43 protein-coding genes, 1 tRNA gene and 2 pseudogenes (1 of these 46 running past the window's edge) are annotated in these 44589 nt (G+C 43.6%); 27 read left to right on the top strand and 19 right to left on the bottom strand.

Features of this window, described 5'->3' with window-relative positions; translation table 11 throughout:
• The 5 genes and pseudogenes from trkA to F3741_04325 all read left to right on the top strand — a co-directional run.
• A pseudogene (trkA, locus tag F3741_04345) lies at window positions 1–208 on the top strand (Trk system potassium transporter TrkA); it begins 1256 nt to the left of the window's first position.
• Entirely contained in the window at window positions 205–1677 is a 1473-nt protein-coding gene (locus F3741_04340; protein ID MZG30030.1) for a TrkH family potassium uptake protein, read from the top strand. The pseudogene trkA and the gene F3741_04340 overlap by 4 nt, the downstream one beginning before the upstream one ends.
• Window positions 1678–1880: 203 nt before the next feature.
• Complete coding sequence (oadA, locus tag F3741_04335; GenBank protein MZG30029.1) at window positions 1881–3659, top strand: oxaloacetate decarboxylase subunit alpha; 1779 nt, start codon at window positions 1881–1883, stop codon at window positions 3657–3659.
• Window positions 3659–4897, top strand: coding sequence for a sodium ion-translocating decarboxylase subunit beta (locus F3741_04330; protein MZG30028.1), 1239 nt, complete (start codon window positions 3659–3661; stop codon window positions 4895–4897). The genes oadA and F3741_04330 overlap by 1 nt, the downstream gene beginning before the upstream one ends.
• An 11-nt stretch (window positions 4898–4908) precedes the next feature.
• Window positions 4909–5187: a hypothetical protein gene (locus F3741_04325; GenBank protein MZG30027.1), complete on the top strand. Its 279-nt coding sequence runs from the start codon at window positions 4909–4911 to the stop codon at window positions 5185–5187.
• 51 nt (window positions 5188–5238) lie between these two features.
• Here F3741_04325 and F3741_04320 read toward each other — a convergent pair whose 3' ends face one another.
• Window positions 5239–9084 carry an AsmA family protein gene (locus F3741_04320; protein MZG30026.1) on the bottom strand — a complete coding sequence of 1282 codons (3846 nt, stop codon included), beginning with the start codon at window positions 9082–9084 and terminating at the stop codon, window positions 5239–5241.
• A 225-nt stretch (window positions 9085–9309) separates the two neighbouring features.
• Between F3741_04320 and rlmB the strand changes: the two genes are divergently transcribed.
• A complete protein-coding gene (gene rlmB / locus F3741_04315) occupies window positions 9310–10074 on the top strand; it encodes a 23S rRNA (guanosine(2251)-2'-O)-methyltransferase RlmB (GenBank protein MZG30025.1) in 765 nt (254 codons plus the stop codon).
• Window positions 10075–10108: 34 nt separating this feature from the next.
• Here rlmB and rpsU read toward each other — a convergent pair whose 3' ends face one another.
• Window positions 10109–10312, bottom strand: coding sequence for a 30S ribosomal protein S21 (rpsU, locus tag F3741_04310; protein ID MZG30024.1), 204 nt, complete (start codon window positions 10310–10312; stop codon window positions 10109–10111).
• Between the two features lie 180 nt (window positions 10313–10492).
• Between rpsU and F3741_04305 the strand changes: the two genes are divergently transcribed.
• Window positions 10493–11710, top strand: a complete 1218-nt coding sequence (locus F3741_04305; GenBank protein MZG30023.1) for a PDZ domain-containing protein — start codon at window positions 10493–10495, stop codon at window positions 11708–11710.
• A gap of 128 nt (window positions 11711–11838) precedes the next feature.
• On the opposite strand, the gene F3741_04300 is transcribed toward F3741_04305, so the two are convergent.
• The 6 genes and pseudogenes from F3741_04300 to F3741_04275 all read right to left on the bottom strand — a co-directional run bounded on the left by F3741_04300 (window position 11839) and on the right by F3741_04275 (window position 14745).
• Window positions 11839–12234: a CBS domain-containing protein gene (locus F3741_04300; protein ID MZG30022.1), complete on the bottom strand. Its 396-nt coding sequence runs from the start codon at window positions 12232–12234 to the stop codon at window positions 11839–11841.
• Between the two features lie 58 nt (window positions 12235–12292).
• Window positions 12293–13035: pseudogene (locus F3741_04295) on the bottom strand (ABC transporter ATP-binding protein).
• Between the two features lie 111 nt (window positions 13036–13146).
• Window positions 13147–13419, bottom strand: coding sequence for an acylphosphatase (locus tag F3741_04290; protein ID MZG30021.1), 273 nt, complete (start codon window positions 13417–13419; stop codon window positions 13147–13149).
• A gap of 6 nt (window positions 13420–13425) precedes the next feature.
• A complete protein-coding gene (locus F3741_04285) occupies window positions 13426–13665 on the bottom strand; it encodes a hypothetical protein (GenBank protein ID MZG30020.1) in 240 nt (79 codons plus the stop codon).
• Window positions 13666–13746: 81 nt separating this feature from the next.
• Window positions 13747–14079 carry a cyclic nucleotide-binding domain-containing protein gene (locus F3741_04280; GenBank protein ID MZG30019.1) on the bottom strand — a complete coding sequence of 111 codons (333 nt, stop codon included), beginning with the start codon at window positions 14077–14079 and terminating at the stop codon, window positions 13747–13749.
• A 171-nt stretch (window positions 14080–14250) separates the two neighbouring features.
• A complete protein-coding gene (locus F3741_04275; protein ID MZG30018.1) occupies window positions 14251–14745 on the bottom strand; it encodes a tetratricopeptide repeat protein in 495 nt (164 codons plus the stop codon).
• 33 nt (window positions 14746–14778) lie between these two features.
• Between F3741_04275 and F3741_04270 the strand changes: the two genes are divergently transcribed.
• Window positions 14779–15750 (top strand): aldo/keto reductase, encoded by a 972-nt coding sequence (locus tag F3741_04270; protein ID MZG30017.1) that lies wholly within the window; start codon window positions 14779–14781, stop codon window positions 15748–15750.
• A gap of 40 nt (window positions 15751–15790) precedes the next feature.
• On the opposite strand, the gene ric is transcribed toward F3741_04270, so the two are convergent.
• Complete coding sequence (gene ric, locus F3741_04265; protein MZG30016.1) at window positions 15791–16534, bottom strand: iron-sulfur cluster repair di-iron protein; 744 nt, start codon at window positions 16532–16534, stop codon at window positions 15791–15793.
• Window positions 16535–16709: 175 nt separating this feature from the next.
• Between ric and F3741_04260 the strand changes: the two genes are divergently transcribed.
• Window positions 16710–17303 (top strand): NifU family protein, encoded by a 594-nt coding sequence (locus F3741_04260; GenBank protein ID MZG30015.1) that lies wholly within the window; start codon window positions 16710–16712, stop codon window positions 17301–17303.
• 39 nt (window positions 17304–17342) lie between these two features.
• Here F3741_04260 and F3741_04255 read toward each other — a convergent pair whose 3' ends face one another.
• Window positions 17343–18407 carry an L-lysine dehydrogenase gene (locus F3741_04255; GenBank protein ID MZG30014.1) on the bottom strand — a complete coding sequence of 355 codons (1065 nt, stop codon included), beginning with the start codon at window positions 18405–18407 and terminating at the stop codon, window positions 17343–17345.
• 3 nt (window positions 18408–18410) lie between these two features.
• Between F3741_04255 and F3741_04250 the strand changes: the two genes are divergently transcribed.
• From F3741_04250 to F3741_04230, 5 genes are all read left to right on the top strand, one after another.
• A complete protein-coding gene (locus tag F3741_04250) occupies window positions 18411–18836 on the top strand; it encodes a hypothetical protein (GenBank protein ID MZG30013.1) in 426 nt (141 codons plus the stop codon).
• Between the two features lie 73 nt (window positions 18837–18909).
• Window positions 18910–19413, top strand: a complete 504-nt coding sequence (locus F3741_04245) for a TIGR03546 family protein (GenBank protein MZG30012.1) — start codon at window positions 18910–18912, stop codon at window positions 19411–19413.
• A complete protein-coding gene (locus F3741_04240; protein ID MZG30011.1) occupies window positions 19413–20048 on the top strand; it encodes a hypothetical protein in 636 nt (211 codons plus the stop codon). Before F3741_04245 ends, F3741_04240 begins: the two co-directional genes overlap by 1 nt.
• An 11-nt stretch (window positions 20049–20059) precedes the next feature.
• Window positions 20060–21202: a TIGR03545 family protein gene (locus F3741_04235; GenBank protein MZG30010.1), complete on the top strand. Its 1143-nt coding sequence runs from the start codon at window positions 20060–20062 to the stop codon at window positions 21200–21202.
• Window positions 21203–21324: 122 nt separating this feature from the next.
• Window positions 21325–23307, top strand: coding sequence for a glycosyltransferase family 39 protein (locus F3741_04230; protein MZG30009.1), 1983 nt, complete (start codon window positions 21325–21327; stop codon window positions 23305–23307).
• A 46-nt stretch (window positions 23308–23353) separates the two neighbouring features.
• On the opposite strand, the gene F3741_04225 is transcribed toward F3741_04230, so the two are convergent.
• From F3741_04225 to F3741_04215, 3 genes are all read right to left on the bottom strand, one after another.
• Window positions 23354–23932: a hypothetical protein gene (locus tag F3741_04225; protein ID MZG30008.1), complete on the bottom strand. Its 579-nt coding sequence runs from the start codon at window positions 23930–23932 to the stop codon at window positions 23354–23356.
• A 142-nt stretch (window positions 23933–24074) separates the two neighbouring features.
• Window positions 24075–24602, bottom strand: coding sequence for an inorganic diphosphatase (locus tag F3741_04220; GenBank protein ID MZG30007.1), 528 nt, complete (start codon window positions 24600–24602; stop codon window positions 24075–24077).
• A gap of 68 nt (window positions 24603–24670) precedes the next feature.
• Window positions 24671–24754 (bottom strand) — tRNA-Leu (locus F3741_04215).
• A 482-nt stretch (window positions 24755–25236) separates the two neighbouring features.
• On the opposite strand from F3741_04215, the gene F3741_04210 reads away from it, so the two are divergent.
• Window positions 25237–25476 (top strand): pentapeptide repeat-containing protein, encoded by a 240-nt coding sequence (locus F3741_04210; GenBank protein MZG30006.1) that lies wholly within the window; start codon window positions 25237–25239, stop codon window positions 25474–25476.
• Here the strand turns inward: F3741_04210 and F3741_04205 are convergent.
• Window positions 25473–26054 carry a pentapeptide repeat-containing protein gene (locus F3741_04205; protein ID MZG30005.1) on the bottom strand — a complete coding sequence of 194 codons (582 nt, stop codon included), beginning with the start codon at window positions 26052–26054 and terminating at the stop codon, window positions 25473–25475. The two genes, F3741_04210 and F3741_04205, sit on opposite strands and share 4 nt — an antisense overlap.
• A 429-nt stretch (window positions 26055–26483) precedes the next feature.
• On the opposite strand from F3741_04205, the gene F3741_04200 reads away from it, so the two are divergent.
• The 9 genes from F3741_04200 (at window position 26484) to phoU (ending at window position 37510) form a co-directional block, all read left to right on the top strand.
• A complete protein-coding gene (locus F3741_04200) occupies window positions 26484–27302 on the top strand; it encodes an acyltransferase (protein MZG30004.1) in 819 nt (272 codons plus the stop codon).
• 179 nt (window positions 27303–27481) lie between these two features.
• A complete protein-coding gene (locus tag F3741_04195; GenBank protein MZG30003.1) occupies window positions 27482–27913 on the top strand; it encodes a DUF1566 domain-containing protein in 432 nt (143 codons plus the stop codon).
• A gap of 169 nt (window positions 27914–28082) precedes the next feature.
• Window positions 28083–28772, top strand: a complete 690-nt coding sequence (locus F3741_04190) for a response regulator transcription factor (GenBank protein MZG30002.1) — start codon at window positions 28083–28085, stop codon at window positions 28770–28772.
• Window positions 28773–28848: 76 nt separating this feature from the next.
• Window positions 28849–30624, top strand: a complete 1776-nt coding sequence (locus tag F3741_04185; GenBank protein MZG30001.1) for a HAMP domain-containing protein — start codon at window positions 28849–28851, stop codon at window positions 30622–30624.
• A 443-nt stretch (window positions 30625–31067) separates the two neighbouring features.
• Entirely contained in the window at window positions 31068–32042 is a 975-nt protein-coding gene (gene pstS, locus F3741_04180) for a phosphate ABC transporter substrate-binding protein PstS family protein (protein MZG30000.1), read from the top strand.
• A gap of 4 nt (window positions 32043–32046) precedes the next feature.
• Complete coding sequence (locus tag F3741_04175; GenBank protein MZG29999.1) at window positions 32047–34296, top strand: ABC transporter permease subunit; 2250 nt, start codon at window positions 32047–32049, stop codon at window positions 34294–34296.
• A 6-nt stretch (window positions 34297–34302) separates the two neighbouring features.
• Window positions 34303–35937 carry a phosphate ABC transporter permease PstA gene (gene pstA, locus F3741_04170; protein MZG29998.1) on the top strand — a complete coding sequence of 545 codons (1635 nt, stop codon included), beginning with the start codon at window positions 34303–34305 and terminating at the stop codon, window positions 35935–35937.
• A 90-nt stretch (window positions 35938–36027) separates the two neighbouring features.
• A complete protein-coding gene (locus F3741_04165; GenBank protein ID MZG29997.1) occupies window positions 36028–36810 on the top strand; it encodes a phosphate ABC transporter ATP-binding protein in 783 nt (260 codons plus the stop codon).
• 10 nt (window positions 36811–36820) lie between these two features.
• Window positions 36821–37510 carry a phosphate signaling complex protein PhoU gene (gene phoU / locus F3741_04160; GenBank protein ID MZG29996.1) on the top strand — a complete coding sequence of 230 codons (690 nt, stop codon included), beginning with the start codon at window positions 36821–36823 and terminating at the stop codon, window positions 37508–37510.
• 304 nt (window positions 37511–37814) lie between these two features.
• Here phoU and F3741_04155 read toward each other — a convergent pair whose 3' ends face one another.
• From F3741_04155 to F3741_04145, 3 genes are all read right to left on the bottom strand, one after another.
• Window positions 37815–38372 carry a hypothetical protein gene (locus F3741_04155; protein MZG29995.1) on the bottom strand — a complete coding sequence of 186 codons (558 nt, stop codon included), beginning with the start codon at window positions 38370–38372 and terminating at the stop codon, window positions 37815–37817.
• 87 nt (window positions 38373–38459) lie between these two features.
• Window positions 38460–39035 (bottom strand): hypothetical protein, encoded by a 576-nt coding sequence (locus tag F3741_04150; GenBank protein MZG29994.1) that lies wholly within the window; start codon window positions 39033–39035, stop codon window positions 38460–38462.
• 117 nt (window positions 39036–39152) lie between these two features.
• Complete coding sequence (locus F3741_04145; GenBank protein ID MZG29993.1) at window positions 39153–39287, bottom strand: YHS domain-containing protein; 135 nt, start codon at window positions 39285–39287, stop codon at window positions 39153–39155.
• A gap of 178 nt (window positions 39288–39465) precedes the next feature.
• On the opposite strand from F3741_04145, the gene F3741_04140 reads away from it, so the two are divergent.
• The 3 genes from F3741_04140 to F3741_04130 all read left to right on the top strand — a co-directional run bounded on the left by F3741_04140 (window position 39466) and on the right by F3741_04130 (window position 42785).
• Window positions 39466–40383, top strand: coding sequence for a sigma-70 family RNA polymerase sigma factor (locus F3741_04140; protein MZG29992.1), 918 nt, complete (start codon window positions 39466–39468; stop codon window positions 40381–40383).
• 11 nt (window positions 40384–40394) lie between these two features.
• The gene (fumC, locus tag F3741_04135) at window positions 40395–41786 is read left to right on the top strand and encodes a class II fumarate hydratase (GenBank protein MZG29991.1); all 1392 of its coding nucleotides are present in this window, start codon (window positions 40395–40397) and stop codon (window positions 41784–41786) included.
• Between the two features lie 423 nt (window positions 41787–42209).
• On the top strand, window positions 42210–42785 hold the full coding sequence (locus tag F3741_04130; GenBank protein ID MZG29990.1) for a cyclic nucleotide-binding domain-containing protein: 576 nt from the start codon (window positions 42210–42212) through the stop codon (window positions 42783–42785).
• Between the two features lie 361 nt (window positions 42786–43146).
• Here F3741_04130 and F3741_04125 read toward each other — a convergent pair whose 3' ends face one another.
• Together F3741_04125 and F3741_04120 are read right to left on the bottom strand one after the other, a co-directional pair.
• The gene (locus F3741_04125; protein ID MZG29989.1) at window positions 43147–43671 is read right to left on the bottom strand and encodes a hypothetical protein; all 525 of its coding nucleotides are present in this window, start codon (window positions 43669–43671) and stop codon (window positions 43147–43149) included.
• Between the two features lie 128 nt (window positions 43672–43799).
• A partial coding sequence (locus F3741_04120) for a quinolinate synthase NadA (GenBank protein MZG29988.1) occupies window positions 43800–44589 on the bottom strand: 790 nt, incomplete at its 5' end.

The raw sequence follows: 44589 nt of genomic DNA, 5'->3' as shown, positions 1-44589 counted from the left end.
ATCGATTGTTAATAAGCAAATTGGTAAAATCAGTTTCCCTAAAGGTGCGATCATTGGAGCACTTCTCAGAAAAGGAGAAATGTTACTGCCTAATGATGATGTCACCATTGAAGCAGGCGATTCGGTCATCGTGGTTGCCTTGCCAGGAACCATCGAAAAAATAGAAAAACTATTTGGCCGTAAGCGATCTTTTCTTCCTTTCCGATGAATATCCAGTCCATTTTCAGTGTTGTTGGAATTTTACTGGTCCTTCTTTCCGGGTTGCTTCTCGCCCCGATGGGCGTTGCGCTTTATTATGGAGATGCTCCCATTGATGGGTTCATTTCCGAGTCCTCAGCATTTGGCTGGGCATTTGGTCTGAGCCTGGCAACCGGCCTGATATTATGGAAACTGCTCCCCTCGGGCATAGCAAAACTGAGGGATCGTGAAGGATTCGCCATTGTCACTTTTTCCTGGTTATCGATGTCAGCTTTCGGCGCGTTACCCCTTTATTTAAGTGGTGCCTGCCCTGAATTTATTGACGCGTTTTTTGAAAGTGCCAGTGGTTTCACCACTACCGGGGCTTCTATCCTTCAGGATATCGATGCGATGCCTCACGGAATTTTGTTCTGGCGGAACCTGATGCAGTGGATAGGAGGAATGGGAATCATTCTTCTTTCCCTTGCCATATTCCCCATGCTGGGCATTGGTAGCTTCCACCTGTTTAAGGCGGAAATTCCCGGTGGTTCTACAGTGGAACAAACACAGCCCCGTCTGGCCGAGACAGCAAAAATACTTTGGAAAACTTACTTAACCCTGACACTGATCGAAGTTTTTGCACTGCGGTTCGCCGGTTTGAGTTGGTTCGATTCGGTTTGTCACACTTTTTCAACGGTGGCAACGGGTGGGTTTTCACCTCATAACGGTAGTATCGGTGCCTTAGGCAATGTTTATATTGAAAGTATTATCATCCTTTTCATGTTCCTGGGCGGGATCAACTTTGCCCTTCATTTCCAATTAGTTCGAAGAAATTTTTCTGTTATTTTTAAAAATCCTGAATTCAGAGCCTATTGCGCATTGGTCTTTTTAGGTGTCCTGTTCGTAACCTGGGGTCTCACCCAGGAGTCTGTGACTGATGACGCGGGAAAAGCGTTTCGAAGTGCGGCCTTCACAGTGGTTTCTATAAACACCACTACCGGATTTGTTACGGATGACTTCAATATGTGGCCGGAATATTTAAAACTATTCCTCGTCGCAATTATGATGATTGGAGGGTGTTCCGGATCAACGAGCGGATCGTTCAAAGTCATTCGTATGATCATCTTGTTGAAAATCATTATGCGGGAACTGAAAAACCTGGTCCACCCTCGAGCAATATTTCACGTCAAAGTAGGGGATAAAACTATTGAACCGGACGACCTTTCCAATGTTGCCGCATTGACATTTCTATTTATGGGCTTTACCGCTTTAGGAGGTGTATTGCTCTCGGCAATGGGCGTGGATTTCACTACTGCATTGTCTGCAACTGTGGCTTCTCTGTTCAATATTGGCCCGGGTCTTGGAGATGTGGGTGCCATGGGTAATTATTCCTCAATACCGACGATGGGCAAAGGCATTCTTATCTTTTTCATGTTATTAGGAAGGCTTGAAATATACGGAGTTATTCTGCTTTTCCTGCCTATGACCTGGCGTAAATAATAGTTGATTTTGCCAAGCCAATAATCTAGAATTCCGGCTTCCCGTCCAAATTTCTCCCTGATAAGGCTAATAATCTGCGGGATTTAATTTAACTCGTTTTAGTAATAATCAGAGAGATGAACGGGTCAATACAGGATCAAGTCTGGTATTGAAATGATGTGATCAACAATCAGAATTAAGCCTGATTCAATAAGGATTTAAATATTATGGAAAAAAATCCACTTAAAATTACCGAACTTGTCTTACGGGACGCGCACCAATCTCTTCTTGCGACCCGAATGCGAACCGAAGATATGCTCCCTATAGCTGAAAAGCTTGATCAAGTAGGGTTTTTCTCGCTTGAAATGTGGGGAGGAGCAACTTTTGATACCTGCATCCGGTTTTTGAATGAAGACCCATGGGAACGTGCCCGCGTCCTGAAGAAAAAAATGCCAAACACCCCCTTTCAAATGCTACTGCGGGGACAAAATGCTGTTGGCTACCGTCACTATGCGGATGATGTGGTTGAGCGATTTGTCAAACAATCCGTAGAAGTGGGGATCAATATATTCAGAATTTTTGATGCTCTCAATGACTTTCGAAATATTGAAACCGCTGTTAAAACTGTAAAAAAATGCGGTGAAACCGTTGAAGGCTGTATCAGTTACACCGTCAGCCCGGTTCATAATATTGAATTGTATCTGGACATGGCCCGAAGGCTGGAGGATATGGGTTCAGACATACTCTGTATTAAAGATATGGCGGGTCTCCTGACTCCTGATGTGACCAAAACCCTGATTACTGAACTTAAAAAAAATATCAAGCTGCCAATCCATTTGCACACCCATGCAACCACCGGACTTGTCGGTATGAATTTGCAGTGCGCGATCGATGCCGGGGTGGATATGGTAGATACCGCCATTTCCTGTTTATCTATGGGAACCTCTCATTACGCAACGGAATGTATGGTGGCCGCGCTGAAAGGAACGCCCAGAGATACCGGTCTGGATCTCGGCCTGCTGGAAGAAATCAACGATTACTTCACTGAAGTTAAGAAACATTATGCGGAGTTTGAGAGCGATTTCAAAAGTGTTGATATCAATATCCTCAAGTCACAGATTCCCGGCGGTATGATTTCCAATATGGAAAACCAATTGCGGGAGCAAAACGCAATCGACAAACTTGAACAGGTTCTGGAAGAAGTTCCACGAGTGCGTAAAGATATGGGATATCCACCTCTCGTAACTCCCACGAGCCAGATAGTAGGGTCCCAGGCAACTTTGAACGTATTGACGGGAGAGCGTTACAAAGTAATCACTAAAGAAACCCGACAGTGCGTGTTGGGAAATTACGGGAAACTTCCCGCACCCATTGATGAAGATTTGTTGAAAAAGGTCTCAGAAGATGGAAAAGTAACAGATTGCCGGCCCGCCGATTTACTGGACCCGGAATGGGATACCGTATGCAGTGAACTGGGGGATAAATATACCAGCGAAGAAGACCGGCTGACATATGCCTTGTTTCCTAAAGTGGCTCTGAAATTTTTTGAGACTAGAGGGACACCCCAACCAAAAGCAGCACCCGCTGCGGCTGGCGCTCCAGCCCCGGCAAGCGCCCCAGCCCCGGCAGCAGCTTCTGCCCCTGCGGGTTCGGCAGTATATAGTGTTCGGGTGAATGGAAAAGACTATACCGTTGAAGTGTCTACGGGAGGCGCGGTTGCTTCTGCTCCAGTAGCTGCTCCAGCGGCCGCACCGGCACCCGCCGCAGCACCACCAGCCAGTAGTGGTGGCGGAACTCCTTTGTTGGCTCCTCTTCCGGGATCCATCTTCACCTTAAAATGCAATGAGGGAGATTCTGTAAATGAGGGTGATACTGTCCTTATTATGGAATCCATGAAAATGGAATCGGAAGTTAAAGCACATCAAGCAGGAACCATCCAATCTATTCTGGTTAAAGAAGGCGATAACGTACAAACCGGCGACGAACTTGTCATAATAGGATAATGGAATTCAGTTTCGGCGCGTCTGCGTCAAAAATACTTAACTCTACTGGCTTCTCCAGCTTGGGTGGAGGCGATTTAATCATGATTATAGTCGCCTGCGTGTTGATCTATCTTGCTGTCTGGAAGAAGTTTGAACCGCTCCTGCTCCTTCCTATGGGATTCAGTGCGTTGCTGGCTAACATTCCCATGAGCATGATGGCCAGTACTGATGAGGGTGGACTGCTCAACATTTTTTACCAGGGCATCAAGCATGAGATACTTCCTCCCCTGATCTTCATGGGAGTGGGTGCGTTGACAGACTTTGGTCCCCTGTTGGCCAATCCTGCTACGCTACTCCTCGGTGCCGCAGCCCAGATCGGCGTTTACGTTACCTTGATTGGTGCCGTACTTCTCGGTTTTAATATGCATGAAGCAAGTGCTATCGGTATCATTGGCGGAGCGGATGGTCCCACTTCCATTTTTATAGCATCCAAGTTGGCTCCGCACCTTCTGGCTCCAATTGCCGTGGCCGCTTATTCCTATATGTCTCTGGTTCCGCTCATTCAACCTCCTATCATGAAACTTCTGACTACAGAGGAAGAACGAAAAATTAAAATGGAGCAGTTGCAACCCATTTCCCAAACGGTAAAAATTGTTTTCCCGGTTATTGTGACCTTCGTCTGCTGTTTGATGTTACCCGGCGTCACCCCGCTTCTGGGAATGCTGATGCTTGGCAATTTGTTCCGCGAGTCAGGGGTCACCGCCCGCTTGCACGAAACAGCAGAAACCCATTTGATCAACATCGTTACTATTCTGTTGGCAACGGCCGTAGGTTCTTCCATGACCGCCGACTCTTTTTTGCGGGTTGAAACCATTAAAATCATCGTGCTGGGTTTATTGGCTTTCTGTATTGCAACAGTTGGAGGAGTTGTTTTTGGAAAAATCATGTGCAAGGCGACCGGGGGTCGTGTGAATCCACTTATTGGTTCAGCCGGGGTATCAGCCGTTCCTATGGCAGCACGTGTTTCCCAGAAAGTGGGCTCAGAAGCGGATTCCTCAAATTTCTTATTGATGCATGCAATGGGACCAAATGTAGCAGGCGTTATTGGTAGCGCAGTGGCCGCAGGTGTTTTTATCTCCCTGTTTGGAGACAATGTGCCAGCACCGCACGCTGAGATTGCCGATGTAATTGGGACAGCAGAGCCCAGTGCCAAAGCCGCAATATCCCAAGTGGTCGAGGCTATAAAGCTGAACCACTAAAAGGAATAACTATGGAAACTTCAGTTCACGCAGCCGTTAACGTTTCTATTCTGGCCATGGCGGTCATTTTTACCGTGCTGACTATTTTGATTTTTACCATTCAGGCCTTGGTAAAAATGATGCCCTATGAAGCTCCTCCACCATCGCCCTCAAGACGCAAGGCCGGCAAGTCTGCCGTAGCCAGCTCCAGCCATGAGGATGACCATGTAGCAGCTATTACCGCAAGCCTCGCAATGCATATGGGAAAGTCCCCCAGCGATTTTAGAATCGTCAATATTTCCAAGAGATAAATAGACGGATTTTAACTGAGTGGTAATGTTAAAAACTGTTGCGATAATCTGCTAGTCTTCAACAGGAGTTGGAGGCGGTGCGGTTTTCAGGTTATCTGTTATAGGACTCAGGATGTCCTGTGGAGTCTGAAAAATTCCCTGGAAGATACCCATCAACTTCTTGCCAAGGGATGTAAAAGGAATCGCGCTTACATCGGGATCATTAAAATCCCCTTTCACCGTATAATAGGATTTCACCAGGCTTTTTTCATCTCCGCCAGTTATGATTTTACCGACCAGCGGAATTTTGGTCAGGAACCTGTCCAGCTGTGCCATGGGCGCAACTCCCACTACTGTATCCATTTGATCGTTGACCAGATCGAAGTTTCCAACTACAGAGGTCCTACGGTTTTCGGTTTCTATCACAAAGTTTTCCGTTTCAAAAACACCCTCTTTACAAGAAAAATCTCCTGAAATTTGCCTATATGGCGAAGCCTCATCCTCTTCCAATGACTCAGGTTGAGGGATAGAACTGAACAACCTGTGAACTCCTTTTTTCAGCCTCGCAGTATTTATTTTTCCTGATTGGATATTCAGGGAAATATTACCCGACAAGGATTGAGAAATTTCCCGCCAATCCTTTCCGCTTCCACTCATCCTTGCATCAATCATTTTCACATTTCCACTTAAACTATCTCCAAAAAGATCACCAAAAAAACCGAACAGGTTTTTTGTTTCCATTTCCCGGGCTTGAACATTTCCCTCAAAATGCCCGACACCTTCAAGATCAATAAACATCTTCCCACCACTTTTCACAGATGTATTGGAAGCAAAAGTCATGTCTTTTATTTCTAATTCCCTTTCTCTCAGGAGTATGCTTCCTGCAACCCGGTCCAGGTTCAAATGTTTATAAACCAATCGATCGAGGTTAAACCTTACTTGTCCTTTGCCTCGTGAGAAAAAATCAGACTGGTTCAGTCGTTCGATAAGCGATATATCCTCACCCTGTGGTTCAGGAAAAATTTCATCAATATTCAGTCCCTTTCCAGAAAGGTTTAATTCCAGTCTGGGTGAGTCTCCTCTAAAATAAACTCCTGAAAAGTTAAGACCGCTTTGATCGGATACAATATTTCCCGAGCGAATGTCGAGGCGGTTTTCTTTAAACTTAAGGTTTGCATCCACCGTTACGGACGATAAAAAGTTTTCCGGTCGAATTTTCAGCTTATTCAATTTCATCTCACCTTCAAATTTTGCACTTTGAAGGTCATTCAGGTTACCGGAACCAACAATTTTAAAATCAGTGCTTCCATCGATCTCTGCGCTGATAAACCTGAAAAACTGACGGGAAGGATACGCCTGAAAGTCATTAGCTTGCATACTGATAGTAAATTCCGGGTTATCCAGATCAGGAATTCGAACCGTTCCCGAGACCTGGTTTCCTCCCAACTCATAAGTCCAGTTATCAATAGTAAGGCCTTTATTTTTCTCAACGCTTCCCTTAGCTTTAAATTTACTCAAGGCATTTGGACGCTTTTCCATGAATCCGGGAATCTCATAACCCACCCGAGCCAGATCAGCCTGATGCTCAAATACGAATGAGTCCAGGTTTCCATTCAGATTTAAAGAAACGTGGGCGGGACCAGAAAATTTCAAATCTTCAAAAAGAGGAATATCCTTTAAGTCAGATTGCGCAAGGCCGGGAAAGTTAAGACGAAGGGCATACTCCAAAGTCTTGATATTTTTACGGTCGATTTCCCCTTCAAGCTGAACTGGGGAATCTCCATAACGACCGTTCAAGTTTTCCAGTCTTATCTTCCCACCGCCATAAGAAATATTCCCATTAAGGTTGTTCATAGCATGTAACCTGTCAGGATATTTCATAGAAACATTTTTCAGCTCAATTTCTCCCCACTCCTTCTTGGTTTCCGGCAGAGTTGGGTCACGCTGGAACCGGTAATCCATAACCACTTGGCCTGCAGTAAAATCGAGGCCTTCCTTAAGGTTGACCAACGCATCTTCGGAATTGTCAGACAAGATAAAGGGTAAATCGCTGGAGGCAATTTTATAGGTCGTTGTCATTTTCTCAAGAGGTTGACCATTACTAAAACCCATTTCCCCATTCATTCCTGAAAATGAACTTTTGGAAAAATTTCCGGAAAGATTGTCATACCTTAGGACTGGGATCCAGGAAGCATCTTTGCGCTTATCTGCTTCCGGAGTATGGGTGTATATAATGTTCCCATTAAGGTTTTCCAGTCTCGGCTCAAATTCTTCATCATTTAGAGAAACATCCTGCAGACCTATCTTTCCAGAGATCGCAAGCTTGTCAAAATCATCCAGCGGACCTTTTACATCCAGTCGAACATTTGCAGTCCCTTCGAATTCATCGTAAACGGCAATTGAGTCGAACAAGGGATGTCCCTTGAAAACCTTTTTGAGAGTTCCATGAAATTGCCTGATATCTACTTCGTTTTCTAGATTGAGGTCAACGGATGGCCTCGTCATGATATCAGTAATCGTTCCATGCACATTGGTTATTGGCTGGTTTTCATATTTGGCTTTGGCAATATGTAAATTCGTTTTCCCTTTGCTTATACTGAAAGTCCCTGAAACATTTTGCAAGGCAGGCAATGGAGCCTGCCAGTCGACATGCTTCATTTCAAATTCCGAAGAAATCAGACCCCGGTTTTTCTCCTGAGCAAGCTCCTGAAGCTGCTCCAGAGTTCCATCAAACTTCAATGCATTAATCTTTATAGAACCGTTTTTAAACCGGGACTGCACCAAAGCATGATATTCCTCTGGGAAAAACTTTAACGGGAGATAATCCATACTTTTATTTACCTGAAATGAATCTGAAACCAAGTCCAGGGAAATGGAAGGATCTTTAGAAAGGAAGTTTGCAAGGGATGCCTTGGCCCTGAACTTGAAAGGGCCGGACTCAGATTTCAATTCTTCAATATGGAGTGAATCCTGATCCAGCGCGATCTTGTATTCTAAACCTCCACGATGAGGAACACGGGCATCCCTCAAAATAGCATGTCCCTTATTAGAGTCTGTCGAGTATTTCAAAGTCCCCTCTGTTTTCAATGCTCCACCAAGGTTGCCTGAAAAACTGGACTTCAAAGATAACATGCTGTCCAGAGGCGCCTTAGCCAGCACCTTTTTCAAATATGGCTGAAAACTTGAGACATTCAATTCATCAACACGGACCTTACCGTTTATTGATATGCCTGTAATGCCCTGGTCTTTGGAGAAATTGTCAAATGCTCCTGAAACCTGAAAGCCAGTGGGTGTGCCGTCGCCGGGAATTTCACCTTTAACATTAAATTGAAAAGGAGAATTTAGAAGACTTTTCCTTACTGAAAAATGGATGTGTCTCAGGTTTAATGGTAGCGGATCATCAGGCGGACGGTTTAAATAATCCTGAAAATGGATGGTCCCATCTTCCACCATTAGCTGGTTCATGAGGCTTACCCTCAAAACTTTGAACAATCCACTTTCAGAAGGTTGGGTTATCCATTTTTTCACGTTTCCCACACTAAGGCGTCCCTCAGCATCACGGACCACGTTGAGCGAAACACCCTGAACAATAATTTTCTTCACTTCAACACGTTTATTCAGTAACGGTAACAGCTTTACCACTACCCAAACGCTACTCGCCTCCAGTTCCGGTTCCTTTGCAATTCTCGACTTGAGTGATACATCTTTCAAAAGTATGCTGAGGCCGCGGACAATGTCCATCTCAGCATCACCTATTTTCACTTCTCTTCGTGTCAACTCTTCCAACTTCTTGATCGCATGAGTTTTGATCTCTCCCAGATTGCGCAACTGGTAATATGCCAATGAACAGACAGAAATCACCGCGAGCATCAAGCTGAACAGAGAATAAAAAATGATCCTTTTTCGTTGGAGCGACATATCTTGGTTTACGGATTGCAGAAAAAGGTTAAAATAGCTTTTGCGGTTTTATCAGCGGGAAAATTTCTGTGGAAAAACAGCAAAAAAGGCTTATAACCGCAAAGCAGCCACCAACGGATTCAAGCCGAATAAATCCATTGTTTTCATAATGTTATAGTTCATTCAAGGCTTTTCGTCCAGCAAAAACCTGATATTCTTTCATACCCTATTTTATGTTTAAAAATGATGCGATCTAAGGAAGAATCTTTAATTGTCGGAATCAACCCAGTACGGGAAGCCCTTATAGTCTCTAAGCGACAATGTTACAGAGTTATAGCAGAACAGGGTAAAACCCATTCCAGAATTGATGAGATAATCAAGTTAGCGAAGGAAAAACAAATTCCTGTCGAAATTTTGCCTAAATCAACCTTCCAGAATAAGTTTAAAAACCAGGTTCATCAAGGGATTGCCGGGTACTTTTCCGCCATTTTGACCCTGGAGCTTAATGACATGGTCAAAACAGTGTTTCAAAAAAGTTCCCTGCCGACTCTCGTAATTCTAGATGGCATTCAGGACCCGCAAAACCTGGGAGCAATCATCCGGTCCGCTGAAACGCTTGGGATTCATGGAATGATTCTGCCTAAACATGGCACTTCATCTTTAACTGAAACCGTCTCTAAATGTTCTTCCGGTGCCATCGAACATTTACCGATTACATGGGTTACAAATTTAACCCGATGTATCGAACAACTGAAAGAATCTGGATTCTGGATTGCAGGTGTTGTGGCTGATGGAGAAATACCCTGTTACCAATATCGGTTTGATACTCCTGTAGCCCTGGTCATTGGTGGAGAGGAAAAGGGAATTAGACCTTTGCTGAAAAAATCCTGCGATGTAACCCTCTCAATCCCCATGAAGGGTCAGTTGGAGTCCCTGAATGCCGCGTCAGCCAGTGCAGTTGTGTTCTACGAAAATTTGCGACAAAAAATGCTGGAAAGTTCCCGAAAATAGGAACGCTGTCTCCAAGGGTTGAAGGCAGAGAAAATTAAAGTCGGTTATAGGACCGCATTCGACGCATGGCGGCTTTTCTCTTCTTCTTGGCTTCCTTCTGCTTGCGCTTTTTCTTAACGGAAGGCTTCTCATAAAACCTGCGGCGTTTAAGTTCCTTCAACAGTCCTTCCTTGGTCATTTGTCTTTTTAAGACTTTTAAAGCTTTTTCAACTTGATTTTGGTAAACTGTGACTTCCAAAAATCTCTCCTTTCTTCCCTGGGTTATTTAGCAGGGGAGAACAACTTGTTTTTATGGCACAAATAAACAATTCGCTGCCTGAAATCCGGCACCAAAACTCCCGCCCCCTGGCGGAAAACCATCTTACGTGAAGCCTGTGATTATCAACAATAATTCATATAAAGTCAAGACTACAAAATTATGAGCCCGAATCCTGTTACGCAGACCATACGCATTATCCTGGCAACCTTGTTTTTATTTTGGTTTTTGCTACTTTCCCGCAAAGGCCATTCTGAGGAATTTGCTGTACCCAATTCAGGATCTCCATATAAGAGCCTGACAAAACTGGAAGCCGGTCAAATCATTCATATTCCAACAGGATTGCTGGTTAGCAAAGAGCAGATGATGGATTCCATTTCAGCTTCCCGGGTCATCTATGTTGGCGAAACCCACGATAATATCGAAGCTCACAAAGTGCAGTTGCAAATCATTCAACATCTGGCCGATAAATATCCTGTAGCAATTGGACTGGAAATGTTCCGCCGCTCAGCCCAGGAAAAACTGGACCTCTACCAACAGGGCCAACTTTCGCAACGGGAACTCAGGAGTCTTTTTCGTTCCAACTGGGGAAGTGGTTTTGGTCTCTATAAACCCATATTCGATTTTGCGAAATCCAGGGGAATGCCTTTGATCGGACTAAAATCCAGCCGGGATGTGGAAAACCAATTTAGATCGGGAGATGAAGCACCCGGCGACACACTGTATCCTGAAATTGACGATACCGACCCATATCACAGAGCCTTCTCCATGTCAGCTTTCGGAGGACATTCTGCGAAAGTGCTGGAAAAACCATACCGAATGCTGTTGCTCTGGGAAGAAACCATGGCTCAGACTGTTGCAGAATTTTTACGCAATCCGGCTAATAAGGAAAAAAAGCTGGTGGTGCTGGCAGGAGGGTTTCATGTGCAATATGGTTTTGGTATCCCAAAGCGCGCTTATAGAAGAATCCCTCATAACTATTCCATCGTCCTGCCCGACATTACCGTAGTGCCGGATAATTTGAAAGACAGGGAAATGACGGTGAAACAAGTTTCCATTCCTTTATATTCTTCAGATTATACCTGGAAGGTGGAATACAAAGTTCCCGGTCATAATAAAGTCAAATTGGGAGTGCGGCTTACCCAGGAAAAAGGTGGAGGAGTGCATATAAAGTTTGTAGAAAAAAACTCCAACGCTCAAAACGCGGGAATAAAATCGGGTGACCTGCTGCTCAGTATGGATGGGAAACCCCTGGCCAGGGTGGATGATTTACTTGAATTACTGGCAAACAAAAAGCTTGATGACCGCTCAACATTTCAACTCCAACGTGGCAATAAAACCCTTACGGTTGAAGTGATCTTTAAAAAGAAAAAAACTTGAAAAATAACTTTGCTATAGAAGTTTCCGGACGCATAGCGTTTTTTAAACCAGAAAGACCTGACTTACCCATTCAAACTGTGACTTCAAGCGGTCGCTGCAACACATGCGTTAAATCCTTACTGATACAATTAAAAATCCGTTTTCTTGTGTAAGTTTAAATAATATTTTTCCAAGTCCTTCACTGAAAACATACCCACGATTTCGCCGTTCCTTGTCACTGGAACATGGCGAACCTTGTTTGTTTCTATGACGCCGCACACCTCTGCGATGGTTTGATTCTCGTCAACGGTGTGCGATATTTTTGTCATCACCTCGGAAACCTTCAATGCTTTAGGGTCGCCCTCACCCTTTAAAACCAGAAACATCCAATCTGTTTTTGTGATTATTCCAACGTAGTTCTCTTCCTCCTTCACTAAAAGGGCGCTAACTTTATTTTTATACATTTCATCAACCGCTTCAAAAGCGTATTTACCGGGGTCGATGGAAAATATCTGGATGCTCATATATTCACTGACTTTACTCATATTCAAAATCCTCCCCGTATAATATTTCAGTTCCTGAAAGAATAATTAATTAGAAAACTTATTCGCCGTTGTCTTCTACATCACTTTGTGTAAGTTTTAGAAATACGGTTTCCAGGTCTCCATGCTGTTGGCTGGCCTGATCGCGCAACTGCTCCACCGTACCTACGGCTATCATTTTCCCCTCCTGGATGATTCCCACCCTGTGACACATGGTTTCGGCAACACCCAGGGAGTGGGTTGACATAAAAATCGTAGTGCCGTTTTCACATAAACCCTTAAACAATTGTTTGACCTGGCGAGCCCACTTGGGGTCAAGACCAACCAGGGGCTCATCGACTATGACTACTTTAGGGGAGTGAATCAACGCTCCATTAATGACCAGCTTCTGCCGCATGCCATGAGAGTATCCTTCTATCAACTCATCAGCAAATCCCTGCAAATCAAAAAGTGTAAAAAATTTATCAGCCTCATCGCGGGCTTTGTCCTGGTCCATTGAATAGAGGTCCGCGACAAACTCCAGATATTCCCGCCCAGTCAATTTATGATAAATAAAGGGTCTGTCAGGAATATAACCGATAATTTTTTTACTTGGATGGGGTCGTCCCTGATATCCAAACCATCAATAAGAACGGTTCCTGAAGAAGGTTTAAGCAGGCCGACTAAAATCTTAATGGTTGTGGTTTTACCAGCACCATTGGGACCTATAAAACCAAACAGTTCACCTTTGGGGATTTCCAGACTGAGTCCGTCAACAGCCAGTAGCGTATCGTATTTTTTTACCAGCCCATTGATGGATATCATAAAAGAGCAGCGTAACCGTAGATGCCATGTAGCATGGACTCAAGTCATTAAAGAGGGTTTTGCTCAACTATGAAAGTTTGAAAAAGCTTTATTGCCTCACGGGCCTCAGAACTAATGATGAATTTCAAAAGTGGTCAGACCCTGAGGCTCTACCCACTCAATATCAAGAGAAGAAACTTCAGCCGCCGACGGGCCTGTTCGGCACCACTCTATAAGCTTTTCCAGGGATTCCTTTTCTCCCTCCGCATGAATTTCAACCGTTCCGTCCGGGCAGTTTTTTGCCCAGCCACATAACCCCAGTTTCAAAGCCTGCTCACGTGTTCCAGCCCTGAACCAAACTCCCTGAACCAGGCCTCGCACAATAAGGTGAACACTCGTTAACATGAACAATCACTTGTTTTTGCGAAACGCATCATCGAATAGATGCTGGACTTCACGATATACCTTAAACTTGCTCCCGTCCCCGATTTTTTCTCCGAACTTTCCCAGGTCACGCATTATGCGCTGGAACTCCTGGGTCTGTCCCGTAAAGTTTTCAATAAGAGGACTGAAGTAGAGTTTTTCGTCTTCATCCAACCGGTCACAAATTAACCGAAGTCGGGCTTTTAGCGGTTCAAAGTCTCTTTCCATGCCCTATATTAACCTTCAATGTGCAAGATTGCAATTTGGTAAAGTCGAAGTCTTTTAATTTATTTTCAAGAAACCGGTGAGCTATTTGCCTTCGTTAAGACGTTCTTTCATGATGGTCTGTAGTCGAACTACGGCAGGACTGGTATCCGGGAGGGCAAGAAATTTTTCACGGGTCAATACAGCTACTTCACAATCTTCCAGAGCAATGACTGATGCCGAACGTGTCTCAGCCGATATCATAGCCATTTCTCTAAACAGATCGTTCTCTTTTAGTTGAGCAAGAACTTTTTTGTTACCATCAGCATCTTCCCGATACACTTCCACTTTTCCCTTTTTGATCAGGAACGCGCTGGTACCATGAGTGCCTTGTCGAACTATTTTTTTCCCCTTACGATATTCCTTGATAACAAACATAATTTTCTTTTGTCCCCGAACAAAAAAAAGTTTGTACTTTTACTATAAGAAATTCTTTTCCCATTTTCAATCCCCTCAGCTGGAGGGGAAATCATAAAACCCAATAATTCAATGAATTATCAATTGAATCGTTCTTAACATTTCCTGTTTACGCTTAACAAACGGTTAGCTCTACTCTTCCGATATTCTTGTTGTATCCGGGTACTTCAAGTAGAGGCGTTTCAGCTGACGTTGTACATTTCTGATGCGCGCATGGTTTCTTTTTTCCGTAGACAATTTCAGAGCAGAAAGCATGTGTTTGATCGCATTTGGTCCATCCTTTAATAAATCAAACGCAATACTAAGATTATAATGTGCAGAAATATACTTGGGATTGAGTGAGATCGCTTCCTGATAAGCTTTTACTTCTTCTTCATGTTTTCCAAGAGCAAGATAAGCCCTTCCCAACTCGAAGTATGCTATCGCGTCCAGAGGATCTTCAAGAATGCTCTCCTTGTGACGTGTTATTTCCTCCCGCACGCCCTTTAAATAGGTTTTAAAGTCTACGGCCAAAACCAGTTTTGGTTCAAGAAATATGCATAGGGTAAAAATAGTGAAAAGTACTTTTACTGCATGGTGAAAAATGCTATGACCAGTTGAACAACACTTTGTCTTTTTAGGTTTCATCTTTCCAATTTATCATTTTTTTATAGAACCGGCATGAAATACAGGACATTTTGCGATCACAAAATTTCTGAAATCGGACTGGGTACCTGGCAACTTGGTGCTGATTGGGGTGATGTAGATGATTCCACAGCTGAAAAAGTTCTCGCTACCGCAGTTGAAAATGGGGTGAACTTCTTTGACACTGCCGACTGCTATGGTGAGGGTTTATCTGAAATCAGGCTCGGTAGATTTATTAAATCTTTATCTGCAGATGTTGTGATCGCCTCCAAGGTCGGCAGATTTCCCCGACCCGGTTGGCCGGATAACTTTTCTCAAGAACAATTTCGAACACACACAGAAAATTCCCTGAAACGTCTTGGAGTGGACGCCCTGGACTTGACGCAAGTGCATTGCCCGCCCACCGAGCTTTTGAGACAGGGTGAAGTGTTTGACTGGTTGAGAACCTTGAAGATGGAAGGAAAGATCAAACAATTTGGGTTTAGCGTCGAGTCCATGGAAGAGGCCCAGTTATGCCTGAAACAAGAAGGGGTGGCTTCATTGCAAATCATATTTAATATTTTTAGGCAAAAAGCAATTTCTTCTATTTTCGAGGAGGCTTTGGCAAAAAAAGTGGCCCTCATCATTCGGCTTCCACTTGCCTCTGGTCTGCTTTCTGGAACATTGAATGAGGAATCAGTTTTTGCCAAAAACGATCACAGAAATTTCAACCGGGATGGCAGGGAGTTCAACGTTGGCGAAACTTTTTCCGGGATATCCTTTGAAAAAGGGCTTGAGCTAGTTAACAGCCTTAGACAAATTGCCCCGGAAAACCTGTCCCAGTTTGCTTTGAGATGGGTTTTGGATTTTGAAGCCGTCACGGTAGTGATTCCCGGCTCGAAAAATCCACTTCAGGTTGCTGATAATTGCGCAGCGAGTGACTTGCCCCCGTTATCCCCGGAAGTTCATGATGCCCTGGGCAACTTCTATTCTGATAAAGTTGCTCATCACATACGAGGAAAATATTAGTCTGCCTTGAAAGAGTTCCTCAAGCTTTCATAATGACCCGTCAGGAACCTACTGGTACTTCCTGCATCGCTTCAACTGCCGGAAATAACAAATTATTTTCCTTATGAACATGAAGGTAAGTGTCTTCCTCAAGTTTTCGCAGTTCTTTATATAATGCCTGAAAGGACTGGCATACACCTTCTGGAGCAACATAACCTTTAGTTAATACTCTCATTTGCTTCAACAACTGCCCCGCTTCGTCGAGCTCATGGCGCATGACCTGAATGGGTCGAGCAGCTGACATCACATATAAACCTTCCCGCTCAAGATTTGCTATCAAGGGAAACAACACTCGCTCTTCTTTAAGTAAATGCGGTTCGAGATCTGCACGTAATTTTTTAAGCAATGTTTTTAAAGCAAGGAGTTCCAGATGACGTGAAGAATGCGCCTGACAAACTTTATCCATCAAATCTGTCAAGCGCGGCAACACTTTTTTAAGATAAACATGATGCGTTGACTCCAGATGAGCGGTCAATTCTCCGGGTGCTAAAGCTGAAACATCATATTCATCATTTTGAGGATGTGCCAGCCCCATGAGACGTTGATAGACAGCATCCGTTTTCAGACCTTTTTCTTCACAGGCATCCTGAAGTGAAATATCGCCCCCACAGCAAAAATCTATGTTTAGCTCCATAAAAATGCCAATAGAGGCCAAATTGTTTTTCACAAAGCTTTTCACTGGATCGGTAACGTTCATTTTATGCCCCTTTCGTACTGATGCATTCATCTTAATCCAATCATTCATTACCCAAAACAAATAAAAGATAAAAATATCTATTTATCTTTATTATAAAACCTGTATAATCTCTTGTCAAGTCATGGTTGCCGTAATCTGTTTGATGCTGAAAACTTTTTGAACCTGACTTAACAAGAATCCATCCTATAATCGATAAGAAGATTAACCCTATTCAGGAGTCACCATGCAGGAAACCCAGGCTTACTCAGTTGCTAAAATCGAACTGACCCCCAACCCTCGCTCAATGAAATTCATTCTTGATCGGGAAGTGATAGCAGCTGGTTCGAAAACTATTCAAGAAGGTGGTTATCTGGAATCGGACACTTTTGCCACTAACATGTTTGCCCTTGAGATTGTGGAAATGGTTTATTTGAGGGAGAACTTTGTATCTGTAACTCTTATCGCTGCTGACCTTTGGGTGGTTTTTAAAGACAAAGTAAAAAACATTATTGAAGCTGATCTTGAAAAGTACACGGAAGGCGATGATGAAGTTTCCTCATCCGTCCTGGATGATTTTGACAAGGAAACTTATCCTCAACTATCTGATGATGAAAAAGTCATCATTGTCGAAGCCGTCCTTGATTCATCTATTCGCCCTGCACTCGCTAACGATGGGGGTGGTTTGGAAGTGATAGAAGTTGATGGACATATTGTACGCATTCGTTATCAAGGTGCTTGCGGAGGATGCCCAAGTGCAACAGGCGGAACGTTACGTGTTATAGAAAATCACCTTCGAGATCAATTGGATCCTGAAATTAAAGTCCACACCTATGTTTAGTTTTTATTCGCCGGTCTGGAACTAATGTCAATAGCACAACTATTTGAAGAGTTGACCTGTAGGTGTATTCAGGAACAGCTCCAGTGACAAATCTTCCTGCTTTAAAAATCCCCGGTCCGGCAAGCGACCTTGAGAAACCAGCTCAATGACCGCACAAACCGACGCGGCGGTGGTCCAAGAAATGGCTTTCCAAACTCTCGATTTTATCTCTTTCGGAAAATAACTGCGTACAAATTCATCTCTGGCCAGTTTTCCTTCCTTCCACCCCTCCACAGCGACATGAACATAAACCACATCATCCTTGACGGGCGGTTTGGCGTGCACAAGAATTTCCCCGGCCTCTGACCTTCGGTTCCTCATAAACAACTCATTAAAGAAGAAGCGCATCAACTTTCCATGCCCGGGATAACGAATGGTTTTATAATTCAACTTATCTACTTTTCCATCAAAAGTTTCGCATAAGGTCCCAAGTCCACCAGAAGTCGTAAATGCCTCAAGCTGAACACCATCTATGACAATGGTTTCCAGTCCTTCCATAGAGGGCACTGTTGCCCTTTGGCCATCCTGAATGACTTCACAATCATTGAGATACTCATTGACCACACCTTCGGCGGACCAGTTAAAGGCATACCCTAGAAGTCCTCTCGGGTGCTGGGGCAATGCTCCAACCCTGAGTTCCATACTGCGGAGTTTTTCGAAACCGCCCGCAAGATACGCTCCGCATATTCCAACAAACCCGGGAGCCAATCCACATTGTGGAGCCATCAGCCCTTCTGCTGATTCTGACATTTCACGAATAGCTGAAGTGGTGGGGACGTCTTCCGTCAGGTCAAAATAATGTTTTCCAGAGTGGTGTACTTTTTGGGCCACTGTCAGGTTCAAATGAAACGGCAGGCATGTGAGCGTTGCATCATGGTCTGCTATCGCCTGCTCCAACTGTTTCTCATCCTCAACCGATGCAGAAACAACCTTGAATGGGTAATCCTCATTCGCGCTGGCATCAAATCCTGTAACCCTATAACCGTTTGACTGCAACAGGATAGCCGCCAGGCTGCCAACGCGCCCCAGCCCAATCACCAAAACAGATTCAATATTTTTTCCCATTAGATGCCTTTCATTGTTCACAATATAAACCTCAACTCTATAATACAATATTATCCTGAACAGGAAGAACAGATCATGAATCATAATAATTTAATAACCAGGCAAGACACACGATTTGTCCTCGTCCACTTTACTGGCGACGAATCATCCAGTTACGAGCAAATCAAAAAGTCGCACCTGGATGAAGGAGAACCTGAAATCGGTTACCATTTCATCATAACCCCAAGCGGGACTACCTTGATGGGAAGACATGTTTCCAAAATAGGATTCCACCACCCGGAACTGGATGAGATAAGCATTGGGATCTGCGCAATAGGGAACCGGGATGAAATGAGCGATGAGCAATCCATCGCTCTCACCTTATTGCTGGAAAATCTGAAGACCGATTATCCATCATTAGAAACCGTCAAATACCTTTACAAAATCTAACAACCCGGCATTCAGTATTTATTTTTCTTTGTTCTTTTAGAGATTCATTTATACTGCTGTAAAGGAGGGTTTCATGATTCGTCAGGTTTTAAAAGTTTTTAAAGCTTTAAACTCTAACGAAAAACCCTGGCAGCTAAGTCTTGGCCTGGCCTTTGGAGGAATCATTGGGCTAATGCCTTTGTGGACTCCACACAACATTCTCCTGCTGTTTCTTGCCTTCATTATTAATTTGAACTTTGCTCTCCTCCTTGTCGGGTTTTTCTTTTTCTCCGGAATCGCCTACATCCTGGACCCCCTGTTCCACCAAATAGGCTTGTCGGTTCTGACATCAGAAGGAATGCAAAGTTTCTGGAACGGATTCTTCAGCAATCCTGTTTTCCTTTTTGACAGACTGAACAATACCCTTGTTATGGGGAGCCTGATATTCTCGGTAGTCTCAGCAATACCCTTATTTTTTCTAATCAATTTTCTCATTCGAAAATATCGTGAACATTTGATGGAGATGTTTGAAAAAATACCATTCCTCAATTCTCTCAAGCTGGCGAAAGCTTTTGACACTATTACGGGGGACGACTGATGAAACTTTTCCGTTGGCAAGGTGTTTTAGCGTTTGCCATGCTGGGTGCCCTCGTTGGAGGATTCCTGATCCTTTTCCTGGACGGCATGATCGAGAGAGGAATAGAAGAAAAAGGTTCTGAAGCAGCAAAGACACAGATCGACATTGGTTCGCTGAGCACTTCTTTACTGGCACAATCTGTGGATTTGTCTGGCATTGAAGTCGCAAACTCGGACAACAATATGGAAAACCTGGTTCAGTTTGAAAACCTTTCTGTTGACCTCGATGGAGCCCAGGTTGTTTCACGAAAAATAGTCATTGACGATCTTCAGGCACACGGCATCAGGTTAAACCAGAAAAGGACACACCCTGCTGAATTAGCTTCAGGCGGCAAATCCACTCAAGAAGGCAGCCCGGATTCAGATACTGCAAAAGGTCAAGCAGAACTGAGTCTTCCCGGACTGGGCGGATTTAACATAAAATCTCCCGAAGAGATCTTAAAGTCGGAGAAACTTGAAACCCTTGAAGCAGGGAACCGTGCAAAAAAACTCATTGATGATTTAAAAACTGAATGGGAAAAAAAATTCGAGACCGACCTCAACCCCGACGCCATGGGGGAAACCAAACAAAAACTTGCTGAACTGAAAAAAAAGTAAAAGGCGGGAACTTGACAGAAATCCCCAATGTTTTGAAAGAATTTGAAAGCCTGCAAAAAGACATTCAGGATCGGCTGAATCGAATCACTTCAATGAAGTCTGAACTTGAAAAAGATAATCAAATGGCGAAACAGCAAGTCGCCGACTTGAAAAATCTTCCGCAAAAAGACTTTGAGAGGTTGAAGAATAAATATTCTCTCAGCCCTGAAGGTGGAAAAAATATTCTTAGCTCATTGCTTGAAGGGCCTATAAAAGAAAAACTGGATAAGGCCTGGAAGGCCTACAAAATGATCAGCCCTTATCTGAACAAAGGCAAGACATCTGTTCAGGAACAACAGGAATACGTTCGCGGCAAAGGAATCGATATCTCTTTTGCCAAAGCTTCTCCCTATCCTGATTTTCTGCTCAGACATGGCAACCTATCCCTGATTCTTTTTGACACAGAAGTAAAGGGTGAAGTGAAAGATTTATCAGATAATCAGTCTGTCTACGGCAAACCAGCAAAATTGAATTTTCAATCGGGGAAAAACCAGAACTTTGATTCGTTTGCACTTGATGTCACGATGGATAAAACCGGTCCTCAATCGCTGGACTCAATAGCCATAGATATTCAGGGCCTTAACCTGAAAAACACGGGTCAGGCAGAACTCAAAGGTGGCTCCGCAAAAATCAATGGAAAATTAACCATTGTTGATGAGAATAGTTTAAACGGAAATTTAAAAGCAGAACTGGACAGTGTCGCCATTTCAATACCTGAACAGGAAGGTAACGAGCTGGCTAACACCATCGTGCAATCTCTATCCAACATTGACCGAATCAACATATCTGCAGGTATCAGTGGTAATCTAGAAAATTACCAGTTAGATATAAAATCGAACCTTTCCGAAATCGTCTCCAAAGCAGCCAGGAAGGCACTGGCCGGGAAAATGAAAGGATTCGAAAGTTCCCTGATGTCAGCCATTCAGTCACGTACTGGAGATGTCCTTTCCAGCACCAACGATTCACTTTCCGGCCTGCTCGGTCAAAACAAAATTTTAAACGATGGCGGGTCTGAATACAGTGGGTTGCTTGGGCAGGCAAAAGGAAGCGCTTCCGGACTTGCCAAACCCAAAGGACTCCCCTCCCTCCCGGGAGGATTAAAACTCCCCTTTTAATAAATTATCACCCACCGCAAATTAGCTAATTTTTTCTGCAATCTGTTTTATATTGCATAAAGTGTACAAGTCTCAATCTACAAACCATTGTAATAATTTAATATTTACCGTATTATCTTTTAATTTCAGTTTGGTTCCCTAGTTCCTCAATTCAATCAAATTTGCCTTCTATTTTGAATTCCGCATTGAACAATAAGAAGATCCAGATAGCATTCCTGATTTTTGCTTCACTTTTGATTTTTCTGGGTAGACAAACGGATAACGGCCTCCAAAATTTTGACGATGCCTACTACGCACAAAAAGGAAAAGAAGTTCTGAACTCAGAATCATTATGGCTCGTCACCCATACTGGCATTCCTGCATTTGACAATCCACCCATCCCCTTCTGGTTCATGGCTTTAGCCTACAGCCTGTTTGGGGTTTCCACTTATTCAGCAATTTTTTCTTCGGCTCTGTTTGGAACCGGAATCATTTTGCTGACATACCGGTTAAGCCTGTTGCTTTTTAAAGATTGCTGGATCGCTTTTGCTTCAGCTTTTGTTTTGCTGTTTCCTGGATTGTTTGTGGATGCTTCACGTCGAAGCATGGTTGATATCCCTCTCGCTTTTTTTGTAACACTTGCATTTTATGCTTCTTTTAAAGCCAGAGACCATAAGCCCTGGTATCTGATTTTCGGTCTTGCAACCGCTTGCGCAATTTTAACGAAAAGCGTTCTTGGGCTTTTTCCACTCACTATATTCGGAGCTTATTTAATTCTCAGTCGACAATGGAAGGAAATCATCAACCCCTGGTTTTTATCAGGATGTTTGATTGCCCTTACATTGGGATTCAGCTGGCATTTTATAAACTGGCAGAACTATGGACAGGATTTTATCGATATTCACTTTGGATACCTGATTGGCAACAGAAATTTTGGTAGTGCGAAACCTTTATATTTTCTGGGTTACGCAAAAGATTTCAGTAGAAATTACTGGCCCTGGCTACCAATTACCCTGATAGGTCTTGCAATATTTGGCAAACGGGGATTTAAAGATAATGACAGGACATCCTTATTACTTTTCCTTTGGCCTGTGCTTACCTTTTTAGTGATGAGCACTGGTAAAAACCAGGTTATCCGCTATTTATTCATGATGTTTCCAGCTCTCGCCATCATTAATGCGAAAACCATTTCCGAATGGCTGAGTCCTGATAAAAAAAATCTAACCCTGAGAATAATGACGGGTGTTATAGCCTTAAGCATCCTGTTTGTAAACATCACACATTTTCGAGTCAAAGTTTCCCTTGATCAACAATCTAAAGAAGTGAGGGAAATTGCATCAATAATAAAAATAAACACAGCTGAAAATCAAAAAATTGGTAATTACCATCTTAGCCCGTATAACCCGAGAATAACGATGCTGTTTTATGCAAGCCGTGTCATAGAGCTAAATGGAAATTACGATGCCATGGGCCTGGCAAAAGCCCTGTCTGACAATCCTCGCAAAGTATGGTTATCAACTATTGTGGAGTTTAGAAAGTTTGCAGACCAGTACCCAGACAAGGCTTATTTGATTAAAGCAGGCAGCAAGTACGCCTTTTTCACTTCAATGGAAAATCGGGAAAATATCCAATACGATTTTTCCACAATTTCGACTAAGCCCCCAACTAACATAAAAGATAAAGGAAGTGGCAAAGACATCCATTCATCGGAATGTCGGGGAGCGCTTGAACAATTAGGTTTGTTTATCAATTCCTGGGATGAAAAACCCGCTCTACCACAACCTACAAGTTGGCTGGTGCTCCCCCCTGTTCGATACCATTTACGCAAAACATTTCCTTTAGAACTTTATCGAGTTGTTACTACTGCCTGTGGAATTGATAAAGAGTCATCGTGGCAGGGAAAAAACCAGGATATGAAATGCTCAAAAGAGTTGAGATCCTTAAGGGCATCCGTAGACTCTTTAATTAATGCCACAAATGCCGTTGAGAAACCAAGTTCTTCCTCATCAGATAAATTGGAAAAAAATTGTATAACTAAGGGGGAATGCGAGTTCCAGCCTTCTGGCATACGGTATGCGGTAATAGAAAATTATTCTAAAGTCAAGGCAGCCTGCAAAACTGGTTAGAGCGTTGATAGTCTCGAAATTCTGAAACCGTTACGGCAAACCAGTATTAAGCAAGTTTTCGTCGTCTATAAACCACCATTACCGAAAAGATCAAACACACTGTCGCTATCGTTGCGGGGAACAACACGGTCGTCAACGAATAGTTCTCAAGGGCTGAAATAACCATCGAGTTACGGAACACCATCACCACAAAAAACATCAACTGTTCTTCGCGAGGTTGTATATAGGCTTTCCTGAAAGTGGGACCAAACCCTAACACATCAACCGTTGTAAGCATCACTACAGCCCATAGAGGATCCGATGTCAAATACCATAAAGGCAAAGACACCATTGCCAGGACAAAGAATATCCAGTCTGTTCGGGTTATGGTGATGTCTGACTTTTTAATATAGGCTAAACTAGCAACATAAATGGTAATGGACCCTGAAAATCCGATGACCCAGGCACCCACCCCTCCCCGATCAGACAATTGAGCCAAAAAAACGATGCAGGTAGAAACCCCCCATATGACCCAGGAGAATACATGCGGCTTGATTTTACCTTGTTGGATAGCGCGTATATAAGGCAGATAGGCAAAAATTGTGAGCCCGACTGCGATAACGCTGAGAAGCTGTTTAAAATTCACGGGATTACGGGTAGCTCACAAAAAGATCAACTCAGATAAGAAGGAATTGTAAACCAGAAAAACTCCGCTGGCAATTTGCCTGTTTTTCTCTGTCCTCAGGAAACTCTGTCGACCATATAAACGTACAGCATGCTGCGAGCTTTTATGAAGATGCTCTTGCAATGGCATTGTTGATGAGCTTTGCCGCATGTTCCGCACCTTCCCAACCTTTTACCTCAACCCATTTCCCGGATTCAAGGTCTTTATAATGCGCAAAGAAATGAGAAATCTGTTCAAGCAGGATTTTAGGCAGATCTGTATATTGATTCACTTTCGCATAATAGGGATTCAGTTCATCAACCGGAACAGCAAGAATCTTTTCATCCTCTCCCTTTTCATCTTCCATTTTTAACACCCCCACAGGTCGGCAACGAACGATCGAACCCGATAAAAACTCGACCGGGGAGGCAACAAGAATATCTATCGGGTCACCATCTTCAGAAAGAGTGTGAGGCACAAACCCGTAATTGCAGGGATAACGCATGGATGTATGCATAACACGGTCAACATACAACGCGCCGGATTTCTTATCCATTTCATATTTGACCGCTTCACGGCCAAAAGGAACCTCGATGATGACGTTAATGTCCCAGGGAGGTTCTTTGCCTATCGGTATCTCATCAATGATCATGGCAGGTATTTTATTCTATTGGGCGGAGACTACAGAAAATCCAACTACCTTTCGTCTCCCGTAGGGAGTGCCGAGGGCCGGAATCGAACCGGCACGAGGTTTCCCTCGAGGGATTTTAAGTCCCTTGCGTCTACCAATTCCGCCACCCCGGCATCCTTTGTTTACAAAGATTTAACCGCTTTTACTTGGTAGAAAAATACCCTGTTGTATAACTCCGTGTGTGTTTTTATATTCTTTCTGATGCCCTGTTGGATGAACTATGCAAATTTAGAGGGGTTGCAGGACAAACAAAGCACAAAAATACAGGGGCATTATGAAGTATCAACTAATGATTTTCCATTTAATTTTAGAGTATTTTTAACAATTTGCGCAGGTGGTATGAAAAAGGACTAAAGACTTACTAAGACTCTGAAAACACAAACCCATATAAAATTAACCAGGAAAGAATTTGAAGGTTTATCAGAATATTCCTATAAAATGTTTGTGAGTTTTTATTTATTCATGATATAAGTTATCCGAAATTATTGGCACTCCTAAGATATTTACCAGACACATTTTTTAACCGGTTTGGTTGTTTCAGATACTCTGAAATTTACCCTTTTACTTATCATGAACATTCCTGGCGAGGGCTAGTATGCAAAAATTAGTTCTAATAGCTATTATGATTGCTGCTACGTTTATTTGGTATGGGCTTGAAGGCAAAAGTGCCACCGCAAAACCTGAAAGTGAAACCAGTTCTGATATGCCTAGAACAAATTTCACTGGAGCAGATCTTACAGGGGCAAACTTAGGAGGAGTGAGTCTTGATGGTGTGATTCTCTGCAATACCACCATGCCTGATGGAACGATAAACAACTCTAGTTGTAAAAATTAACGTTTGCATCCAGAATCATCTCGTCGACCAGATGGCATGATCGTTTTACACAAAACTGTATCTTTAAGGGTTTTGTCAGAAACTTGTGTATCAGTAAGGTCAGCATTATAGAGATTGGCACCGGTCATATCTGAATTCTTTATCCTGGAATTCACTAAATTTGAACTATTTAAATGCGCATCTTTTAATATCGCACCAGATATATCCGCCCCACTTATATTCGAATAACTAAGTTTAACCCCAGATAGATTTGTATTTATTAATTTCGCATCCGTAAGATTTACACCCAACAAATTTACATCAGTCAGGTTTGTATCCGTCAGGTTTGCTCCTGTAAGATCTGATCTTCTAAGATTCGCATTCGTTAGATTGGCACCACTCAAATCCGCTCCTTTAAGATCAAAACTAATCAATTCAATCCCTGTCAAATCACAACCTGGACAAGACTTAGTATTTTTTAGTTTGGTTAAATTTGCCTGTACTTCATCGGAGTATTTAGAACAACCTGATAATGAAAGGAAGGAAATAAAGGCGAGAAAGATTATTTGTGTTAAAAAAGTCATGATATATTTTAACATTTGAGTAAATAATTCTTCTACTAATTTACAAGTAAATAAACTACTTTAACAGAAAATTCCCCCAACCAAATTACATCGCATTCAATAAAAATAAAACTAATACTTTCATAATCTTAACACAACCTTACATTAAATGCGACGCTGATCCCTTTAAAAGTTATTTTTCTCAAAATAAGACAGTAAATATAAATTTGGCATGGTTAAAATTTAGGGAGAGGGTATATGCTGATGAGGGTTTTAAGGATTTCTAATCATTTAAATCAAAAAAATCTCTGGTATATTTTGATGTATAAAAGATGTAAAAATAGTGATGTTTTTGAGGGTATATAACCGAGAAAAAAGAATGAAAATAAACCAATTAAAAACAGCAGCTTACGAGACAAACAGAGCCACACATTTGTCACAGTTGAAAATAGCGACTGTAAATATATGAAAAATAAGGACTTATTTAGAGTAGGGTTTGTTCAAAACAATCCTGTTTTTGCAGAAGTCCAGAAGAACCTGGGCCGGGTAGAAAGTCTTCTTGCGGGTCATGATGCAGACTTGTTTGTTCTGCCTGAACTGTTTGCAACCGGATATCAGTTCAAAGACATGGATGAAAGCCGCAGCCTCGCAGAACTTGTACCTGGCGGTGTCACGACCAGCATGCTTACCTCCATTTCAAAAAATACAAACACCTTTATTGTCGCAGGTCTCGCAGAAATTGATGGGGATAAAGTTTATAACTCAGCGGTTGTCACCGGCCCTGATGGTTATATTGGGAAATACCGCAAGCTACATCTTTTTGACACAGAAAAAGCCTGCTTCCTGCCAGGTGACCTGCCACTTCAGGTCTTTGATATTGGGGGAGCAAAAGCGGGAGTTATGATTTGTTTCGACTGGCGTTTTCCTGAAACCGCCAGAACTCTAGCCCTGATGGGAGCGGACCTGATAGCACACCCTTCTAACCTGGTCCTGACCCATTGTCCGCAAGCAATGATCACCCGTTGTCTGGAAAATCGCATTTTTGCTGTAACTGCCGACCGAGTCGGAATGGAAAATCGTTTGGGCAATAATGAACCGTTGAACTTCATGGGGCAAAGTCAGGTTATTGACCCAAATGGCAATATTCTTTACCGGGCCTCAATGAAAGATGAAGAGGTGCATGTGGTCCAGTTGGACCTTAGTATGGCCCGCGATAAATGTCTGAACCAACAGAACCATATTTTCAAAGACCGCCGCACAAACCACTATTATCAGGAAAGCTGATTCCAGTAACCGCCTGCCAATTTACCCTCATACGATTCATATTTTTTAAGTAAAATCAGAATATTACTTAAGGTAATTTGAAAATGCAGAAGCATAGGTTAAAATAATACTATAATTGCGAATTCAGGATATTAAAATAGCCAGTGCGGAATGCTACTCGGTTTTTACGAGAGGAAAAAATGGGTAACGAAAAATCAAGGTTTTTAAAAAGAGATGATGGCACTATTTACGATTCCCTAACCAGCGTGACCTGGATGTCAAACGATTCCCGGTTAGATCTCGACAAAGAGGTTTCTTATGCTGAGACAGAAGAATATATAAAAAAGATGAATGATAACAAATTGGGAGGATATGATGACTGGCGTCTTCCGACTGTCCACGAAGCTTCATCCATATTCGAAAAAGAAAAACTGAACAAGGATTTCAAAGGTGGCGACATTCATCTGGACTCTGTGTTCCCCCTGGGGGCGAACAACTGTACCTGGACTTCATCAACCCGTGGAAAGGAAGCGCAGATCGTGTTCTACGTCAATGGTTGTGCCTACTGGTACGATAAAGAAGACAAAACCATTTCCCACGGTGTGCGCCTCGTCCGTCGAGACAACAACTGATTGCCTGTCTAATTATCTTTAAACACTGACGGACTCTGCCACCAGGTTCACTCGCTCTTTACTTCATGCTGCGAGGTCCCCACATACTAACCAAAATCTAACCAACCAGGATCAAACTGAGGCTATACTTTCTCTATAAACACTAATATTGATCTAACAGGTATCATCCATGGCACAAAAACAGATCCTGGTTGTAGAAGATGAAGAAGACATTCAAGAATTGCTTAAGTACAACTTAAATAAAGAAGGTTACCGGGTTACTTGCAAGGGTACTGGTGAAGCAGGGCTGCAAGAAGCTAAAAAAAGTTTTCCGGATTTGATGCTTCTGGACCTGATGCTGCCCGAAATGAGCGGACTCGAAGTTTGCCGCCAAATAAAGAGTGATTCCAAGACAAGTCATATTCCAATAATAATGTTGACGGCAAAGGGAGAAGAATCAGATATCGTAGTTGGGCTTGAAATGGGTGCAGCCGATTATGTAACCAAACCATTCAGCCTTCAGGTCCTTATGAGCAGGGTGCGTGCCGTGCTTAGACGTCATCAGGAAACCTCATCTAACGAACCTGAAACCCTCGAGTTTGAAGGTCTGCAAATTCATTTGGGAAAACATGAGATAAGAGTTAATGAAGAACCTGTAAAATTGACTTATACTGAGTTTATGATTCTGGAATTTCTTTCACGTCGTCCAGGATGGGTGTTTACCCGAGGACAAATTGTTGATGCAGTACGAGGAGACGGTTACGCCATCACTGACAGGGCAATAGATTTCCAAATCGTTGGCCTGCGTAAAAAACTGGGCCCAGCTTCAAAGTTCATCGAAACAGTACGCGGAGTAGGTTACCGCTTTTCAGAAGGTTAATAAATGAAACTCATTTTATCTGGATTCACACCGCTGTTTTTGCTGTATGTTAAACAGAATCTGCTTAGTTAAATAAATGGCTAAAAAACGTATTCTCTGGCAACTTTTTCCTTCCTATCTTTTAATTATCTTTACAGCCCTCCTTGCTGTTGGCATTTACACTTCTAGTTCATTAAGGGAATTTTACTACGAACAAACAGCTGAAGACTTAAAGACCAGCGCCTGGCTGGTTGAACGCCAGGTTGTTAGAGAAGCCTCACCCTTTGACTCTGAATTTTTGAATACGCTGAGCAGTGAGTTGGGAACAAAAACGAATACCCGCATAACAATTATCGATCTGTCCGGAAAAATTTTAGGGGATTCGCATGAAGACCCCTCCCGCATGGACAATCACTCTGATCGACCGGAGTTTATGACCGCGATCAAGGGCCAGATTGGTATGGCTCTCAGGTTCAGCAATATCCTGGAAGAAGAAATGATGTTCATTGCGGTACCCATTACTCGAGAGAAAAAAATAACCGGTGTTGTCCGGACATCCATTCCGACAACTTTTATTGACCGTGCAATACAAACCATTGAATTAAAAATCGGCGGTGTGGGATTGATGGTAGCCTTGCTGGCTGCAGGAATCAGCTTGATAGTTTCAAGAAGAATAAGCAGACCTCTCGAACAGATGAAACACTCCGCTCAAACAATTGCCAAAGGAGAATGGAAGGATAAGTTGTCGGTCACCAGCGATTCTGTTGAAATTTCAGCCTTGTCCGATACATTGAACCAAATGGCATCACAATTGGAAGAACGGATTAGTACCATCACCAATCAACGTAATGAAAGTGAAGCTGTTCTTTCCAGCATGATTGAAGGTGTCCTGGCGGTTGATGCCTCTGAAAGAGTGATTCGCTTGAACAAAGCGGCAGCAAAATTACTGGATATAGAGGCGGACAAGTCTGAAGGTCGGCCTATTGAGCATATAGTCAGAAACCCTCACCTGCGCAACTTTGTTGAAAAAACTCTTGGCGGAATGGAAACGGTTGAAACAGACCTGACCATAGGAAGTCAAAACGAGATTTTTCTCCAGGCCCACGGTGCCGCCTTAAGGGACGTGCAGGGTAATTCTATTGGGGCCGTCATTGTTTTAAATGATGTAACAAGCATTCGACGTCTGGAAACCGTGCGCAGGGACTTTGTCGCCAATGTTTCTCATGAACTGAAAACCCCCATTACCTTAATCAAAGGTTTTCTGGAAACTCTTCAACAAGGTGCCATGGAAAATAAGGAAAAAGCGGAACATTTTCTGAACATCATGGCTAAACAAGTTGAAAGGTTGAATTCCATCATTGAGGACCTGTTAAGCCTTTCCAGGCTGGAACAGGATTCGGGAAAACCAGAAATACAAATGGGAAGAACATCCGTCCACAAAATTCTGGAATCCGTCATACGCGATCTTGAGTTGAAAGCCGTTGATAGAAAAACAACTATCAATATGAATTGTGATAAAGAATTGGAAGTGTTCTCGAATCCCCCCTTGTTGAGTCAGGCCGTCCTCAACCTTGTAGACAATGCTCTAAAATATAGCGAACCGGGAGGGCAAATCGAAGTAGAAGCCCGGGAAACCGAAACAGAGGTTGTGATAGGAGTTCAGGACTTCGGTTGCGGCATCGACTCTTCACATCTTCCCAGGTTGTTCGAAAGGTTTTACCGGGTAGACCAGGCAAGAAGCAGACAACTTGGCGGCACTGGTCTGGGTCTTGCCATTGTCAAGCACATCGCCCAGGCCCACGGCGGTTCAGTATCGGTAGACAGCACGCTTGGAAAAGGAAGCCGATTCTCAATTCACCTTCCTATAAATTGAAGACCTCCATTTCTTGATTTAACACCTCTGACGTTAAATTCATTTCTAACTGTTTGCTAATATTTTCCCAATAATGAGCTTTTATCTTTATATGAGAAAAAAGCAGGTTCGGATGCATAAAAATAATTTGTGAAATATTCGAACTTGGCATCTACAGAATCACCCGGTCTTACAAAGCACCTGAGACAGAGATAAACAGCTCTTCCAGGACTTGGATTCCAGTAACCTGTTGATTTTAAATTTAATCTCCTCCAGGGATTGAATTCCCTGACACAGTTGCTCCGGATCCCCAAGCCGGGTCAACGGTTTTTTATTTGTATCCAGCCCAATATTAGAGATTTTCCTCACAGAAACCTAACACTGAGCAGTTAATTTTCTAATGGAGGACGAATAGATTGGCTGGAAATGGAACAACAAACAGCAATCATTTCAAGGAGCTCATCATGATAAAAAAATCAGCAATTATTTTACTGGTTTTGTTATGGACTGGATCTGCTTTTGCCGGGAATATTGAAGTAGATTCTAAACTCAAAAACTATAGCAAACAGGGTGGAGTGAGCGGAAACCTTTCCAGTGTCGGCTCCGATACTCTGAATAACCTGATGACCTTATGGAGTGAAAAGTTCAAACAGTTCTACCCGAACATAAATATACAGGTTGAAGGAAAAGGTTCTTCAACCGCACCGCCAGCTTTGATATCTGCCACCGCACAACTGGGACCCATGTCACGGGCAATGAAAAAAAAGGAACTCGATGCATTCGAAGCTAAGTTCGGCTACAAAGCCACCCCGATTCGTGTAGCGGTCGACGCACTCGCGGTATTCGTTAATAAAGATAACCCTGTTAAAGGTTTGAATATGAAACAGGTTGATGCCTTGTTCTCAAAAAGCCGCCGCCGAGGCCATAAAGAGGTTAAAACCTGGGGTGATCTAGATGTATCGGGTAACTGGTCAAACAGACCCATCAGTGCCTATGGCCGTAATTCCGCTTCCGGCACCTACGGGTTTTTCAAAAAGCTGGTTATGAAAAAAGGGGACTACAAAGACCAGGTGAAAGAGCAACCGGGTTCTGCTTCAGTAGTTCAAAGCGTCAGTGTTGATCCGTTTTCTGCCGGATACAGTGGCATCGGCTATAAAACCGCCAGTGTTCGTGCCCTACCTCTGGCTGAATCTGGAACAAGGTTTGTAGAACCTACAGCGGAAAATGCCATGAATGGAGATTATCCATTAGCCAGATTCCTCTATATTTATGTGAACAAAGCACCTGGCAAACCTATCGATCCTTTGACCCGGGAATTCATTAAAATGATTCTCTCCAAAGAAGGTCAGCAAGTAGTTGTCAAGGGTGGATACTTTCCAATTGCTAAAGCTGTGACCGATGAAGATCTTCAGAAAATTGCAGCGGTCATGACCAATTGATTGAATGAATAAAGATACTCAAACCATTGAGCCCGGCCAGACCCCTACAGGTTCTGGTCGGGCTTTTTTTGGAAAAAGCCTGCTGCAACGCAAATTTGCGGATGTTATCGCTCAATATGTTGTTACTGGAGGAGGCTGGATCATCATCGCATCCATCCTCGCTATCCTCTTTGTAATCATCGCAGAAATCTACCCGCTTTTTAAAGAACCCTCTACACAACTTGTAGCGGAATTCAAAACGGAAAACGCTCCTTTATCATTTGGGCTGGATCCTTATCAAGATAAAGCTTACACCGTTGAATCAGACGGCATTCGGTTTTATTCATTAGCGGATAAAAAATTTGAATCAAAACCTGAACTGCCTGAATGGAACTCAGCTCAGGTAACGAGTGTATCTCCCTCTCTGGACAATTTTCCTGTTCTTGGACTTTCTGACGGAAGAGTTTATCCAGTCAATATCGTGTTCAAATCGGTTTACGATTCTGAAAGCAAACGTACTATCAAGCCCATACTTAAACCCGGATCTCCTGTTGAAGTACGTTCAGACGGTTCACCTGTCACGTTGCTGACCCATATCAAGAATGAACAAGGTTACAAAGTCGCCGCACAATCCGGACCGGGCAAAGTATTCCTGATGCAGGTGAGAATGCGTAAGACGATGATGGGAACCACACGCAGAACTGTTGACCGGGAAACAATTACTGTGCCGGTTGAGGGCAAAATCACCGCTATGGTTTTCGATGAGGCTTATAACAGCCTGCTCCTGGGAACTTCTTTCGGACAAATATTCAGGGTTTCTCTGGACGACCCTCAAGAACAGCTTATCGGAGCAACCAGTAAACCCGGTATAGCTGTTAAAAGCCTGGACTTTGTACTTGGTGGATACAGTTTGGTCGTGACAGATTCTGAAAAAAATGTCGCTACCTATCAATTACAAAAATCTGAATCCGGGAAATTCAGTCTTAAGAAAATATATAGTTTTCCTCCTCATGATAACCCGGTTCAGTCTTTTAGTTATTCCCTGCGAAACAAAGGTTTCCTGACAAGTTCAAACGAAATCATTCGTCTGCATTACGCAACAACCGGGGATACTCAGATTCAGATACCCGCTCCTGAAAATACAAGTTTCAATGTAGCAGTCATCGCGCCAAAGTTTGATGGCATCCTGGCCACTGACAATTCCGGGAAATTGTACCAGTGGAAAATGGACAATCCTTATCCCCAGATTTCCCTGGCAGGATTGTTCGGTCAAATCTGGTACGAGGGCTATGAAGACCCCGATTATGTTTGGCAATCAACCGGTGGAAGCGATGAGTTCGAATCCAAGTTCAGTTTGACACCGTTAATATATGGAACCCTCAAGGGAACCATGTACGCCATGTTCTTCGCGGTGCCTCTGGCACTGTTCGCGGCTTTTTATGTGTCACAGTTCATGAAACCGGATTTAAAGCTGATCATTAAGCCAACCATAGAAATTATGGCAGCCCTCCCCAGTGTCGTTCTTGGTTTTTTTGCCGCGCTTGTGATAGCGCCCAAAGTCGAGACTTTCCTGCCGGGATTAGCAATAATGCCCCTGGTTATCACTGCGCTGATCGTTTTGGCTTTGCTGGCTTATGAATTATTTCCAGGTTTGCAGTTTCTGGCTAAAGACGGCAGAGAAATTTATTTGTTGATTGCTATCACTTTTATTGGTGGAGCCATCTCTGTATTTGCGGGAACACTGATCGAATCTTCCTTATTAATGGGAGATCATCGAGTATGGCTGAAAGAAGCGCTCAGTGTGACCTACGACCAGAGAAATGCCCTGGTTGTAGGTTTGGCTATGGGGTTTGCTGTGATCCCCATCATATTCACGATAGCTGAAGATTCCCTGTCAAATGTTCCCACACATCTCAAGGCCTCTTCGTTGGCACTGGGGGCAACCCCCTGGCAAACAGCAATGAGCGTGATTCTTCCAACAGCAAGTCCGGGAATCTTTTCTGCAATCATGATCGGGTTCGGTCGTGCCATCGGAGAAACCATGATTGTTTTGATGGCAACGGGAAACACACCGGTTATGGAGTGGAGCATATTCAACGGATTTCGAGCATTGTCAGCAAATATCGCGGTGGAACTGCCGGAAGCTCCTGAAGGAGGCACCCTGTTCCGCATTTTGTTCCTGGCAGCATTTTTATTATTTGTCATGACATTTTTAGTCAATACCATTGCCGAAATGGTTCGCCTGCGTTTACGCAAACGCTATCAGGGTCTATGAGGATAAATGATTAATATTGGTAAAAAAATCTGGAGGCGTGGCGACCTGTTCATTTGGATAACGGGAGCCGGACTGGCATTGTCTCTCATTATGACCATTGCCCTGGTCCTGGCCATTGTCGTTAACGCCATGGGAACATTCTGGCCGGGTGAAATCAAAATATTGAATCTCCATGATGGCTCGCGGTTATTGGGCACTCAAGTTGGACGAGAAAAAATTCCCCATTATGGTTCACCTGATGAAAGCCGGGAAACTCCCTATCGAATCCAAATAAAAAAGGCTAATAGAGATATTTATAGTTCCGACTTTGTGTGGGTTGATGAAAGCAAAATTAAAACTATCCAGACTCCTGATATGGTGGTCGCTGTGGAGCGCAGAGAATGGGGTTATTTCTTTGGCTATATCAAGGAAGTGGTAGATCAAGATCAAACTATTGCCGAGGGGACCTCAAACAGTCTAAAAACCATTCAGGAAATTTTACCCTCCGTCATTGCTAAAAATAAAGAAATAGAAAGAATTGAAAAGAAAGAAATTGGTGCCGTCAATTACAAGATGGAACGGGTTCGCTTAAAACAAAGGAAGCTGGAGTTAAAAGGTATTACTGAAGGGGCAGCAGTCGATGAATTAAAAAAGAAGCTTCCGGAACTGCAATCCCGGTACAACACGTTTGAACAAAAACTGCGAGAGCTTCGAGCATCTCAAACCAGAAAAGTGGTTTTGCAAACTATTGAAGGCCGCGAAAAAACACTTCCGCTGGCGCAGGTGTTAGACATTTATAATCCCAATTCATTTTCCTTGATCGATAAAACTGGCTATTTTCTTACTTCTGTTAATAACTTTTTCTGGGACGACCCCCGGGAAGCCAACACAGAGGGAGGCGTCTTTCCTGCCATTTATGGAACCGCTCTTATGGTCATGATGATGAGCCTGCTGGCGACCCCATTGGGGGTTCTGGCAGCGTTTTACCTGCGCGAATATGCCAAACAGGGAACCCTCGTAAGCATCGTACGCATCGCTGTTAATAATCTTGCTGGTGTTCCTTCCATCGTGTTTGGTGTATTCGGAGTCGGTTTTTTTATCTATATGATTGGCGGCTCCATTGACCAACTGTTTTTTTCAGAGTCGCTTCCGACTCCAACTTTTGGGACAGGGGGTATTTTATGGGCTTCGCTGACCATGGCTTTGCTGACGGTACCGGTGGTGATTGTTTCTACCGAAGAAGGTCTGGCCTCCGTACCCAAAGGCACCCGGGAAGCATCGCTGGCGCTGGGGGCAACCAAATTTGAAACGACCTGGCGGGTTGTATTACCCGCTGTAATGCCCTCTATTTTGACCGGACTCATTCTCGCCATGGCCCGGGCCGCAGGAGAAGTTGCCCCGCTGATGATCACCGGGGTTGTAAAACTGGCTCCTTCTTTACCCATTGACGGGCTTTGGCCTTTCCTACACCTGGAAAGGAAATTCATGCACTTGGGGTTCCATATTTATGATGTCGGATTCCAGTCACCCAATGTTGATGCGGCCAGACCAATGGTATTTGCCACTACATTATTGCTGATACTGATGGTTATTTTATTAAATTTAGCGGCGATATTCTTGAGAAACCGCCTTAGAAAACAACTAACCACCTCTGCGGTCTAAAATCGGGTACAATGAACGATGTCTGAAATAAAAATTAAAAATTTTGCTGACAAAGTGGAAGGTATTCTGCCATCTCACGAAAACAAACAAATGACAACTACTGATACAAATGTCGGCAGCAACCTTGTGATCAATATCAAGGATGTGAACTTCTTTTATGGCGAGTCACAGGCTCTTAAAAATATCAACATGACTCTTCCTGAAAAAATGATCACCTCTTTCATTGGCCCATCAGGGTGTGGCAAGTCTACCCTGCTCCGTTGCCTGAACCGCATGAATGATCTGGTGGAAGGCACTCGCATGGAAGGAGACATTGAGATCGGCGGACAAAACACCATGGATCCTTCCCTGGATGTCAGTGAACTGAGAAAAAATGTGGGCATGGTTTTTCAAAAATTCAATCCTTTCCCGAAGACGATTTTTGAGAACGTTGCTTATGGACCACGGATTCACGGAATGAAGGACAAGCAGAAACTTGATGAAATTGTGGAGAAAAGTTTGAAGTCTGTCGCGTTGTGGGATGAGGTCAAAGACCGTCTCGGTTCCAGCGCGCTGGCACTTTCTGGAGGGCAACAACAACGGCTTTGTATTGCCAGGGCCATTGCCATTGAACCGGAAGTTCTGCTGATGGACGAACCGTGCTCAGCTCTTGACCCGATAGCTACTGCACGAATTGAAGAGTTGATGGTAGGATTAAAAGAACAATACACCATTGTGATCGTGACTCATAATATGCAGCAAGCTGCCCGGGTGGCGGATTTTACCGGATTCCTGCTTCTGGGTGAGTTGATTGAGTTTGGCCCGACAGAAAAATTATTCACCAACCCTTCTGTTCAAAAAACAGAGGATTATATAACCGGTCGATTCGGTTAAGAGGTAAGTTATGTCTCGGCACGCCATACACCTTGAAAAAGCTATTGAGGAGCTCAAGCGCTTGATACTTTCTCTTGGAGCGGATGTGGAAGAAAGCGTCCGGCTTTCTGTCCAGTCCCTGACCCAGAGAAAATCCCAACAGGCCATGAGCGTCATTGAAGCAGATTATGAAATTGACCAGCGTGAGGTGTTTGTTGAAGAAGAATGCCTTAAAATTCTCGCGTTGCATCAACCTGTCGCGAACGACCTGCGTTTGATCATCGCAATTTTAAAAATAAATAATGACCTGGAACGTATCGCAGACCTTTCGGTAAATATTGCCGAACGTGCTGTCTACCTTTCAACCGAGGCAAAAGTGGAGCTTCCTTTCGACCTGCAGGCTATGGCTGAAAAAGTCCGGTCCATGTTAAAAAGGTCGCTGGATTCTTTGGTAAACAGGGATGCAAAACTGGCCCGACAGGTTTGTGAAGATGATGACGCCGTCGATGAACTGAACCGGGAAATGTATGGCTGTGTTGAAGAAGCCATTAAAAAAGATACCAAAAACCTGAACAGCTATATCCAGCTTCTTTCTGCTTCGCGCTACCTCGAGCGCATGGCCGACCACGCCACCAACATCGCCGAAGATGTGATTTATCTGGTAACCGGCGAAATCATCCGCCACAGCAGTGACACTTCTAAAGAAGAAGCGGGTTTGTAGAAGCAGTTACTTCTAAATAGCAGTGCTGTTGATTCGTCTTTGCGAGGACGCTTTCGCAGACTTGGCAATCCAGTCTGGGTCTATCTCTACGAGGCACGAAGGCTGAAGAAAAGTTATCACGGCCACGCTTCTTACAGTCGCTCGCGATGGTAATTTCAACAAAACCTTTGTGGTTAATCACCCCGCCCCTCTTTGAAAAAGAGGGAGCTACTGCCTGCCCTGCTCAAGTGCCACTTGGCGTGGTGCCAATTGGGATTTACTTCTGCGGGCGTTCAAAGGATTCGAATCGCCAAACACGCTTTTGCTATTTACCTGTCCCGTTCGGGACCATGTATTTCGGGTTGTCTAGCATGAGCCCGAAGGCAGGAACCTTCTCAGGTTGACGAGTCAGGCTCCGATACATCTCCTGAAACGATTCTGTATCAAGGGTTTCATCTTTCAAGGCCGCAAGTTGTTGAGGGGTGATCGCGCTCATCGAGTTTTCAGAAAACAATGATGTCCCGATACCCGCCCAGTTAGAAGATACAAAACCCTGGTTCACGAGATGCGTGGTGCCTAATTTGTATTCCTCGGCTTTAGTGAGAATGTGCTGGGCAATATATACGGGGACGCAACGCCCAATAGCAACCACCCTTGATGGATTTTCTGTCGGGTAGACAAAAAGACCCACTCTCGTATTTCCCATCCCACCCAGGTCTTTACGGATGCTTCTTAAATATTTTTCATAACGTTTCGAGAGCCAGGCTTCCAGTTTGACGGGTTTATCGGATAAGGACAGGCAGTCTTCTTCTGCCTTGGCGATAGACACCACCATCATAAAACATAACAGGGTGTTGATAAGAATTGCGGAGAGTTTGTGCATATCTATTTCAGCGGAGTGGCCTCCGCGGGCAATTGTCCGTATCTTTTACGGCCGAGAGCACCTTTTTCTACCAAGAAAAATTTATTGCTAGTTGCCCCCGGCGGCTCGCCGGCTGGCCCCAGTCCCAGTGGGGGTTGCGATTTTCACATTTTTTGATTTCAAGCCAAAAAAAGGAACGAGGTCATTGGGCACCGACAATTTACGGTAAAGGACATGGAATTCCTCATCAGAAATATCCTGCCTCAAAAGTTGATTCAACTGCTCTGCAGAAACATACTGCTGGGAAGGCTCATCAAACATGGTGACCCCAACACCCACCCAGTGAGAATGGACAAATTGCTGTTGCACCAGGCTTTCAACACCTGTGCTGTAGTCCATTGCCTTTTTGATGATATGCTGGGCGATATAGGCTGGAACACATCTCCCAATCGCAATCACTTTTGAGGTTTCACCCATCGGGAACACTTTTAAAGCAACACGGGTCGAGCCGATCTCGCCAAATTCCTTAAAGATCTTCTTTCTTTGTTTGCGAAAGGATTTTGAAATATACCCCTCAATTTTAATGCGCTTTTTATCTACCGGCGCACAAGGTTCCTCCGCAAAAACTGGAGATGCGCCTATTATTGCTGAAACCATCAAAACCAGAACCAGCCTTCTTCCCATTTGCCCCAATAACCCATTGAGTTTTTGTTTAATAAATTGCATTATCAATTCCCCTGTTTATACAGTTTGAGGCAAATCCTCTGTTATAATAGTTGCACCCGATTGACTTTGTTCTGTCTATGAGGTTTTTTGTTTTTTAATGAATTCTTCAGCGCTTTGTTCGCTTGAAAAATAATATTCCTTGCCGTTGATGGTTTTTTTAATGGCTTCAGTTTTCGGGATGTATACACCGTTATTGGGGTCCATAACCATTTCCGTTGGTTCCTGTTCGGACGGCGATTTCTTTTCGGGAAAAATCGCACGCGCGACAAGAATCACGATGATTACGGCAATACCAAATAATGCTAAACGGGCCATGCCTTCATTTTAAAGTTTTGCAGGAAGAAATACAACCCGGGAGAAATCAGCAGGAAAAGGCAATTTAAATCCTATGAACGACGAATCAACCACAGATGAAAAGAATCAGACCCGGTTGCCGGTAGTTCGCAACAAAGGTTCCCTGGTTCCTACCGACCCTTTTACCGCCTATCTTCAGGAAGTACGAAAATATCCTCTCCTCTCGGAAGAAGAGGAAAAGGAGCTGGCCATCCACTATAAGGAAACCGGCGATTATGATTCTGCGTACAAGCTGACCACTGCCAACCTGATGCTGGTTATTAAAATCGCCATGACTTTTAAGCGCGAATGGCAGAACCTGATGGATTTAATCCAGGAAGGCAATGTCGGCTTGATGAAGGCGGTTAAAAACTTTGACCCGTTTCGTGGTGTGCGTCTTTCGGCCTATGCTACCTGGTGGATCAAGTCCTATATCCTGAAACATATTCTAGATAACTGGCGTCTGGTGCGAGTGGGCACAACCAATGCCCGGCGAAAGCTCTTGTTCAACTTGAAGAAGGAAAAGGAAAAGCTGGAACGGGAAGGTTTCGACCCCACTACCAAACTTCTGGCCGAGCGTTTTGGAGTGGATGAGGGAGAGGTTATTGATGTTTCCGCCAGCATTGGTGCGATGGATGTTTCCATTGATACACCAGCCCATCCAGAAAGTAATGTGACACCGGCACAAACGCTCACAGATGGGAAGTCCATTGAATCCGCCGCGGAGCTGGAACAGTTCAAGGAAATCCTGAACAAGAATATTGAAAACTTTAAGACAGAATTGAATAGCAATGAAATAGAGATTCTTGACCAGCGCATCCTTTCAGAAAGCCCCTTGTCTTTGCAGGAGCTTGGAGACCAGCGAGGAGTCACCCGGGAAGCTGTGCGTCAGGCCGAACAAAGATTATTGAAAAAATTTAAAACCTTTATCGAAAATAATATGCCGGAAGCGGCGGACTATTTTAAAACCTGAGGAGGATCATCATGAGCACCCGGACAGAAACCGACAGCATGGGGGAGATCAATGTACCGGCAAGTAGTTATTATGGAGCACAAACAGCACGATCATTGATCCACTTTGATATTGGCACCGAAACGATGCCACGTGAAATAATCCGGGGAATGGGCATACTCAAAAAAGCTTCAGCCATGGTCAATGCCGAGTTGGGGCTCATGCCTGAAAACATAAAAGACCTGATCTGCCAGGCCGCGGATGAAGTTATAGAAGGAAAACTAGATGAGCATTTTCCTTTGAGAGTTTGGCAAACCGGTAGCGGAACCCAGTCCAACATGAACACCAACGAGGTCATAGCCAACCGGGCTATTGAAATCTCAGGGGGCACCATCGGCTCGAAAAACCCGGTGCATCCCAACGACCATGTGAATATGGGGCAATCTTCCAATGATACTTTTCCAACTGCTATGCATATCGCGGCAGTGGAACGTATTCGTGATGCACTCATCCCGGCGATATCCAACTTGACCGAGTCATTCCGAAATAAAACCAATGAGTTTCAAGACATCATAAAAATTGGACGCACTCACCTTATGGATGCGACTCCGCTCACTCTTGGCCAGGAATTCAGCGGCTACACCACCCAGTTGGAATATGCACTCGAACGAATTGATGGCTGCATGCCTAGAATGTATCAAATTGCGCTGGGTGGAACCGCAGTGGGAACAGGACTTAATTCACACAAGGATTTCGCGGAAAAAGTTGCAAAACAAATTGCAGATATTACCGGCTGCCCCTTTGTCACCGCCCCAAATAAATTTGAGTCTCTTGCGGCCCACGATGCAATTGTAGAAGCCAGCGGAGTTTTAAAAACCATCGCCTGTTCATTGATGAAGATCGCCAACGATATTCGCTGGCTCGGGTCTGGTCCGAGATGTGGCATTGGTGAAATCACATTACCGGCTAACGAGCCGGGCAGTTCTATCATGCCGGGCAAAGTGAACCCGACCCAATCCGAAGCCATGACCATGGTCGCGGCTCAGGTGATCGGCAACGATACGGCCATCAACGTTGGCGGATCATCTGGTAATTTTGAACTCAATGTTTTCAAACCGGTTATGATTTACAATCTGCTCCAGTCCATTCGCCTGCTCGCCGATTCGTGCCGGTCCTTCAATGATCATTGCGTTGTCGGAATAGAACCCAATTCAATACAGATTGAAAAACATCTCAACGGATCGCTCATGCTGGTTACAGCACTCAACCCGCATATCGGTTATGACAACGCGGCGAAAGTGGCCAAGAAAGCCTATCAAGAGAACAGCACCCTGAAAGAGGCTGCAGCTGCTTTAGACCTCCTCTCACCTGAGGAGTTCGATGAAAAAGTGCGGCCTGAAAACATGACCGGACCAAAAGGATGATTCAAAGTTGGGAAACTTTCCTGGGCATAGTGGTTGTGCTTGCCATCCTGCTGCCCATAATTCTTAAAAAAATGTATTAATGGGGATGGCAGACAACCGGGGGCATAACTGTGATCCCCATTTTTTCCATAAACCCAGGAAATTTTTTTCATCCATATACCGATAAGAATCGCCAGACAATTTCGGAGCTCAAATAATATCCAGGCATTTCAAAAAGTAAAATCCATCCGAAATATATTGAAAAAAGGGATTTAATCAAATCAATCCGTTGGATCCAACTTTCTCTCTAATACCTTCCCGCGGAAAATCTATGTAACCAGACAATGGCTGACTCACCAAATGTTATTTATTGCATTGTATTTGCAGCGTTTTAAAGATAGATTTACATAGATACATGTTCCCTTTAAAAACCGGCTGTTTACTATGGAAACTTTTAAAGATATAGAGGCTTTAAAAAAAGCTCCTGTGTGCCAGTTTTTTCAGGATGCAGAATTAGCAAGCACTCATGATGCAGGAAAAAAGGTAAGCCTGAAAAAAAATGAGGTTCTTTTTCCAGAACAGTCCGTTCAGGAGACCATGTACATCATTCTTTCCGGCAGTTTGGAAGTGTACAAAAAACAAAAGCAGATAGCGATTCGGGAAGCCGGAGACTTTATAGGTGAAATGGCATTAGTGGAATCCAAGCCACGTGCTGCCAGCGTCCGTGCACGTTCCAATGCAGAACTTCTGAAAATCAGAAAAGAAACCTTCTTTGAATATTTTGCGACAAACCCTAAAGTAATTTGGGAAATTTTAAAAGTTATCTCATCCAGAAACCGGGAAGACCTGGATATCATCGTTGCGAACTATCAGGAAATCAAAAAGAGCCGGGAAAAATATCGCAAGGTGGTTGATGCCTCTTCAGATATAATTATCCAGACCGACCCTAAAGGTAAAATTGTGTTTGCGAATAAAGCAGTCAGTTTTCTGGGTTATGATGTATTTGACCTGATCGGTTAGAATTTTACAAGTTTTTGCGAGGATGATTTCAGCGACACCAGTAAAGCCCACCTTTTAACAAGGCGGGTAGGCCCCCGAGCTACGACAGACTTTGAAGTCTCCCTGAAGGTAAATGAACAGTCTACGTTATACGATCTTTGTCCCAGTATAAACTTTATGATGACCTCTACAGGTATGTGGAATGTTCCGCAGGAGTCTGTCATGAACAAAAGTACCCAAAAAGAATTTCAAGGTACCTTGATGGTCATCAGAAAAGAAAAATATGGCAGCTACCGGCTGGTTTGACCGGCAACATTTTTCTCTACCAAAATCTTCCTTTGCTTATACCCCTCATTGACTGAACAGAAAAATTGTGAATTTTCTAGATGTCGGTAATAGAATCTAAAAGCTGTGATTCGGAGTCTTCACCCGTATCAACCAGAATTTCCTGAATTCGTGATTCAATCAAGGCATCCAAATCTGTACTGGATTGCAGAAGTGAACTCAAATCACTTTTACGGTTTGACTGATCTGTCAAAAACTCAACGATGCTGTTGGTGGATATTCCTGATTGATTAAAAATATTCTGCAGCTGATTCAATAACTCCTTCGACCCATCTCCTGACCTGGCCTTAAACGCAATCACTTCAGTTGCCGATAATTCTCCACTTGAGTCGGTATCTATGGAGTCAAAATTATCCGCCAGGTCTTGACCGTTACCGGCCACATCTATACTGTCTTGAATTTCATCGGGATCCAGTCCACCTGAACGATTGGAATCTGATTTCTGGACCTGTTGGTAAGCTTTTTGGGTAAAACTGTTGAGAATGGTTGAACCGAGTCCTTCACTGCCTCCTACCATTGAGTCGCCCTCCAACAAAAAATAGTCAAAAATAAACGTTTTCACGTCCCATAAAATTCTTTACGGCTATCTTGAAAAAAGCCATAAGCGTTTATTTTAAAGGTGTATAGCGACCAAAAAATCAACATTTTTTGAGCTTCATCCAGATTTGCAGCAATTTTTGGGTCATCAGGTCACTGTGAAAAGTCAAACATGCGCTCAACACATTTCAGGGCGCTGGCCTGAACTTCAGGGGCAAGGGTGATGGTGTTTTCAGGGTCGGGGTTCTCAAGAACTCTTAAAATATCTTCGAGAGAGTTGGATTTCATGTATTTGCAAAGTGTGCAACTTCCGGAGAAAGTTTTGTCTGGAAACTCGGATTGTAAAATGCCGGTTAATCCGCATTCTGTTACCAGAAAAAAAGTATCGCTGTCGGACTCCCGGACACGGTTAAGCATTTGGCTGGTGCTGCCCACAAAATCGGCTTTATCAACGACAGAAGGTTCGCATTCAGGGTGCACGAGAATTTCCACACCCTCAAAATTCTTCCGCACCTGATCTATGCTTTCCGGTGTATATTCCTCATGAACATAACAGGTACCATCCCATAGTTGTATATCTTTCTTAATGCCTTTTGACTTCAGGTGATCAATAACATTCTCTCCCATGAGCCGGTCCGGCAGGAAAAAAATCTTGTCATTTGGAATTTGTTCAATGATGGAATTCACATTTGAAGAGGTAACGCAAACGTCGCACCGGGCTTTAACTTCAGCAGTGGTATTTATGTAACAAACGAAAGTGTAACCGGGAAACTCTTTACGGAGACGGATAACATCTTCAGCGGTTATCCCATCGGCAAGGGAACAACCCCCATTTGGGTTTGGGTCGAGCACCGTTTTGTCTGGACTGAGAATCTTCGCGGTTTCTGCCATAAAACGAACCGCTGCAAAGACAATGATATCCGCGTTGGATTCTTTGGCTTTT

Source organism: Nitrospinota bacterium (assembly GCA_009873635.1).
Taxonomy (GTDB): Bacteria; Nitrospinota; Nitrospinia; order Nitrospinales; family VA-1; genus LS-NOB.
Note: the sequence above shows the minus strand (reverse complement) of the source record. Positions and strands in the feature narration are given on the sequence as shown.

What these genes read in the sequence shown, in the direction of transcription:
- F3741_04290 (MZG30021.1), bottom strand. Translation starts at nt 13,419, where the DNA reads ATGTTAACGAGTGTTCACCTTATTGTGCGAGGCCTGGTTCAGGGAGTT.
- F3741_04150 (MZG29994.1), bottom strand. Translation starts at nt 39,035, where the DNA reads ATGGGAAGAAGGCTGGTTCTGGTTTTGATGGTTTCAGCAATAATAGGC.
- F3741_04195 (MZG30003.1), top strand. Translation starts at nt 27,482, where the DNA reads ATGGGTAACGAAAAATCAAGGTTTTTAAAAAGAGATGATGGCACTATT.
- F3741_04260 (MZG30015.1), top strand. Translation starts at nt 16,710, where the DNA reads ATGCAGGAAACCCAGGCTTACTCAGTTGCTAAAATCGAACTGACCCCC.
- ric (MZG30016.1), bottom strand. Translation starts at nt 16,534, where the DNA reads ATGAATGATTGGATTAAGATGAATGCATCAGTACGAAAGGGGCATAAA.
- F3741_04185 (MZG30001.1), top strand. Translation starts at nt 28,849, where the DNA reads ATGGCTAAAAAACGTATTCTCTGGCAACTTTTTCCTTCCTATCTTTTA.
- fumC (MZG29991.1), top strand. Translation starts at nt 40,395, where the DNA reads ATGAGCACCCGGACAGAAACCGACAGCATGGGGGAGATCAATGTACCG.
- F3741_04145 (MZG29993.1), bottom strand. Translation starts at nt 39,287, where the DNA reads ATGGTTATGGACCCCAATAACGGTGTATACATCCCGAAAACTGAAGCC.
- F3741_04305 (MZG30023.1), top strand. Translation starts at nt 10,493, where the DNA reads ATGAGCCCGAATCCTGTTACGCAGACCATACGCATTATCCTGGCAACC.
- F3741_04200 (MZG30004.1), top strand. Translation starts at nt 26,484, where the DNA reads ATGAAAAATAAGGACTTATTTAGAGTAGGGTTTGTTCAAAACAATCCT.
- F3741_04325 (MZG30027.1), top strand. Translation starts at nt 4,909, where the DNA reads ATGGAAACTTCAGTTCACGCAGCCGTTAACGTTTCTATTCTGGCCATG.
- F3741_04250 (MZG30013.1), top strand. Translation starts at nt 18,411, where the DNA reads ATGCCTTTCATTGTTCACAATATAAACCTCAACTCTATAATACAATAT.
- F3741_04270 (MZG30017.1), top strand. Translation starts at nt 14,779, where the DNA reads ATGAAATACAGGACATTTTGCGATCACAAAATTTCTGAAATCGGACTG.
- F3741_04320 (MZG30026.1), bottom strand. Translation starts at nt 9,084, where the DNA reads ATGTCGCTCCAACGAAAAAGGATCATTTTTTATTCTCTGTTCAGCTTG.
- pstS (MZG30000.1), top strand. Translation starts at nt 31,068, where the DNA reads ATGATAAAAAAATCAGCAATTATTTTACTGGTTTTGTTATGGACTGGA.
- F3741_04140 (MZG29992.1), top strand. Translation starts at nt 39,466, where the DNA reads ATGAACGACGAATCAACCACAGATGAAAAGAATCAGACCCGGTTGCCG.
- F3741_04130 (MZG29990.1), top strand. Translation starts at nt 42,210, where the DNA reads ATGGAAACTTTTAAAGATATAGAGGCTTTAAAAAAAGCTCCTGTGTGC.
- F3741_04205 (MZG30005.1), bottom strand. Translation starts at nt 26,054, where the DNA reads ATGTTAAAATATATCATGACTTTTTTAACACAAATAATCTTTCTCGCC.
- F3741_04255 (MZG30014.1), bottom strand. Translation starts at nt 18,407, where the DNA reads ATGGGAAAAAATATTGAATCTGTTTTGGTGATTGGGCTGGGGCGCGTT.
- F3741_04285 (MZG30020.1), bottom strand. Translation starts at nt 13,665, where the DNA reads ATGGAAAGAGACTTTGAACCGCTAAAAGCCCGACTTCGGTTAATTTGT.
- F3741_04340 (MZG30030.1), top strand. Translation starts at nt 205, where the DNA reads ATGAATATCCAGTCCATTTTCAGTGTTGTTGGAATTTTACTGGTCCTT.
- F3741_04275 (MZG30018.1), bottom strand. Translation starts at nt 14,745, where the DNA reads ATGAAACCTAAAAAGACAAAGTGTTGTTCAACTGGTCATAGCATTTTT.
- pstA (MZG29998.1), top strand. Translation starts at nt 34,303, where the DNA reads ATGATTAATATTGGTAAAAAAATCTGGAGGCGTGGCGACCTGTTCATT.
- F3741_04245 (MZG30012.1), top strand. Translation starts at nt 18,910, where the DNA reads ATGATTCGTCAGGTTTTAAAAGTTTTTAAAGCTTTAAACTCTAACGAA.
- F3741_04220 (MZG30007.1), bottom strand. Translation starts at nt 24,602, where the DNA reads ATGATCATTGATGAGATACCGATAGGCAAAGAACCTCCCTGGGACATT.
- F3741_04155 (MZG29995.1), bottom strand. Translation starts at nt 38,372, where the DNA reads ATGCACAAACTCTCCGCAATTCTTATCAACACCCTGTTATGTTTTATG.
- F3741_04240 (MZG30011.1), top strand. Translation starts at nt 19,413, where the DNA reads ATGAAACTTTTCCGTTGGCAAGGTGTTTTAGCGTTTGCCATGCTGGGT.
- phoU (MZG29996.1), top strand. Translation starts at nt 36,821, where the DNA reads ATGTCTCGGCACGCCATACACCTTGAAAAAGCTATTGAGGAGCTCAAG.
- F3741_04300 (MZG30022.1), bottom strand. Translation starts at nt 12,234, where the DNA reads ATGAGTAAAGTCAGTGAATATATGAGCATCCAGATATTTTCCATCGAC.
- rlmB (MZG30025.1), top strand. Translation starts at nt 9,310, where the DNA reads ATGCGATCTAAGGAAGAATCTTTAATTGTCGGAATCAACCCAGTACGG.
- F3741_04280 (MZG30019.1), bottom strand. Translation starts at nt 14,079, where the DNA reads ATGTTTGTTATCAAGGAATATCGTAAGGGGAAAAAAATAGTTCGACAA.
- F3741_04175 (MZG29999.1), top strand. Translation starts at nt 32,047, where the DNA reads ATGAATAAAGATACTCAAACCATTGAGCCCGGCCAGACCCCTACAGGT.
- F3741_04330 (MZG30028.1), top strand. Translation starts at nt 3,659, where the DNA reads ATGGAATTCAGTTTCGGCGCGTCTGCGTCAAAAATACTTAACTCTACT.
- F3741_04165 (MZG29997.1), top strand. Translation starts at nt 36,028, where the DNA reads ATGACAACTACTGATACAAATGTCGGCAGCAACCTTGTGATCAATATC.
- F3741_04210 (MZG30006.1), top strand. Translation starts at nt 25,237, where the DNA reads ATGCAAAAATTAGTTCTAATAGCTATTATGATTGCTGCTACGTTTATT.
- F3741_04190 (MZG30002.1), top strand. Translation starts at nt 28,083, where the DNA reads ATGGCACAAAAACAGATCCTGGTTGTAGAAGATGAAGAAGACATTCAA.